The 57,671-nt window shown below is 69.5% G+C and carries 45 protein-coding genes and 2 pseudogenes (2 of these 47 cut by a window edge); 24 read left to right on the top strand and 23 right to left on the bottom strand.

Going from position 1 to position 57,671, the window contains the following annotated elements:
• The 11 genes from ET471_RS17705 to ET471_RS17655 all read left to right on the top strand — a co-directional run.
• A protein-coding gene (locus tag ET471_RS17705) for a hypothetical protein (RefSeq protein WP_129190531.1) crosses the window boundary here: on the top strand, nt 1-272 show its 3' end. The gene continues 652 nt to the left of window position 1, outside the view; 272 of the gene's 924 nt are visible here — the last part of the coding sequence; its start codon lies off the left edge, out of view; its stop codon occupies nt 270-272.
• Nucleotides 269-970: an arylsulfatase gene (locus ET471_RS17700; protein WP_129190529.1), complete on the top strand. Its 702-nt coding sequence runs from the start codon at nt 269-271 to the stop codon at nt 968-970. The genes ET471_RS17705 and ET471_RS17700 overlap by 4 nt, the downstream gene beginning before the upstream one ends.
• Nucleotides 967-2,451 (top strand): sucrose phosphorylase, encoded by a 1,485-nt coding sequence (gtfA, locus tag ET471_RS17695; protein ID WP_129190527.1) that lies wholly within the window; start codon nt 967-969, stop codon nt 2,449-2,451. Before ET471_RS17700 ends, gtfA begins: the two co-directional genes overlap by 4 nt.
• Entirely contained in the window at nt 2,444-3,853 is a 1,410-nt protein-coding gene (locus tag ET471_RS17690) for an amidase (protein WP_129190525.1), read from the top strand. The genes gtfA and ET471_RS17690 overlap by 8 nt, the downstream gene beginning before the upstream one ends.
• A gap of 5 nt (nt 3,854-3,858) precedes the next feature.
• A complete protein-coding gene (locus tag ET471_RS17685; protein ID WP_129190523.1) occupies nt 3,859-4,203 on the top strand; it encodes a sulfatase-like hydrolase/transferase in 345 nt (114 codons plus the stop codon).
• Between the two features lie 13 nt (nt 4,204-4,216).
• Nucleotides 4,217-4,630: a hypothetical protein gene (locus ET471_RS17680; protein WP_129190521.1), complete on the top strand. Its 414-nt coding sequence runs from the start codon at nt 4,217-4,219 to the stop codon at nt 4,628-4,630.
• Entirely contained in the window at nt 4,623-6,023 is a 1,401-nt protein-coding gene (locus ET471_RS17675; RefSeq protein ID WP_129190519.1) for an amidase, read from the top strand. Before ET471_RS17680 ends, ET471_RS17675 begins: the two co-directional genes overlap by 8 nt.
• Before the next feature lie 3 nt (nt 6,024-6,026).
• Nucleotides 6,027-7,313: a radical SAM/SPASM domain-containing protein gene (locus ET471_RS17670; RefSeq protein ID WP_207207302.1), complete on the top strand. Its 1,287-nt coding sequence runs from the start codon at nt 6,027-6,029 to the stop codon at nt 7,311-7,313.
• Nucleotides 7,310-7,693, top strand: coding sequence for a YidH family protein (locus ET471_RS17665; protein WP_129190517.1), 384 nt, complete (start codon nt 7,310-7,312; stop codon nt 7,691-7,693). The genes ET471_RS17670 and ET471_RS17665 overlap by 4 nt, the downstream gene beginning before the upstream one ends.
• Nucleotides 7,690-8,046: a DUF202 domain-containing protein gene (locus ET471_RS17660; RefSeq protein WP_129190515.1), complete on the top strand. Its 357-nt coding sequence runs from the start codon at nt 7,690-7,692 to the stop codon at nt 8,044-8,046. The genes ET471_RS17665 and ET471_RS17660 overlap by 4 nt, the downstream gene beginning before the upstream one ends.
• A 109-nt stretch (nt 8,047-8,155) precedes the next feature.
• The gene (locus tag ET471_RS17655) at nt 8,156-9,532 is read left to right on the top strand and encodes an MATE family efflux transporter (RefSeq protein ID WP_129190513.1); all 1,377 of its coding nucleotides are present in this window, start codon (nt 8,156-8,158) and stop codon (nt 9,530-9,532) included.
• Nucleotides 9,533-9,581: 49 nt separating this feature from the next.
• Here the strand turns inward: ET471_RS17655 and ET471_RS18900 are convergent.
• The 17 genes and pseudogenes from ET471_RS18900 to ET471_RS17570 all read right to left on the bottom strand — a co-directional run.
• A pseudogene (locus tag ET471_RS18900) lies at nt 9,582-9,774 on the bottom strand (hypothetical protein); the annotation flags it as partial.
• 314 nt (nt 9,775-10,088) lie between these two features.
• Nucleotides 10,089-11,294, bottom strand: coding sequence for an IS110 family RNA-guided transposase (locus ET471_RS17645; RefSeq protein ID WP_129190590.1), 1,206 nt, complete (start codon nt 11,292-11,294; stop codon nt 10,089-10,091).
• Nucleotides 11,295-11,529: 235 nt separating this feature from the next.
• The gene (locus ET471_RS17640) at nt 11,530-11,805 is read right to left on the bottom strand and encodes a hypothetical protein (RefSeq protein WP_129190511.1); all 276 of its coding nucleotides are present in this window, start codon (nt 11,803-11,805) and stop codon (nt 11,530-11,532) included.
• Nucleotides 11,806-11,807: 2 nt separating this feature from the next.
• Complete coding sequence (locus tag ET471_RS17635; protein ID WP_129190509.1) at nt 11,808-14,939, bottom strand: LysM peptidoglycan-binding domain-containing protein; 3,132 nt, start codon at nt 14,937-14,939, stop codon at nt 11,808-11,810.
• Entirely contained in the window at nt 14,936-15,391 is a 456-nt protein-coding gene (locus ET471_RS17630; RefSeq protein WP_129190507.1) for a pilus assembly protein TadG-related protein, read from the bottom strand. Before ET471_RS17630 ends, ET471_RS17635 begins: the two co-directional genes overlap by 4 nt.
• A complete protein-coding gene (locus ET471_RS17625; protein WP_129190505.1) occupies nt 15,388-15,819 on the bottom strand; it encodes a TadE family protein in 432 nt (143 codons plus the stop codon). Before ET471_RS17625 ends, ET471_RS17630 begins: the two co-directional genes overlap by 4 nt.
• Nucleotides 15,816-16,235 carry a TadE family protein gene (locus tag ET471_RS17620; RefSeq protein WP_129190503.1) on the bottom strand — a complete coding sequence of 140 codons (420 nt, stop codon included), beginning with the start codon at nt 16,233-16,235 and terminating at the stop codon, nt 15,816-15,818. The genes ET471_RS17625 and ET471_RS17620 overlap by 4 nt, the downstream gene beginning before the upstream one ends.
• Nucleotides 16,204-16,395 (bottom strand): hypothetical protein, encoded by a 192-nt coding sequence (locus ET471_RS17615; protein WP_129190501.1) that lies wholly within the window; start codon nt 16,393-16,395, stop codon nt 16,204-16,206. Before ET471_RS17615 ends, ET471_RS17620 begins: the two co-directional genes overlap by 32 nt.
• 25 nt (nt 16,396-16,420) lie before the next feature.
• Entirely contained in the window at nt 16,421-17,323 is a 903-nt protein-coding gene (locus ET471_RS17610) for a type II secretion system F family protein (protein WP_129190499.1), read from the bottom strand.
• Nucleotides 17,320-18,180 carry a type II secretion system F family protein gene (locus tag ET471_RS17605; protein ID WP_129190497.1) on the bottom strand — a complete coding sequence of 287 codons (861 nt, stop codon included), beginning with the start codon at nt 18,178-18,180 and terminating at the stop codon, nt 17,320-17,322. The genes ET471_RS17610 and ET471_RS17605 overlap by 4 nt, the downstream gene beginning before the upstream one ends.
• Nucleotides 18,180-19,571, bottom strand: coding sequence for a TadA family conjugal transfer-associated ATPase (locus ET471_RS17600; protein WP_242496349.1), 1,392 nt, complete (start codon nt 19,569-19,571; stop codon nt 18,180-18,182). Before ET471_RS17600 ends, ET471_RS17605 begins: the two co-directional genes overlap by 1 nt.
• Nucleotides 19,572-19,702: 131 nt before the next feature.
• Entirely contained in the window at nt 19,703-20,470 is a 768-nt protein-coding gene (locus ET471_RS17595; protein WP_129190493.1) for a CpaE/TadZ family protein, read from the bottom strand.
• Between the two features lie 7 nt (nt 20,471-20,477).
• Nucleotides 20,478-21,047 carry an SAF domain-containing protein gene (locus ET471_RS17590; protein WP_165350532.1) on the bottom strand — a complete coding sequence of 190 codons (570 nt, stop codon included), beginning with the start codon at nt 21,045-21,047 and terminating at the stop codon, nt 20,478-20,480.
• Between the two features lie 130 nt (nt 21,048-21,177).
• Nucleotides 21,178-22,140, bottom strand: coding sequence for a hypothetical protein (locus ET471_RS17585; RefSeq protein ID WP_129190489.1), 963 nt, complete (start codon nt 22,138-22,140; stop codon nt 21,178-21,180).
• Nucleotides 22,125-22,553: a hypothetical protein gene (locus ET471_RS17580; RefSeq protein ID WP_129190487.1), complete on the bottom strand. Its 429-nt coding sequence runs from the start codon at nt 22,551-22,553 to the stop codon at nt 22,125-22,127. Before ET471_RS17580 ends, ET471_RS17585 begins: the two co-directional genes overlap by 16 nt.
• 99 nt (nt 22,554-22,652) lie before the next feature.
• Complete coding sequence (locus ET471_RS17575; protein ID WP_165350531.1) at nt 22,653-23,984, bottom strand: ISAs1 family transposase; 1,332 nt, start codon at nt 23,982-23,984, stop codon at nt 22,653-22,655.
• A 931-nt stretch (nt 23,985-24,915) separates the two neighbouring features.
• Nucleotides 24,916-25,503: a hypothetical protein gene (locus tag ET471_RS17570; protein WP_129190483.1), complete on the bottom strand. Its 588-nt coding sequence runs from the start codon at nt 25,501-25,503 to the stop codon at nt 24,916-24,918.
• A gap of 236 nt (nt 25,504-25,739) precedes the next feature.
• Between ET471_RS17570 and mobF the strand changes: the two genes are divergently transcribed.
• Nucleotides 25,740-29,264, top strand: coding sequence for a MobF family relaxase (mobF, locus tag ET471_RS17565; protein ID WP_129190481.1), 3,525 nt, complete (start codon nt 25,740-25,742; stop codon nt 29,262-29,264).
• A gap of 7 nt (nt 29,265-29,271) precedes the next feature.
• Here the strand turns inward: mobF and ET471_RS17560 are convergent, their stop codons facing one another.
• A complete protein-coding gene (locus ET471_RS17560; RefSeq protein ID WP_129190479.1) occupies nt 29,272-29,598 on the bottom strand; it encodes a hypothetical protein in 327 nt (108 codons plus the stop codon).
• A gap of 162 nt (nt 29,599-29,760) precedes the next feature.
• Here ET471_RS17560 and ET471_RS17555 point away from each other — a divergent pair, with 162 nt between their 5' ends.
• From ET471_RS17555 to ET471_RS17545, 3 genes are all read left to right on the top strand, one after another.
• Nucleotides 29,761-30,147 carry a hypothetical protein gene (locus ET471_RS17555; RefSeq protein WP_129190477.1) on the top strand — a complete coding sequence of 129 codons (387 nt, stop codon included), beginning with the start codon at nt 29,761-29,763 and terminating at the stop codon, nt 30,145-30,147.
• 83 nt (nt 30,148-30,230) lie between these two features.
• Nucleotides 30,231-30,572, top strand: a complete 342-nt coding sequence (locus ET471_RS17550) for a hypothetical protein (protein ID WP_129190475.1) — start codon at nt 30,231-30,233, stop codon at nt 30,570-30,572.
• Nucleotides 30,569-31,924 (top strand): hypothetical protein, encoded by a 1,356-nt coding sequence (locus tag ET471_RS17545; RefSeq protein ID WP_129190473.1) that lies wholly within the window; start codon nt 30,569-30,571, stop codon nt 31,922-31,924. Before ET471_RS17550 ends, ET471_RS17545 begins: the two co-directional genes overlap by 4 nt.
• Nucleotides 31,925-32,577: 653 nt before the next feature.
• Here the strand turns inward: ET471_RS17545 and ET471_RS17540 are convergent.
• The 3 genes from ET471_RS17540 to ET471_RS17530 form a co-directional block, all read right to left on the bottom strand.
• A complete protein-coding gene (locus ET471_RS17540) occupies nt 32,578-33,792 on the bottom strand; it encodes a UvrD-helicase domain-containing protein (protein ID WP_129190471.1) in 1,215 nt (404 codons plus the stop codon).
• 1 nt (nt 33,793) lies between these two features.
• Nucleotides 33,794-36,145: an Hsp70 family protein gene (locus tag ET471_RS17535; RefSeq protein WP_129190469.1), complete on the bottom strand. Its 2,352-nt coding sequence runs from the start codon at nt 36,143-36,145 to the stop codon at nt 33,794-33,796.
• A gap of 161 nt (nt 36,146-36,306) precedes the next feature.
• Nucleotides 36,307-38,985, bottom strand: coding sequence for a DEAD/DEAH box helicase (locus ET471_RS17530; protein ID WP_129190467.1), 2,679 nt, complete (start codon nt 38,983-38,985; stop codon nt 36,307-36,309).
• A 150-nt stretch (nt 38,986-39,135) separates the two neighbouring features.
• Here ET471_RS17530 and ET471_RS17525 point away from each other — a divergent pair, with 150 nt between their 5' ends.
• From ET471_RS17525 to ET471_RS17485, 9 genes are all read left to right on the top strand, one after another.
• Nucleotides 39,136-42,546: a helicase-related protein gene (locus ET471_RS17525; protein WP_129190465.1), complete on the top strand. Its 3,411-nt coding sequence runs from the start codon at nt 39,136-39,138 to the stop codon at nt 42,544-42,546.
• Between the two features lie 34 nt (nt 42,547-42,580).
• On the top strand, nt 42,581-44,611 hold the full coding sequence (locus tag ET471_RS17520; RefSeq protein ID WP_129190463.1) for a hypothetical protein: 2,031 nt from the start codon (nt 42,581-42,583) through the stop codon (nt 44,609-44,611).
• An 81-nt stretch (nt 44,612-44,692) separates the two neighbouring features.
• Nucleotides 44,693-47,539: a DUF1156 domain-containing protein gene (locus ET471_RS17515; RefSeq protein ID WP_129190461.1), complete on the top strand. Its 2,847-nt coding sequence runs from the start codon at nt 44,693-44,695 to the stop codon at nt 47,537-47,539.
• A gap of 1 nt (nt 47,540) precedes the next feature.
• The gene (locus tag ET471_RS17510) at nt 47,541-49,382 is read left to right on the top strand and encodes a DUF262 domain-containing protein (RefSeq protein ID WP_129190459.1); all 1,842 of its coding nucleotides are present in this window, start codon (nt 47,541-47,543) and stop codon (nt 49,380-49,382) included.
• Nucleotide 49,383: 1 nt separating this feature from the next.
• Nucleotides 49,384-52,755, top strand: a complete 3,372-nt coding sequence (locus ET471_RS17505) for a Swt1 family HEPN domain-containing protein (protein ID WP_129190457.1) — start codon at nt 49,384-49,386, stop codon at nt 52,753-52,755.
• 107 nt (nt 52,756-52,862) lie between these two features.
• The gene (locus ET471_RS17500) at nt 52,863-54,188 is read left to right on the top strand and encodes a hypothetical protein (RefSeq protein WP_165350530.1); all 1,326 of its coding nucleotides are present in this window, start codon (nt 52,863-52,865) and stop codon (nt 54,186-54,188) included.
• A 277-nt stretch (nt 54,189-54,465) separates the two neighbouring features.
• Nucleotides 54,466-54,852, top strand: coding sequence for a helix-turn-helix domain-containing protein (locus tag ET471_RS17495; protein WP_129190453.1), 387 nt, complete (start codon nt 54,466-54,468; stop codon nt 54,850-54,852).
• The gene (locus ET471_RS17490) at nt 54,849-55,247 is read left to right on the top strand and encodes a PIN domain-containing protein (protein WP_129190451.1); all 399 of its coding nucleotides are present in this window, start codon (nt 54,849-54,851) and stop codon (nt 55,245-55,247) included. Before ET471_RS17495 ends, ET471_RS17490 begins: the two co-directional genes overlap by 4 nt.
• Nucleotides 55,248-56,127: 880 nt before the next feature.
• Nucleotides 56,128-56,685 carry a type IV toxin-antitoxin system AbiEi family antitoxin domain-containing protein gene (locus ET471_RS17485; protein WP_129190449.1) on the top strand — a complete coding sequence of 186 codons (558 nt, stop codon included), beginning with the start codon at nt 56,128-56,130 and terminating at the stop codon, nt 56,683-56,685.
• Nucleotides 56,686-56,736: 51 nt separating this feature from the next.
• Here the strand turns inward: ET471_RS17485 and ET471_RS19170 are convergent.
• Both ET471_RS19170 and ET471_RS17480 read right to left on the bottom strand, forming a co-directional pair.
• Nucleotides 56,737-56,937: pseudogene (locus ET471_RS19170) on the bottom strand (MmyB family transcriptional regulator); the annotation flags it as partial.
• A gap of 179 nt (nt 56,938-57,116) precedes the next feature.
• A protein-coding gene (locus ET471_RS17480; protein ID WP_129190447.1) for an NtaA/DmoA family FMN-dependent monooxygenase crosses the window boundary here: on the bottom strand, nt 57,117-57,671 show its 3' end. The gene runs 750 nt beyond the window's last position; 555 of the gene's 1,305 nt are visible here — the last part of the coding sequence; the start codon falls outside the window, past its right edge; it ends in the stop codon at nt 57,117-57,119.

Genomic DNA, 57,671 nt, shown 5'->3' with positions numbered 1-57,671 from the left:
TCGCCACACCCTGGGTGATCCTGTCGCAGGGCGTCGCGATCGACGACTTCGCCGGTGCCGTGCAGGCCGCCTGTGCCGCAGGAGCCAGTGGGTTCCTCGCCGGGCGCGGCCTGTGGTCCGACGTCGTCGGCGCCGACGACCTCGACGCGCGCCTGCGCGAGGTGTCCGTGCCCCGCCTGCAGGCCCTGGGCGAGCTGGTCGACGCCCACGCCCGGCCGTGGCGCGTGGCCGCCGCCGACAAGGGTCTCGTGGCGAAGGACGCCGACCGATGACCCGCGTCGGCCTGCTGCACACGGTGCCGGCGCTCGCGCCCGGCTTCGACGAGCGCGTCCGCGCGGCGGTCCCCGGCAGCGACGTCGTCCACCTGGTGCAGGCACAGTTGCTGTCGCTCGCGGTGGCGCAGTCGCCCGACGTGCCCGAGCTGACGCGGGCGGCGTGCCGCGCGCTGGTGGGCCTCGACTGCGACGCGATCCTCGTGACGTGCTCCTCGATCGGAGAGGTCGCCACTACGTCGATCCGCGAGGGCGCCACATCACAGGACGCGGATCTGCCCGTCCCGGTGCTGCGCGTGGACGCTCCGATGGCCGCCGAGGCGGCGCGCATCGCCGCCGCGGCCGGGCCTGGGAGCCGGATTGTCGTCCTGGCCACCCAGCCGTCCACGCTCGGCCCCTCGGGCCGGCTCGTCACCGACGCGGCCACCCGCCGCCCCGAGGACCGGCTGTCGGTCGACACCGTGCTGGTCGAGGGCGCCGCCGCGGCGCTCGCGCGCGGCGAGCGGCCCGAGCACGACCGCCTGCTGCTCGCCGCCGCGGCCGAGGCCCAGGAGCGCTGCGCCGTCATCGTGCTCGCCCAGGCCTCGATGGTCGCGGCCTTCGACGGGGCCGACGTGAGCGTGCCGGTGCTGTCGTCGCCCGAGTCCGGCGTCGCCGCGCTGGCCGCGTTGCTGGCCGAGCAGGGGGACGGGTCGTGACCGGCGTCGACATCCTGGTCTACGCCGACCGGATCGGCGGGGACCTGCGCGCGCTGCGCGAGCTGCTGACCACCGAGCTCGTCGGCTTCGCCGGGGTCCACATCCTGCCGTTCTTCACGCCGTTCGACGGCGACGACGCCGGGTTCGACCCCACCGACCACACGGTGGTCGACTCCCGCCTGGGCACCTGGGCCGACGTGCGGGCGCTCGCGGACGACGGGTTCGAGGTCACGGCCGACCTCATCGTCAACCACGTCTCGGCCGACTCGCCCGAGTTCCGCGACTGGCTCGCCCAGGGAGCGCACTCGGAGCACGAGGGCATGTTCCTCACGTTCGACCGGGTGTTCGGCGGGCACGCGACAGAGGCCGGGATCACTGCGTTCTACCGCCCGCGGCCGGGCCTGCCGTTTACCGCGTACCAGCAGGCCGACGGGACGCGCCGCCTCGTGTGGACGACGTTCATGCCGTCCCAGGTCGACCTCGACGTCCAGCACCCCGCCGGGGAGGCGTACCTGCGGCGCGTGATCCGCACGCTCGCCGACGGCGGTGTGCGCACCGTGCGCATCGACGCCGTCGGGTACGCGATCAAGACCGTCGGCACGGACTCCTTCATGACCGACGAGACGCTCGAGTACGTCCGCCACCTGGCTGCGCTGTGCCACGAGGCGGGAATGCGCGTCCTGGTCGAGGTGCACGCGCACTACACCCAGCAGCAGCGCATCGCACCGCTGGTCGACCTGGTCTACGACTTCGCGCTGCCCGCCCTGCTGCTGCACTCGCTCGTGGCGCGGACTTCGGACCGGCTCGCGCGCTGGCTCGACATCCGGCCGGCCAACGCGATCACCGTGCTCGACACGCACGACGGCATCGGGATCATCGACGCCGGCCCCGTCACGACGGGCGGGCGGGAGCTACCAGGCCTGATCGACCACGCCGAGATGGCGGCGGTCTTCGCCGCCGCGAGTGCGGCGACCGACGGGGAGTCCGACCGGGCATCGGTCATCCCGGCGTGGTGCGACCTGCCGCACCAGATCAACGCGACCTTCTACTCAGCGCTCGGGCGCGACGACGACGCCTACCTGCTGTGCCGGGCGGTCCAGCTCTTCGTGCCCGGCGAGCCACAGATCTACTACGTGGGCCTGCTCGCGGGCGTCGACGACGTCGACCTGTGGCGTTCGACCGGCCAGGGGCGCGACATCAACCGCCACCGGTATACGCACGCCGAGGTGGTCGAGGCGCTCGACCGGCCCGTGGTGCGCGCGCTGCGTGGGCTGGTGCGGCTCCGGTCGCGGCACCCGGCCTTCGGCGGCGAGTTCTCGTGGCGTCAGACGGGAACCGCAGGCCTGGAGCTCGACTGGGTGAACGGCGACGCCGGCGCGGTGCTCACGGTCGACCTGGCCGAGCGGCACGTCGAGATCGTGCTGCGCGACGCCGACGGACAGCGGCGGCTCACCGGGGTCGAGGAGATCATCGATGCTTGAGCCGGGCGCCGCCCTCGACGACGGGCCGCTCTCCAGCCTCGAAGGATGCGTTGCCGCACTGGCCGACGGGCGTGTCACCTCGCAGGATCTCGTCCGTCGTGGCCTCGACCGCATCGAGCGGTTCGACGGCCCGGACGGCCTGAACGCCGTCATCGCCGTGGCGCCCGACCCGCTGGCGGAGGCTCGCGCTGCGGACGAGCGGCGCGCCCGCGGGCAGGCACGGGGCCCGCTCGACGGCGTGCCGTTCACCGTCAAGGACTGCATCGAGGCGCGGGGGATGCCCACCACCCACGGTTCGAGGCTGTTCGAGCACTGGGTGCCGAGCCAGGACGCGCCCGTGGTGGCACGCCTGCGTGAGGCCGGGATGGTGGCGCTCGCAAAGGTGTCGCTGGACGACTTCGCTGCCGCCTGCTGGGGTGAGTCCTCGATCCTCGGGCCGATGCGCAACCCCTACGACCCGGCCCGCACGGTGGGCGGGTCGTCCGGCGGGGCTGCGGTCACCGTGGCGGCCGGGTACGCCCCCCTGTCTCTCGGCACCGACACAGGGGGGTCGCTGCGCATCCCCGCAGCGTTGTGCGGGGTGGCGACACTGCGTCCCAGCACCGGGGTGCTTCCCCTGGACGGGGTGTTCCCGCGGTCGCCCTCGCAGGACACCGTCGGCCCGATGGCGTCGAGCGTCGCGGGCCTGGCGATGGCCTTCGACGCTCTGCGGGACCTGCCCGTGCGGTCCGCGCCGTCGTCGGCGCCGGTGCCGACCGGCCTGCGGCTCGGGATCGTCGAGGGCGGCCTGGCGATCTGGGGAGACGACCCGGAGGGGCCGGTCCTGCGTCGCTTCCGCGAGCTGGTCGACGCGCTGCGCGCCAGCGGGGTCGACGTCGGCCAGGTCCCGGCGCCGCCGCGCGAGCTGCTCGACGCCTCCGTGGCGATCAACGCCGAGGCGCGTCAGGCGGTCGACGCCTACCTGGCGCGCGGGGGCATGCCCACCCGTGACTTCGACGACCTGCTCGCCTCGGGCGCCATGACCGAGAACGCGCTGCTCACCTTCACGCGGCACGCGGCGGTCGAGCCCGACGAGGCTGCGACGGCTCAGGTGTACGAGCGTCGTCGTGAGCTGCGGGATGCCACGCATGCCCTGCTGCTCGACCAGCGCCTCGACGCCGTGATGTACCCCAGTGTGCAGCGTGTGCCGACCTGGCTCGGCCAGGAGCAGGCGGGCGTGTTCACCCGCTGGTCGGAGCACACCGGCTTTCCCGCCGTCGCCGTCCCCATGGGGATGGTCGACACGGGCGAAGGGCCCTGCTCGACCGAGTTGCTGGGGTTGGGCGGCGACGACGACCGGCTTCTCGACGTCGCCCGGGCCGTGGAGGCCGTCGCCCAGACTCTCTCAAGAACGACGAGGTAACGGACGTGCGCGCGATCATGCTGATGTTCGACACCCTCAACCGGCGGTACCTCCCGCTCGATGGGTCGACCGAGGTCAACGCGCCCCACTTCGAGCGCCTCGCGCGCGAGACTGTCACGTTCGACACCTGCTACGCGGGGTCGATGCCCTGCATGCCCGCCCGGCGTGAGATCCACACGGGCAGGTACAACTTCCTGCACCGCTCCTGGGGTCCTCTCAGGCCGTTCGACGACTCGGTGCCGGAGATCCTCTCGAAGGCGGGCGTCTACACCCACCTGGTGACCGACCACTACCACTCTGTTCGACCTGCAGGAAGACCCGGGGCAGACGCAGCCTCTGGTCAACCGTGAACTGGAGCAGCGCATGGCCACGATGCTGGTCGAGCAGATGCGGGCCGCGGACGCTCCGCCTTCGCAGTTCGAGTGCCTGGGGCTGCCCGCCGAGGGCCAAGTCACCGCCGAACACCTGCTCACCGAACCCCAACGCCACCTGGTGGAGGCCTCGATGCACCCCTTCCCGCGGCTGGCCGACGTGACCTCCCGGTTCCCGGACCTCGTGCGCCCGCTCGGCGAGCTGCTCGACGACCCGAAGGCCCGCGACGTCGTCCTGGAGTACCTGCCGTGGCTGCGCAACGAGACCTTCGCCCACCGGTCGGCCGGCACGAGCATCTATCCCCTCGCCGCAGCCACCCTGGGCATCACCGCCGACATGGTCGAGGCTCTCGGCACCGCGCTCACCCCGACCCCCGCCCGACCCGACGGAAGCCACCATGACTGACACCACCAGCCCGCTGGACGCCGGACCCCTGTCCACCGTGGAGGGCTGCGCGGCGGCGCTCGCCGACGGCAGCGTCACGGCGGTCGGCCTGGTCCGGCGGGGCCTCGACCGCATCGAGCGATTCGATGGGCCCGACGGCCTGAGCGCCGTCATCACCGTCTCGCCCACCGCCCTCAACGAGGCCCGCGCGGCCGACGAGCGTCGCGCGCGGGGCGAGGCGAGGGGTCTGCTCGACGGTGTGACCTTCACCGTGAAGGACAACATCGAGGTCGCGGGCATGCCCTGCACCCACGGGACGGCGTTGTTCGCCGACTGGGTCCCCGAGCACGACGCTCCGGTCGTGGCGCGGCTGCGCGCGGCCGGCATGGTGATGCTCGCCAAGGTGTCGCTCGACGACTTCGCCGGCGCGAGCATGGGCAAGTCGTCGATCCGCGGCTGGATGCGCAACCCGCACGACCCCGCCCGTACTGTGGGCGGGTCGTCGGGCGGGTCGGCCGTCGCCGTCGCGGCGGGCTACGCTCCGCTGTCGCTCGGCACCGACACGGGCGGGTCGCTGCGCATCCCCGCTGCCCTGTGCGGGGTCGGCACGCTGCGGCCCACCAACGGGGAGCTCCCGCTCGACGGGATCTTCCCGCGGTCCCCGTCGCAGGACGTCGTCGGGCCGATGGCGCTGACGGCTGAGGGGCTCGCGATGTCGTTCGCGGCCCTGTCAGGATCTGCGGTGCCCCCGGCCGCCGCGCCGCCCGACCTGAGCGGCCTGCGGCTCGGCGTCGTTGAGAGCGGCCTCGCCGTCGACGGGGACGACCCCGACGGCCCTGTGCTGCGCCGCTTCCACAAACTCGTCGAGGCGCTGCGTTCCGCCGGTGTCGGCATCGTCGCGCTCGAAGCCCCGCGCGACGACCTCGAGGCGACGTCGATCATCGCCATGGAGGCTAGGACCGCCATCGACGCGTACCTGGCCCGCCCGGGCATGCCCGTCGGCAGCTTCGAGGAGCTGCTCGACTCCGGTCCCATGACCGAATACGTCCGCATCGGGCTCGAGTGGGAGCGTGTCCCGCTGCCCGACGCCGATGCCCTCGCCCGACGACGCGGATGTCGTCACGAGCTCCGGGAGAAGACCCAGGCGCTCATGGCGGCCCACGGGCTGGACGCCATCCTGTACCCGACCGTCCAGCAGGTGGCCACGTGGATCGGCGAGGTCCAGCACGGGGCGCACACCCGCTGGTCGGAGCACACCGGGATGCCCGTCGTCGTCGTGCCGATGGGCGTCGTCGACACCGGCGAGGGGCGGTGCGCCGCCGACCTGCTCGGGTTCCACGGCCGTGACACGGAGCTGCTCGATGTCGCCCGCGCCGTCGAGCGCGTCGCCGCGACGCTGCCCGGACGCATCTGACCCATGTCCGTGTCCCCTCCAGCCCGCCTGCGCCACATCCCGTTCGCGGTGGTGGCGAAGCCGACCGGTGCCGCGTGCAACCTGGACTGCACCTACTGCTTCTTCCTGTCCAAGGAGCTGCTGTATGACGCCACCGGGCCAATCAGCGAGGCGCAGTGGATGAGCGAAGCGGGGCTGGAGACGTACCTGGCCAACCTGCTCGCCTCCCACCCCGACGGGCCGGTCGACATCGCGTGGCAGGGCGGGGAGCCGACGCTGCACGGGCTGCCGTTCTTCCGCCGCGCTGTCGAGCTCGCCGAGCGGCTGCGCCGCCCGCGCCAGGAGGTGCAGCACGCGATCCAGACCAACGGCACGCTGCGCGGCGACGCCTGGGGCGAGTTCCTGGCCGAGCACCGGTTCCTCGTCGGCCTGTCGGTCGACGGCCCGGCCCGTCTGCACGATGCGTGCCGCGTCAGCAAGGCGGGCCGCGGGACGCACCACAGGTCGTGCGCGGGTGGGAGGAGGTGCTGCGACGGCACGACGTCGAGACCACCATCCTGTGCACGGTCAACGCCGCCAACCAGGACCACCCGCAGGAGGTCTACCGGCACCTGCGCGACGACCTCGGCGCCCGGTACCTGCAGTCCGTCCCCGTCGTCGAACGCGTCCCTGCCGAGGCGTTTCCTCTGGCCGAGCAGGGGTGGCGCCCAGCACGCAAGGTCCCCGCGCGGTGCTGTACCAACAGCACGGCGACCGGGTCACGTCCCGCAGCGTCGACCCCATCGCCTACGGCGACTTCCTCGTCGCGATCTTCGACGAGTGGTCGGCCCCGACGTCGGGGAGGTGTTCGTGCAGGACTGCGACGTCGCCCTCGGGGACCTGTTCGGCCGCTACTCGCTGTGCGTGCGCACCCCGCAACGCGGGACCGCGACGGCCGTCGAGCACAACGGCAACGTCTACGCGTGCGACCACTACGTCGAACCCGACTACCTGCTCGGGAACGTCGCCACCGACCGCCTCGCCGACCTGGTGCTCAGCCCCGCCCAGCGCCGGTTCGGCCACGCCAAGTCCGCGGCGCTGCCCGGCCAATGCCGGGCCTGCCCCGTGCGCTGGGCCTGCCACGGCGGGTGCCCCAAAGACCGGTTCGACACTACCCCCGACGGCGAGCCAGGCTTCAACTACCTCTGCGCGGTCTACCACCGCTTCTTCACCCACGCCCAACCCACCCTCGAGAGGATCGGCCGGCTCCTGCGCTCCGGGCGACCGGCGTCGGACATCATGAGCACCCACCAGACCGGCTCGACGACATGACCGACCAGCCTCCCGAACCCCGACACCGGCGCTTCCCCCGGACCGTCTACCGTCCTGGCACCGAGCCGGACGCCCGCTTCTCGCTCGCCAACGAGCGCACCTTCCTCGCCTGGATCCGCACCGCCCTCGCCCTGCTCGTCGGTGGCGTCGCGCTCAAGGCCGCCGACCTCGGCCTCCACCCCGGGCTCCGGCTCGCGGCCTCGCTCGTCCTGCTCGTCGCGGGGCTCCTGGCACCCGCGCACGCCGCCATCGGCTGGGCACGCACCGAATGCGCCCTGCGACGCGCCACCTCTCTGCCCTCCGCCGCGCTCGCCCTGACTGCGGCCACCGTCATCGGCGTCGTCGGCGTGCTCCTGCTACTGGGCTCCCTGCTGGCATGACACCCGCCGACCCCGACCGCACGCTGTACGACGTCGGGCTCCAGCCCGAACGCACCGCCCTCGCCTGGCGGCGCACCGGACTCGCCCTCACCGTCGCCGGGTTCGCCGCACTCCGGGCGCTGCCCGACGCCTTCGGACCCTGGGCACTGATCCCAGCGACCGCCGGACTCGTCGCTTCGCTGACCGTCGTGCTCGCGCAGCATCGCTACCGCGTCACTCACCGGACCCTCACCCGCGGCGACGCCGGACACGCGACCCAGATCTCCGGCCTGATCCCGGTGCTCGTCGCCACCCTCGTCACCGGCGGTGGAGTCGCCGAGCTCGCCCTCGTAGTCGCTAACTGGGCGCCCTGACAGACAGGTCGTCGTGCTCTTTCGTCGGCATGCCTCGGCGCCGCCGCAGCAGCACCACCCGCCCCTCCCGCACACATCCACGCACCACCCTCAGGAGCACCGGTTCACCGTGCAGAACCTCACCGTCGGCCCACCCACCCGACTCATCCTCCGCTTCACCGTCCCCCTGCTGATCGGCAACCTCTTCCAGCACCTCTACGGGTTCACCGACGCCGCCGTTGTCGGCCGCCTCCTCGGCTGGGAAGCGCTCGCAGCCGTGGGCGCCTCGGGCAGCCTGATGTTCTTGCTCATGGGCTTCTCCTGGGGGGCGTCGGCCGGCCTCGCGATCCCCGTGGCGCGGGCGTTCGGGGCGGGCGACGATGCCGGTGTGCGCCGCGCGGTGTCCGCCGGCGCCTACATCTCGGCCGCCATCGGCGCGGTGGTCACCGTCGCTGGCGTCGTCTTCGCCCGCGACCTGCTGCGTCTGCTCGGCACGCCGCCCGAGCTCATCGATATGTCCGCGACTTACCTGGCGATCACGTTCGCGGGCGCGGGGGTGACCGTGGCGTACAACTTCCTGGCCTCGACCATCCGTGCGCTCGGCGACCCGACGACGCCGCTGTACTTCCTGATCACGTCCTCGCTGCTCAATGCGGTTCTCGTCGTGCTGTTCGTCGGCGGGTTCGGATGGGGCGTCGCGGGCGCTGCGGCGGCGACCATCATCGCCCAGGGAGCCGCCGTCGCCGCGTGCTTGGTGCTGGTCCGACTCCGGATGCCCGCGCTGCACCTGACGCGCGGCGACTGGGCCGCGGGCCGGCGGGCCCTCGGGGAGCCGGCCCGTGCTGGCCTGCCCATGGGTCTGCAGACGTCCGTCATCGCCATCGGCGGCGTCGTGCTGCAGGTCGCGGTCAACGGGCTGGGCGCGACCGCCGTCGGAGCCTTCACCGCGGCCATGCGCGTGGACACTCTCGCCGTCGCCCCGCTCGGCTCGTTCGGCGTCGCGATGGTCACCTTCGTGGCGCAGAACCGCGGGGCGATGCAGTGGCGGCGCATCCGGCTGGCAGCCTTCCGGATCAGCGTCGTCGCGACGGGTGTCGCCGTCGTGCTCGGGCTCGTGCTGGTCGTGTTCGCAGAGTCGATCATCGGCGTGTTCGTCGGCCCGGACCAGCACGAGGTCGTTGCGAAGGCGCGGACCTACATCGTCATCAACGGGGCCCTGTACTGGGTGCTCGCGCTGCTGTTTGTGCTGCGCAACGTCGTCCAGGCGATGGGGATGTCGACTGTGCCGACCATCGCGGGCGCCCTGGAACTCGTCATGCGTGCCGCCGCGGGACTGGTGCTGGTCCGCTACCTCGGCTTCGCTGGCGCGGCCTGGGCCGCACCCCTCGCGTGGATCGGCGCACTGGTGCCGGTGGCGTTCGCCTGGTGGCGTCAGCGCAGGCTGTTGTTGGACCGCGAGCGGCTCGACGACCTTCCCGCAGGGGCGGCGGCTGACGCGGCGACCTGACCTGTCAGTGGACCAGTTGCGGCACCCGCGGAGCGGAGACGGCGAACCCTCACTTCGTCGAGGCCCGAGCCAGGCTCGCGCTCGCGGACTCGTGGTCGGTGTTCGTCTGGATCACCCGGGCGGGGTTGCCGGCGGCCCCGACGTTCGCGGGAACGTCCTTGGTCACGACCGCCCCGGCGCCGATCACCAGACGATCACCCCACCACCGGCCAGACGTTGTTGCCGATGGTGATGGGCTTCGCGGGATCGAGCAATGGGTTCGACGCGGGGCAGCGGGCGGCTCTCGAACGGCTCGGGATCACCCGTGTGCCGGGTAGTGGCAAGTTGCACGCCGAGGAAGAGTTGCTTCAAGGTGTTGAGGATCTGCAGCGAGTCGGAACGTCCGTAAGGGCGCCCTGCGGCCCTGTGGAGCACAACGGCTTCGGGTCAGAGTTCCGGGTTGCGATGTGGTTGATGCCGCGAAGGTTGGAGGACCGGCGGATCGGCAGAGGGCTTCCGGGCCGGCCGTGGTCCGAGAACCGGAGGCTGCGGGGGGTGCCCCTATCTCCTTCGGGTGTCAAGCGGCGGCGGGTCGGGTGGCTGTGGGCGGGTCGTAGAAGGCGCCGTCGCGGAGCATGGCGAACAGGACGTCGCAGCGTCGGCGGGCGAGGGCGAGTAGGGCTTGGGTGTGGGTCTTGCCTTGGGCGCGTTTGCGGTCGTAGTAGGCCCGGGACCTGGGGTCGCGGAGGGCGGCGAAGGCGGAGAGGAACAGGGCGCGTTTGAGGATCTTGTTGCCGCGCCGGGAGGTGTGCTCGCCGCGGATCGATGACCCAGAGCGCCAGGTCACGGGGGCAAGGCCGGCGTAGGCGGCCAGGTGCCCGGCGGTGGGGAAGGTCTTGCCGACGACCTCGGTCAGCAAGCGGGCCGCTGTCCTGACTCCGACTGCTGGCATCGAGGTCAGGACTGGGGAAAGAGGGTGGGCCTCCACGAGGGCCTCGACCTGTTCGGCGACGTCGTCACGTTGTGCGCGCAGCAGCTCGAGCTGCTTGGCCAGGCGGGGGATGACGGCCCCGGCCGCGTCCGTGCCCGCCACGACGACGGTCTGCTCGCCCAGGGCGGTGAAGACCGTCTCGGCCCACCGCGCCCCAGCCCTGGGGGCGCGCTTGCGCAGACGGTCGGCGACCTGCCTCTTGCCGGCCTTCTGGAGCGCGGCGGGTGTGCCCCAGCGGGCCAGGAGGTCGACCATCGCGGGGTGGTCCAGGTGCGGGCCGACCGCTCGTTCGAGGGCGGGGTGGATCTGGGTGAGCAGCCCGCGGATCCGGTTGGTCACTCTCGTGATCTCGCCGGTCAGGTCGTCGTCGAAGCCGCACAGCATCGTCAGCTCGGCGACCTGCTCGTCGCCGAGGTCGACGCTGCGCAGAGTGTGCGGCATCGTGCGGGCCGTCTCCGCGATGATCAGCGCGTCGCGGGCGTCGGTCTTCGCCTCTCCGGGGTGCAGGTCCGCCACACGCCTCATCGTCAGGCCCGGCAGGTAGCCGACGGTCACACCCTGGGCTTGGGCGACCGCGACGGGCAGCGCGCCGATCGTGGCCGGCTGGTCCACCACGAGGAGGACCCGGCCGCGGTCCATGAGCGGCTCGAGCAGCGCCCGCAGCCTCGCCTCGGAGTTCGGCAGCGGCTTGTCGAACAGCCTCTCGCCCGCCTTGTCGAGGGCGACGGCGTGGTGCTCACCCTTGCCGACGTCCAGGCCAATGAAGACCGCGATGTCGTCGTACCCAACGATCTGCGAGACCACCTGTGCATCCTCCCAGCCGGACCGACACGAGGCGGTGGTCGACCGGCAGGACGTCTCGGCATCCACATTACGAGCGACCTGAGCGGCGCCGACGCGCCCCTCTAGCCTTGCCCCTATCAGCGATGACGACCTGCCAGCCGAGCCCGGTGACAACACCCCCCGGATCATGTCTCGCGACAGGGGGCAGCAATCATGCCGGGCCCGGCGGCCACCACGCGCATCCTCACGCGGCAACCCGGTCAAGAACCGGAGCCTCGCAGGACCCGCCAGGAAGTAATGGGGTGAACTCCTGGTTGATCACCGTCCACCCGGTGTTGGTCAACTTGGCCGGGCAGTAGTCTCGCGCCCGCTGCATGGAGCCGTGCACGTCCCTATGTCTCGGGCCGCCGATGGCCCTGATGTCCGCAAGCATGCGGTCGGCACCGGTACTGAAGTAGTGGTCGTCGTACGGCAGGGTCTCCATCGACAGCTCGGTGAGTTCGGCGGGGGTCCAGTTCACAGTCAGTTCCTCGTTCGCGGTCCGGGTGTGGCCTTGCGGCGGCGGGCGGCGATCTGCCGGGTGCGTACGGGTGGGTCGAGCGGGGCCTCGTCGTCGCCGCGGTCGCGACGATTGTCGCTGCGCAACTGGTCGGCCTCGGCGTGGTTGCCCTCCGCATCCGCGACGTTCGCGAGTGCCTGCCAGGCCTCTTCGCTGTAGGGCGACGCGGTGAGCGCGATCTCCAAGACGCGGCGGGCGAGCGCCGTGTCCGGTTCCGGGCGGGCGAGGGCGTGGGCCTGGACAGTGAGCGCGACGTCGACGATGCCCGCGGCGTCGTACCGGTCGTAGGAGACCTCGGTGTAGTACCAGTGCCAGGCGTTGCCGGGTCGGTCGTCGGTGAGGGGCTGCCCGTGGACGAGGTCGAGCGCCGTGATGAGGTCGTGGATGCCGGCGTCGGCGCCGTCGGTTGCGCCGCGGGCTTGGGCGCGGGCGCGGAGGCGGTCGAAGAGGTCGCGGTCGACGAGGACGTCGACGAGGTGGTAGCCGGGCCAGTCGGCATAGGCGGGGTCGTTGCGGGCGGGGCCCTTGGGAACATGCCGTTTGCCGAAGTGAGTGCGTAGGTGGGTCATGTCGGCGCGGACCCGGGCCAGGCTGCACCCGAACGCTTCGGCGAGCTTGGCCGAGGTGGCGCCCTTGGGGTGGAGCCAGAGGTAGGTGGCGAGTTCGGCGTAGTGGCCGCGGCGTGACGCGACTTCGGCGTCGGGGCCGTGGCCGCGTAGGCCGACCTCGCCGAGGATCGTGACGGTTGGCCACGGGCAGTCCTTGCCGCGTTTCCACATGGCGAGGTCACGGTCGAGGTTCGGGTCGGCATCGAGGACGTCGGATGCGACCTTGTCGGGGATGACTGGGGCGAGGACGGCGACGTCGTCGACAGTGACGGCTGCGCCGTCGGCGTACCGTTCGGCGGGCTCGGGGAGCAGGGTGCCGGGTGCGGGTTCGTTGGTGGCCGGGCGGGGGAGTGTCAAGGTGCCGATGATCGCGCCGGTGGTGTCGGTGAGGCCGGTCCGCGCCGGCGCCGATGTCGTGGGGGTGAGTTGCGCGTGGTGGACCAGGGCCGTGACCGCAGCGGCCTCCTGGGCGGGGAGCCCGACGGCGGTGACGTCGAGGTCGAGTGCCGCATAGCGGAGGCGGCCGCTGACGACTTCGAGCCCAGTACCGGACGGCGTCTCGCCGAGGCGGAGGCAGACGACTCCGGGCCGTGATGCGTGCGCTCGGATGGCGTCACTCAACCGTGCGGCCGACGCGCGGCAGTCATGCGTGTCGACGATGACTGCGCGCAGGATCTCTGGATCCCAGTCCTCGGCGGAGCGTTCACCCTCGACACGGGCGGCGAGGTCTTGGACTTCGGCGTCGTCGGCGTGGTGGGTGATTCTGCCTGGTCCGAAGCCGTCGAGTTCGGGTGCGAACCCGATGACGTCGACCTGCACGGTTCGAGACCACGGGCTGACTGCCAGTTCGGTCGCGACGTTGCGGCCGAATGCTTGGACGGCGTCGATGTCGCCGCTGACCGAGGTGTCGGTGATCTGTTCCAGGTTGAGGAGCCAGAGCGCTCCGTCGTCTGCCTGGCCGACGGAGACGAGCATCGGGTAGGGCGGGACGATGCCCAGGTCGGGGAAGTCGGCGTCGAGCGGGGCACGCCAGGTGGTTCCGGAGCCGACCCATGGGGAGGGCAGGTCGGTCGGGTCGAGGAGGTGGACGCGGACGTGCGTGTCGGTGACGTCGACGGCGTGGACGGGCGGGTACGCGCACGGGTCGAGGTAGGCGGCGGCGAGTGAGGTCAGCGCGAGGTGCACGGTGCGCAGGCTCGCGGAGTTCGGCTGGCCGGTGATGCGGACGGTTTCGGCGACGTCGGCGATCTCGGTGGGCAGCGGTCCGGGCACCTGGCCCGGGACGCGGTGCCGGAGCCCGTTGCGTCGCCGCGACCTGACGGTCAGGAAGAGTCCGGCCGCGAGGATTGTGCCGGGGCCGATGAGTGCGGGAACGAGCCAGGACGGCCTGCCCTCCGGGTCGTCGGACGCCGTCTGAGAAGCGTCGGGTGATGCCTCGTAGAGGCGGCGTGCCTCGGTGGACACCAACGGGGCGGTCGGCGTGTCCGGCCGGGGTTCCTGCACGGATGGGGAGGTCTCGGCCGGTGGGGTGGGCGCCGTCGCCGGGGACTTGCGGGCCGTGTCGGGCGGCGTTGGCGTGGCGGCGGGCTCCACGACCGTGGCGGGCGCGGCCGTGGCTGAGGTCGCGACGTCGGGGGTGACGTCCAGAGTCCAGCCGGGGTAGATGAGGTTCGGGTCTGTCAGGTGCTGCCCGCCTGGCTGGATGATGCTCTTCGACGCTTCGACGATCTGTGGGTACGCGTTCGGGTCGCCGAGTTCGTCTTTCGCGATCTGGGAGAGGGTGTCGCCGGGCTCGACGATGTAGTCGCCCGCGGGCGCCACGGCCGCGGGCGCGGGGAGTTGGAGCACGGTGCCCGCGGCGATCAGGTCGGGCTGGTCGCCGAGCAGGGCCCGGTTCAGTTCGTGGATCTCGGTCCAGCGGTGCGGGTCCCCGAGTTGCTGTTCGGCGATCCGCCACAGGGAGTCGCCGCGCCGCACGGTGTAGCTGGCGGTCGTCGCCGCGGCCGCAGCCGGGGCCGACGACGTAGCCACGGAAGCCGGCACGGGCGCGGGGACGGTGGTCGGTACCGGCGTGGGGTCGAGCGACGCGACGACGGCCGGTGCGGTCGCCTGCGCGGGCGCCCCGAACGCCGTCAGGGTCGGCACCGCCGCGAACGCGAGCGCGGCGACGTCAATCACCCGGCGCGCGACGCCCTGCGAGAGCCCGAACCCGCGCACCCGCGGTACCCGGGCGCCTTGCACCCGCCCGAAGAGGTCGGCGATGAGCCCAACGGTGAGGTACGCCCATCCGGCCCATGCGACGAGGCCGAGCAGGGTCACGAGCAGGGTCCCGTTGTCGGGCAGGGAGAGCCGGTCCCACACGGTTCCCCAGTCGGTGGTCCAGGGCGTCATCCCGGCCTTGACGAGGATCGTGGGCACCCCGACGAGGAACGCGAGCACCGCGGCGACGGCGAGGGTGCCCTGGAGGCGCTGGGTGGTGGGGTTCATTGTTCGGTGCCTCCCAGGGTGCGCACGGTGCGGGCGGTTGCGTCCGCGGTGGCGTCGAGGTGGGTGATCCCGATGATGCCGAGCAGGATCGTGTCGTAGGTGTCCGTGACGGTCACAGTGACCTCGTTCCCGTTCGTGACGGTCACGGTCCCGGTGACCCCGGCCGCGTCCAGGTAGCGGTTCGCTTCTGCCTTGGCGGCGACGACGTCGACGGCGAGAACATCGCCGCGCTGCGCGTGCGCGGCCGAGAGGGCCTGGCCGCCGGCGCGGGCGGCCTGCTGGGCAAGGTCGTGCGCGCGCTGAAGGGTATGGACTTGCCCGCCGAGGTCGACCGCGAGCCCCGCGCACAGGATCAGCGCGAGTGTCGACACGACCGCCCACGCGGAGATCGACCCGCGCTCGGCGGAGCCGCTGCGGCGTAGGGCGTGACGAGGGGAAGGTGTGCGGGTCATCGTTGGGTCCACCGGTCGACGGGGCTGGTGACTGTGGCCGTCACCGCGCGGGTGCCCGGGAGCCCGGGGATGAACGTCAGGTCCGTCAGGGAGACCTGGCAGGTGACGGTGACCGTCACGGTGGAGTCATCACCGACCGGCCCGCCCAGCCCGGTCGAGACGACATCAACCGTGGTGCTCGCGCAGTCGAGCCCCTGCCCGGTCAGGGTGGTGGCCGCGGCCGAGGTGGCGGCGTCGTGTGCCGGGCCGGGTGCTCGTTGCAGGGATGCGGAGCGGGCGGCGTCGGCGGCGGCGGACTCCACGACCTGGTGCGCGATGGTGATGCGTCCGCCGACGACGACGAGGGCGACGAGCAACCCGAACGCCGGGACGACGAGGGACGCCTCGACCGACGCCGACCCCCGCTCCCGACCGCCGCGTGATCTCATGACAGCGCCTCCCGTGGGGCGGTGGCCTGCTGCTGGACCAGGGGCTGCCAGCCGGGCACGAGCGAGAGCGATCGCCCGGTCACAACAACGGTGGCCGACGTCGGAGACAAGGCTGCAGTCGCCCCGGCGTCGGTCATGACGTCGTCACCGCCAGCGAGGTCGACGAACCCCAGGGCGGCAGCCTCGCCGTCGCCCGCGGTGCCGTGCTCGACGGCCGCCGCCTTCGCGCCCTCGGTCGCGGCGGTCATCGCAACGGTGCGAGCGTGGAAGTACAGGGCGCCTTGGACGCCGAGGAACATGAGGACGAGCACGGCGGGGAACACGATCGACATCTCGATCGTGTTCGAGCCGCGCTCCTTGTCGTTCGGGCGGGCGTGGCGGGGCCTACTGGATTCCTGCCGCTTTGCCGGTGACATAGTTCGTGATCGCGTAGACGACGATGCCGGCGATGGCGATGACGCCGAGCGCCCACAGGACGTGCTCGATGGTGACGTTGCCGCGCTCGGGGTCGTCGTCGGCGAACTTCTGGTGCAGGAACGCCTCGATGACTGCGAAGGTGGCGATGAGCTGAGACATGGTCGGGTTCCTTCCTGGTCCTTGCTCAGGTGTGCGTGAACAGCCGCAGGAGTGCGGGTGCGAGGAGCAACGCCATGAAGACGATGCCGGTGATCGACCCGGGGATGGACAGGCGTTCCGAGTCGGTGTTGGCCTGGGCGAGTTCCTCACCCAGGAGTGCGTTGCGCATCAGGTCCGCGCGGGAACGCAGTTGCCCGTAGACGGCGGCGCCCTGCTCGCCGGACAGGCGCATGATGTCGGCGAAGTCGTGCAGTTCGGGCAGGTCGAGCTCGTCGCCGAGGTCGCGCAGCGCGGACCAGGGTGCGACGCCCGACAGGTTCGCGCGGGCGAGTTCCTGATCGAGGTGCTCGAAGACGGGGGTGGTGCCGAGGCGGGCGGCGGCTTCCATGGATTGGCGCACGCCGGATCCGTTGGTGCGTTCGAGGGCGACGAGCTCGATGTACGCGCCGAGCGCCCGACGGAACTCGACGCGCGCCCGCTTGGCCTCGGCGACGGCGTTGTAGTTCGGGATGAAGAACAACACTCCCGCGAGCCCGAGCGAGGCGACGGCGGGCAGGACGAAGGGCAGGTGCCACCCGAGGGCCGAGTAGAGCGCGGTGATCGCGATCGGGCCGGCGAGGCCGACGGCGGCGAACGTGAGCTTCTCCCCGTAGAACCGGCTCAGCGGTTTGCGCAGGAGCGCGAGCTCACGGTGCGGGGTGTGCAACCAGAACCCGGTCGGGAGGGCCGCCATCGCCCATTGCCCGACCCGCTCGGTCGCATCGGCGGCGCGCGTGTCCGTGACCGTGGTGGTGCGGCGAGATGGTGTCAGCCGCGTGAGGGCGTCGCCGAGGTCGACGTGCGCGGGGAGCAGGCGTCCGAGGAGCAGGGCCACCCCCAGGCCGACGCACCCGCCGGCCAGCATCGAGAGCAGCAGTCCGGTGCTCATCGCCGGCTCCCCAGGATTCGGGGTGTCGGCGTGCCGGCGGCGATGCGCTTGAACCACAGCAGGCACAGGACGAAGGCGCCGAGCAGCACGGTGAGGATGACCTGGCCGAGCGGGGTGCGGTACGGGTCCACGTACGTGCCGGACAGGGCGAGGCCGGCCAGGACGGTGATCGTGATGAGGGTGACCCACCGTGCCGTCGAGCGTGGCTTGGCCCGGTCCGCCTCGATCTGGCGGCGGTTGCGGACGTCGTCACCGACTGTCGCGGCCAGGGACTCGAGCACGTCGGACAGGCCGCGGCCGCGGCGCTGGGAGGCCAGGATGAGGTTCATCGCGATGAGGTCACCGGTCGGGTCGTCGAGGTCGTCGGCGAACGCGCGGATCGCGTCCTGCGTGTTCCAGCGGGCGCGCAGCCGGGCCACGAGCCGGGCCACCTCAGGCTGGATCGCTGTCGGCGTGGAGCGGATCGAGGAGGCAAGGGCTTCTTCGAGCCCGACGCCGACGTGCAGGATCCCGGCCAGCGACCGCGTCCAGTCCGCCATCGCTTCGAGCCGCTCGATATTGTGCTTCGGCCCCTGCCCGGACAGCAGCCACGGCAGCCCGACGACGCCGAGTGGCACCGCGAGCAGCAACACGACCAGGCCCGTGACCTGCCAGACGACGACGCCGGCGACGAGCCCGGCCGCGACGCGCAGCCACGCCCGCGGGGTCACCCGCTTGAACCGTGCTGACAGCGCCGACGGCCGGGCCGGGCGCTCCGCGGCGTCGTCGTCCTTGGCGACGATGAACACGACCGCCATGCCGAGCCCGCCGACGACGAGAGCCCCGGCGACCATGTACCCGAACAGGTCGAGCGGCATCAGGCCACCCTCCCGTCCTGGTCGCGCAGGAACCCGTCGAGGTCGAACCCGAACCGGGTCAGGCGCCGGTACTCGTGAGGGAGCACCTTCGGGCGGGCCGGGCCGTTGTCGTCCGGGTTGGCGAGGTAGACGTGCTCGGTCGCGTACCCCTTGGCGTCCTCACCAGGGGTGACCGCGAGGACCTCGGTGACCCGGCGGCGCGGGCGTGGGGAGCCGACCGCCCGGGTGGTGGGGGTGTCGAGGTCGATGTGCACGATCAGATCGATCGTCTGCGCCAGCTTCGCCGTCGCCAGCTGCGGAGAGACGCCGGCCTCCATCGCGCAGGTCACCAGCTTCGAGATCGCCGCCTCGGCACTTGCGGCGTGCGTCGTCGAGATCGACCCCGTCCCGGACTCCATCGTCTTGACCATCGTCCAGACCTCGGCGCCGCGGACCTCACCGACGATCTGCCGCGAGAGGTTCTGCCGGAACGAGTTGTAGAGCAGCTGCGCGAGCCCGTACTCGCCAGCGGGACGTCCGTCCGGGCCGATCTCCCCGGTGCCGGGGCGGGCCTCGTAGTGGCGGACCATGGCGTGCTGGCCGGGCATGGTGTGGAGCATCAGCTCGTACTCGGTCTCGAACGTGCCGATCGCCTCGGAGTACGGGATCTCCGCGCACATCGCCCGCGCCAGCGTCGTCTTGCCCGCACCCTGCGCACCCGTGATGACGACGTTGAGCCGCGCCCCGATCACGGCGCGCAGGAACGAGGCCATGTTCTCGGTGATCTCACCGGCCTCGACCAGGTCTTCAAGGCTGACTGTGACGAGGCGGTGCAGGCGGATGTTGATCTGCGGGCGGGTCGAGACCCACGCCGCCGCCGACAGGCGCGCCCCACCCGGGAGGGTCAGGTCCAGGTTGGGTTGTGCGGGGGAGAACGCGCGCGCGTTGCTGTCACCGTGTGAGGCGAGCATCTGGAGCAGGTCGATCAGCTCCTCGTTCGAGGTCGCCACCGAGGGGCCGTTCTCGTAGGACCCGTCGAGCCGTTGGAGGCGCACGTTGTCGCACCCGTCGATCTCGATGTTCTCGATGTCGTCCCGGTCGACGAGCGGCTGCAGCCTGCCCAGCCCGAAGAGCTGATCCATGACCGCCTTGACGAGTGCCGCCTGCTCCCCGGCCGACCACGCCGCCAACCCGGCGTCGACGCGGTCCGCGTTCGCCGCACCGACCAGGTCGACGACGATCGCCAGCCCACGCTGCCGCTGCGTCGCCCGATCCGAGGCCACGTCGTCGGCACGGGTCGCGGCGGCGATCTGCTCGGACGCCCGCTGGCGCAGCACCCCGACCACCTTCCAGTCGACCTCGACGTCATCCGAACACTGGCCCGGCAGAGTTGGGATCGACGGCTCGGGCAAGGGGTCGTTCGGTGTCGGGAGGCGTCGCGGCTCAGCCGGCCGGTCGGGTGGCGGCGTCGAGAACAGTGGGACCGAAGACAGCGGGCGCTCCTCGCCCTCATCGTCATCGGGCCTGGGGCGCGGTGCGTAGTTCATGGGGTGACCCCTTCCAGCAGTTCGGCGCGCCCCCGCGCGATACGACTGCCGATGGCGTCGACGGCGGCCCGCACGGACCGCCGGTACGGCCCCGATCCCCAGCGGCGGGCCGCGGGCTCGCCGCGGTGGTAGACGGCTGCCGCGTCGGCGTCGTCGGCGATCGTGGCCACCACGGGGAGGCCGAGCGTCGTGGCGACGTCCTTGACCGAGTACGGCTGGCCGGGGCCGACGACGAGCAACCCGGCATCACGCCACGCGAGCGCCCGCTCGGCCAGCGACGCAGCCCACGGGCGCACCGCGGCGAGCGCGACGAGGTTCGCGCGGGTGACGATCAAGGTCAGGTCCGCCAGGGCGAGCAGCGGTTCGGGGGAGCCGCGCATCCCGAGACGGCCGGCGTCGACGATGACGTCCTGGCCCGCCTTGTCGAGATCGTCGAGCGCGTCGGCCAGGCGCCCCCACACCGGTTCCAGGCTCGGCACCTGCGCGGGCGAGCGCGGCCCGGCCACGAACGTGACCGGGGTGCCCTCGACCGGGTCGCCGACCTCCTGCAACGCATCGCCGGGATCGAGCGGGGACAGGGCGAGTTCGACGAGCCCGGCACGGTACTCGCGCACGCCCTTGAACACGCCGGCGAGCATCGCGGACCCGCCCACCGGGTCGGCCTCGACAAGCGTCACCGGGCGGGTCCAGTTCCAGGCGAGGGCCACCGCCGTCGTCGTCACTCCCGGCGACCCGGACACGGAACACAACGCGATCACCGCCATGACGACGTCACCGGTCCCTCGACTCGAGCACGATCGCGAAGTTGCCCGTCGCAACCCGCGAGGCGAGCAACGCCGACTGCGCCTGCGGCACCAGCAGATCCACGACCGTGTTCCCCGTCTCCGGCGCAACCGTCACCCCGGCCACCTCTGCCGACGTCGAGTCCGGTGTCGTCACCGTGTTCGTCGCAGCCGCCGGCGTCACGACGACGGTGACACGGTCGCCGACCTGGAGCGGCATGCCCGGCGCCTGCTTTGCCTCCAACTCGACCCCGACGATGGAGAACCCGTCGGCAGGAACGGGCGAGTCGGTCACCGCGTCCGGCGAGATTGGGGTGCCCGAGGCGACGTCGGCGGCGGCGCGCTGCCCGACGACGTCACCGAGCCGCGCGGCCGGGACCACGGACCAGCCGAGGTCGTCCGGGATCCGGGAGATGGCGACGTCGTCGGACGTGATCACCTGTCCACGCTCGATCGACTGCCGGGCCGCGAGCACCTCGATGGTCGAGTCCTCACGCGTCCACAAAGTCCAGCCGATGACCGCGCCGACGGCCAGCAGCGTCAGCGCGATGATCGTCATCGCGGGACGACGCCGCATCCCTGGCGGTGGAGCCGAACGTTCAGTTGGGGGAGTCGAACCAGCGTTCGACGTGTGCTTGCGAGTGGTGGTCTCGGACATGACGTCCGTCCTTCCCTCTTGCTCGTGACTCCTACGACGTCACGAGCACTTGCGCCTCGCCCACAGCGATCTGCGCGGACCGTTCGAGGTCGTCGACGCGGATCGTGCCGGTCTGGCCTGCACCTGCCCACTCGATGACCCAGTCCGACGACGCGGTCACCGTGAACTTCTCCCCGGGCTGGTTCGCGCTCGAGGTGTTGTAGACATACCCGCAGTCGGGCGACGGTGTGCCCGCGCGGTCATCGGTGAAGGGGGTACCCGCACCGGTACAGGTGACGGTCGAACCGTCACCCATCGACCAAGTGATGCGATGGATCGTCGCCGTCGCCGTGACGGTGATCCCGCCCGCCGACGCCGACCTCGTGATTGGGCCGACCGTCGACGCGGACGGGTTCGCCGCCCACATCCACACCGGCTGCCCGACGATCCCTACGTACCCCGGCCGGGGTTCCGGGACGATGCCGATCTCGATCGCCTGGAGATCCATCTGCTCGATCGCCATCTCCGCCACCGCACGCGGCGTGGGGCCGGCCGCCGCCGGGACCGGAGGGTTCAGCAACCACAGGTAGACGTCAACGTCGATCGGCAGCGGCTGAAAGCACCCGTAGACCGCCCCACCGTCATCAGGGCCATGACCCGCCCACGCCGGGTCACCGGCATCAGGCTGGGGGTCCAACACCCGCACGTAGCACTGCAGCGTGTTCGACCACGCGCCGAGATCACTCGAGCAGGGGACAGGGCCTGCCGGGACGTCCGTGTAGCCGTCCCTCGACGGGTCGAAGAAGCACGGCGAACTCGTGCCAGTGTCCTTCGGGCCGTCGTCCGCGATGGGCGCAGTGGTCGCCTCCGACCCCGGCGCGACGGCCTTGATCACGCACAAGCCCGTCCAGGTGTCGACCGTGCGGCACTCGGGGGCCGCCGCTTGGGCGGAGCCAATGCTCACGGCGAGCGCGAGGAACGCGATGAGCCCCAGGAGGGTCAAGGCGCGTCGCATGGCTCACGCTCAAGAGTCTCGCTAGATGCAACCCGCCAGGACCCGGTCGGATCCGTGGTCCACGCGTAGTTCGACACGAGGTACCGCGTCCACCCCCGCGTGGGGCGGTTCGGTTGCACCACCGAGGTCCCGTCAGGACCGACGACGTCGCCGTCGCTGACGTCGTAGCAGAGTTCGAACGTCACAGTGGGGACGTGGCCGGCGGCAGGGTCCGCGTTGTCGAGCGAGACATCGACGAGGTCCAGCTCGACGATGCGCGTCGCGCCGGTGAGCTTCCACTCCTTCGAGCGCCAGTCCGTGAGGAACCGAGTCTGGGCGTCGAGTTCGATGCTCGTCGCAACGGTGTCGAGCCGGTCCAGCGGCACGTTCGCGTCCGAGCGGAGCTCATCGCTCAGCGCCACGTAGTCGCGCATGGTCTGCTCGGCCTTCGCGGCGGCAACATCCTGGTCCGACGTCGGCGTCGGGGAGGGTGACTCCGACAGCGTGGGAGACGGGGTCAACGCAGGGCGGTTTCAAAGTTGATGTTGGGTGAGGGCGTCGAGTGCGCGTCGGGCGTGGCGGGCGCTGGCGCGTAGTGCTTGGGCGATGTTGTCGGCTCCGTGGGCGCGGTGTCGGGTGATCGCGGTGTTGCGCAGGCAGGCGAGGTTGATGGGTCCGTTGCCGGAGCGGGCGGTGTGGCGGTCCTCGTTGTAGGCGTGGTCGCGGACCCAGTGGACCTGGTTCTCGATGAGCCAGTGCGAACGGACCATCGCGGCGAGGGTGGCGGGGTCGGCGATCTCTGCAGGGAGGCTGGTGAGCAGGTAGGCGTTCTCCCTGGTCCATGCGGTGGGTTTGCCGGGGTGGGGGCGGCGGGTGTGTCGGGCGATCTTGACGACCTGGGCGGTGTCGGCCAGGGCGAGGTCGATGTGCCTGGGTGCTTGCACGACGCGCACGGTGCGGGTCTCGGCGCGCCCGTGGGCCTTGTCCCGGCGGGTGTCCTGGGCGGGGACCTGCGTCCAGGGCAGAGCGGCGACCTTGGCCAGGATGGATGGTTGGTTCGCCTTGACGGGCAGCAGCCACCACCCGCCGGCGGCGCCGATCTGGCGGGCGAGCTTGTGCTGTGTGTGTTTCGCGTCGGCGACGAACGCGACCCCGGCCAGCGATCCCCACCGGTCGGTGAGCCTGGCCATCACGGCGCGCACGGCGCCGATCTCGTCCCCGTCGGGCACGGGTTCGCAGGCCAGGACGGCGCCGCTGGCGTGGTCGAGGACCTCCACGACCTGGTCCTGGGCGATCCTTCCCTCGCCCGTGCGACGGCGCGCGCCCCTCATCGTCTTCCCGTCGGCGCTGATGACCCGCACCACACGCCCCCGACCACCCGGCGCCGAGGGGACCCCCTCGGCGTCAGGCCCGGCGGCGGGCCCGGCAGCAGCGGGGACGGCGCCGGCGGCGCGGACGGGCCCAGTGACGGCCTCGGTGGCGGGCCCGGTGGTGGTGGCGGGTGGGGTGCGGGTCCCGGCCCAGCGGCACAGCGCCTCGTCCAGGGCGGCGGGGTCGATGCTGCACAGCACCCGCCGGAACGTCGCCGCGGACGGAGCGCAGCGCACGATCCCGAACGCCGCCGTCAGCTCGGGGCCGAGGTCGGCGGCGACCTCGGCGATCTCGGCGAACCCGATCGCGCCGCACGCCACGGCCAGCAACGCCAGCCCGAGGACGACGGGCAGACGAAACCGCACCCCACGCCGCCTGCGGGGGTCCGGTACCCCGGCGAAGACGTCCAGCAGTCCCTCGACCTGCCCGCCCAGGACACGCCCGGTCACGGACGACTGGTCGAGCACGGCAAGAACAGGAGAGACTACAGACACGGGCGCGGCGCCTTTCCAGCATCGATGGCAGCGTAGAGAACTCCCATCCTCGCAGGTCACAGGCGTCGCGCCCTACCCATGCCCCGCCCGCCTACCGCCCGACCACCCCACACCGCAAGCCCCCAGCCGGGTGATCAACTATGCAACCGCCCTGGGGGTCAACGGTTCCGTGACCGTCGGAGATAGCGTCGGGTCCGGTGTCGGGGAGTCGCAGGCGGCCATCGCGGCCGCCGTCAGGACGGCCGCGGCAAGAGCTGCAACTACACGACCGCCACGCATACCTCCGCGCCTATCTGTGCGATTCCGTGATTGCCCGTCACGGGTGACGTCACCGTCGTTTCCGGTGTGACGGTTCAAAGAGACCTTCACCAGTTGTGCCACTACGACGCTCCGTCCGCAAACGTTGGGCTTCACGGGCCACGATCCTGTCGGCGCCGCGGCCGCCCTGTCACGTACCAGGTGTCCCGCGTCCGCCGAGCGGTCTACGCTCCCCGCGGTCGTCGACCGCGCCCTCCGCTGCTCCATGACCGAGCGCCGTCCCACCGCGCCTGTCGCTGCCACCGTCGTCACGTCCACCACCCCCTTGGGCACCTCGAGCGCCGCCCTTGGCCGCGCCCTCGACCCGCCACGTACGACTGCCCCATCAGAGCCGCCACACCTCTTGCTCAGCCGGTCACGGTGAACATCGCACAGGGAGTGCGAACCGCGGTCGCGATCGACCGAAGTTGTGGATAACTCCCACGTGTGTCGTCCCCTGTGAGTAACCCTGACCGCCTGTTGCCTTCCGGCGACTACGCTTCGCGGGGGTGGTGATCATCGGCGACGTGTTCCTGGTACGCGTCGACTTCACTTTGGAGGGTGCCCTCGACCCGGTCGGCGTCATTGGGATCCTGGACGGGAACGCGTGCCGCACGCCTGGGTTGTGTCGGCGTCAAGCCTCAGAGTGGGGCAGGCGCGCTTGAGGCCAGTCGCTCACGACCAAATCATCAAGTCGGCGCGCGAACTCGAAGATGAGATCCCCATGCGCCATGAGACTCTCCATGTCACCGATCTGTGCGCTCGACTCACCGGATCGTTCGAAGCGTGAGCGCATAACCGGGAGGTCGGCGAATGCCCACCAGTAGCTGTGCACGGCTGCGTCCCGCTTCTCCTTGATGCCGTTCGTCTCAGCCCAGGTGAGAACCTCGTGAACTCTCGTGGCACGTTGGTCTTGGCTGGCATCGAGTCGCCTCAAGTTCTTGACGAGTTCCGTCCAGTTCTTGTCGACGTCGCGGAACTGGCTCGTGCCGCCTCGGAGCGAGATCAGGACGCGCTTCATGGCGGCCTCCGCGTGGCCACTCGCTACGGTGATGGCTCCGATGGCCTCGAACAGGGTGGCGCGATACCGACGATCGGCAGGGCTCAGTCCTCCGAGCCGATCGAGCCGAAACGACGCGATGTCGTTCTCCCGCGGGGGCACTGTGACTTCGAGGGAGTACGGCATCACGCCGTCGAGTTTGACCTCCATGTGATACGTCATGAAGTGTCCTGGCGGTGGCCATTCCTCGGTCAACGTCGTCTCCCTTCCTGCTTTGCCGCTCGGGCGCGTTCGATCGAGCCCGCCCGACCATACGACGCAGCAGGCGACACTCCTCAACCAGCGATCGCGGCAGCCTGTCACTCTGGCACCCGTCGAGCCTGGCCTGGCCGCCAGCGCTGGCGCCTGCGTGCCATCGCGACTGCGAGGCCGCACACCTCGCCTTGGGGGTGCTGCCGGTGACCGTCTCGCTGCGGGTGATGAGCGCGGGCAACGGGTACGAGTACCTGTTGCGCTCCGTCGTGACCGGCGACGGCAACCGGTCGCTCGGCACGCCCCTGACGCGCTACTACCTCGATGAGGGCACGCCGCCCGGGTTCTGGATGGGCTTGGGCATTGCCGCGTTCGGCAACGGTGAGATCACCGCCGGTGACGTCGTGACGCCCGAACACCTCGTGCGGCTGCTCGGCCACGGCCTCGACCCGACCAACGCGGACGTTGCGCTCGGCAAGCCGTACCCGCAGTTCTCCACGCCGCCGGACCGGATCGAAGCCCGCGCCGCCAAGCTGCCTGAGTCGCTGTCGGCGAGGGAGCGTGCCGACGCGGTCGCGACGATCACCGCCGAGGAGCAGCGGAAGGGGACCCGCGCCGCCGTCGCGGGATACGACCTCACGTTCTCGGCGAGCAAGTCCGTGTCGGTGCTCTGGGCGGTCGCCGACGCCGACACTCAAGCGCGGATCGTGGAGGTGCATCACGCTGCGGTCGCGGACGTCCTCGCGCTGTTCGAGCGCGACGTGGCGGCGACACGGACGGGCTCGCACTCGATCAACCAGGAGGCCGTCGTGGGTGTCGCCGCCACGGCGTTCGATCACTACGACTCCCGAACCAACGATCCGCAGTTGCACACGCACGTCGTCGTCTCCAACAAGGTCAAGACGCTTCAGGACGGGCAGTGGCGCAGCCTTGACGGGCGGCCGATCCACGCCGCGACCGTCGCCCTGAGTGAGTACTACAACGCCGTCCTCGCCGACCGGATGACAGCCGAGTTCGATGTCGGGTGGGAGCAGCGTGACCGCGGCGGGAGCCGGTCGACTGCGTGGGAGATCGCGGGGGTGCCTGAGGTGCTCATCGACGAGTTCTCGTCACGCTCGCGCGCCATCGACGCCGAGACCGACCGACTCGTCGACGAGTACGTCGCCGCCCACGGCCGGCGACCTTCGTCGGTGACGATCATCCGACTGCGCGCTCGGGCGACCCTCGACACCCGCCCCGAGAAGCAGATCCATTCGCTCGCCAACCTCAGCGCGGGATGGCGAGGACGAGCAGAGAAACACCTCAACGGCGACCCCACCGCGTGGGCACGAGCGTTGACGGGGGCCGTTACCTCACCTGCGCTGACGTTCGACCGGGTGCCCGCCGACATGATCGCCGAGGTGGGCGCTCGGGTCGTCGCGGCCGTGGGGGAGAAGCGCTCCACCTGGCGACACTGGAACCTCTGGGCCGAGACATCCCGCCAGACCATGGGGTGGCGCTTCGCCACCCCCGCCGATCGCGAGCGACTGGTAGCCGCGGTCGTCGCATCGGCCGAGGCCCAATCCGTCCGTCTCACGCCACCCGACCTCGCCACGACCCCCGCCGCGTTCCGCCGCGAGGACGGAAGCAGCCGCTTTCGACCCGCGCACACCCTCACGATGTCGTCCCACGAGATCCTCGACGCCGAACAACGCCTCATCGACCGTGGCGAGAACCGCACCGCACCCACCCTGGTCGCTCAGGCGCTCGCGGCCGCGGATCGCGAGGCCGTTGACCCGCCCCTGTCCGAGGAGCAGCGTCACGCGTTGGAGATGGTCTCGACGTCGGGCCGCCAGATCGACCTGCTCATCGGCCCGGCCGGCGCAGGCAAGACGACGGCGATGAGCGCTCTCCGACACGCGTGGACGATCCAGTACGGCCCCGGCTCCGTCGTCGGGCTCGCGCCGTCCGCAGCCGCCGCGAAGGTGCTCGCCGAGGATCTCGACATCGCCTGCGACAACACGGCGAAGTGGCTCCACGAGCACGACCGCGGCCGAACCGAGTTCCACGCCGGGCAACTCGTCATCCTCGACGAGGCAACGCTCGCCTCGACCCTGACGCTCGATCGCATCACCGCCTTGGCAGCCGCGGCGGGCGCCAAGGTGCTCCTCGTCGGTGATCACGCCCAGCTTCAGTCCGTCGACGCCGGGGGAGCGTTCTCGCTCCTGCACCACGAGCGCCGCGGCGACGTCGCCCAACTCACCGAGGTCCACCGCTTCACGAACCAGTGGGAGAAGGACGCCTCCCTCGCCCTGCGCTCGGGCGAGGTGGAGGTCATCGACACGTACATCGCCCAAGGACGCGTCCGCGCGGGCACCGGCACCGAGATGGTCGACGCCGCCTACGCCGCCTGGCGAGCCGACACCCGCGCCGGCCGCCGCACCCTCCTGGTCACCGACTCGGCCGACCACGTCCGCGAGCTCAACGCTCGCGCCCGAGCCGAGCGCCTCCTCGACGGCGACACCCTGCCCGACCGCGAGGTCGCCCTCACCGACGACGCCGCAGCCTCCGTCGGCGACCTCGTCATCACCCGCCGCAACGACCGCACGCTCCGCACGGCTCGCGGCGGGTTCGTCCGCAACGGCGACCGCTGGCGCGTCGTCGACGTCCACCGCAACGGCGACGTCGAGGTCCGACGCGAGGGCTACACGCACGGCGCCTCCGTCGTCCTCCCCGCCGACTACGTCGCCCAGCACCTCGACCTGGGCTACGCCGTGACCGCCTACCGCGCCCAGGGCATGACCGTCGACACCTGCCACGTCGTCGTCGCACCCGGCGCGACCCGCGAGAACCTCTACGTCGCCATGACCCGCGGACGCGACGCCAACACCGCCTACGTCGCCCTCGACCGCCCCGACGACCTGCACGCCCACCCCGTCACCGGGACCGTCGCCGCACAGTCGATCCTGGCGGGCGTACTCGCCCACACGGGCGGTGAGCTCTCCGCGCACGAGACCATCGCCGCCGAACAGTACCGGTACGCGTCCATCGCGCAGCTCGCCGCCGAGTACGAGACCATCGCAACGCTCGCCCAGGCCGACCGCTGGCCCCGCGTCATCTCCACGGCGCTCGACACCGCGGGGGAGCGCACCACAAACATCGACGAGGTCGTCGCCTCCGAGGCGTACGGGGCGCTGTGCAACGAGCTCTGGCGGCTCGACGCCGCAGGCGTCAACGTCGACGACGCCGTTCCCCGGGCGATCGCCGGCCGCGGCTTCGCGGACGCCGACGACGTCGCCGCCGTCATCACCTGGCGACTGTGGAACCTGACCGGCCGCAGAAGAGCGAACGAGCCGGACCTCATCGCCGGACTCGTTCCACGAGCACATGGGGACTTCGACGACGAGACCCGCGCCGCGCTTGACGAGCGCGCCCACCTCATCGAACAGCGCGCCGCAGCCCTCGCCGAAGGCGCGATCCGCGCAAGGGCGCGGTGGCTCGCAGACATCGGCGACGAGCCGAGCGGCGCGGACGCCCGTCACCTGTGGCGCCACGCCATCGCAGTTGAGGCCGCATACCGCGATCGCTACTCAGTGCCCGCAACACGGTCTGTCGGCGCGACGGTGCCGGCCACAGTCGCGCAGTCCCGCGACCGCGACAGAGTCCTGGCGGCCCTAGCCAGCGCCCAGCGAGCAAAGGGCGACCGAGCCCCGGTCGGGCCGAAGGCGGCCGCCGAACCCTCCGTCGGATGACCGTGGACTACTCGACGATCCCTGGCAGTAGCTCGGCGACGGTCGCAGCGCCCGCCGCGCTGAGTCGGAGCTCGACCTCGGTCGGGAGGTCCAGGGCGTCCGCGGCCTCCTCGTCGAGAACGAGCCTGAGCACGACGCCGGAGAGCGCGAACCCGGTGAGCCCGCCGTCGTGGACGACACCGTCGCGCACGATCACGTAGGAGCCGCCGCTGCTCGCCCACGCGGTCACGACAAGCGCGCGGCGGAACTCGAGCGTCTCTCCGGAAGCGTCGTCCTGGAAGACGAGGGCCTCGTACCTCTCCTCGACGCTGCGCGTGTAGCCGACCTTGATCACGCCGCGATTCTCCCGCGACCAGTCGGCGCCGTGGTCCACAGGCTGCCACGGCGGCGGCGTTGTCCACAGATGGAGCCCGTGTTCAACCGCCGCAGCGCGAGAGGGTGCACCTTCGAGACGAAGCGACCGCACCCCGAGGTCGCCCGACCGAGGAGGCACACGATGATCACCCTCGCCTGGATGCTGTTCTGGAGGATCGGCCTCGCCTACGTGCGCTTCGCGCAGAGCGTCTACCCGTCCAACCTGATCATCCGTTGGGCGCACCGCCCAGGCCATGTCCGCTACGGCTGGCCGCTGTGCGGCGTCCTGTGGTTCGCGTACTGGCGCCTGCTTCTGTGGCTACAGACGATCGGCCCGCCCGACACCGCCGACCGTCCGTGGTGGCTGTACCTCGCGACGCTCGCCGCCGCCATCAGCGCCTACAAGTTCATGGGCGCGTTCCTTCTGTGGCTGCCCGCCGTCACCGTCGCCCGCGCCGTGCGGCGCGTCCGCCGCGCCGCCGCCGCGCGCGTCGACGCCTGGCTTGTGCGCCGGCTCTCGACCCGCTGACTCACCGCGGTGCGGCGGAGCACACCTACGGATGACGACGACGCCGTCCGACGTCGTCGCGCCCACGAGCGAGGACGAACACCATGAGCGACCCGGTACTGAGCCCGCACGACGACGAGGCCCGCTACGACGCCTACGACGTCACCCGCTCCGCACTCCTCGCCCTCGCCGAGCAGGTCCCGTTCGACAGCCTCGTTGACTACCACGCCATCATCTGGATCCTCGACGGCCTGTGCGACGACCTCCCGCGACCCGCACGGCGCACGTTCGAGCTCCTGCCCAAGGCCGACACGTTCCAGATCGCGTGGGGCGGCCTGACCCACCTCGCCGAACTCTGCGACGACGACGCCCGCTACTTCGTCGCGCGCAACATCCTCGACGTCGCCTGGACCGACGACGTCGCAGCGGACGGCGAGCAGCGATGACGTACGGACAGGTCAACGCCGACCTGCGCGCAGCCCTTGTCGACCTCCTCGGCATCCGGGGCGTGACCGCACAGCTGACGCCCGCCTACAAGGACCCGGCCAGGGCACTGGAGAAGGTTGAGGCAAGGGCGGCGCTCGCGCAGCGCTACCGCACCGCGGTATGGACCTACGTTCACCGGCTCGCGACCGTCGCCGCACCCGAGGAGTTCCTGACCCCGGCGTGGTGGCCGATGCGCCAGCTCGGAGCGCGCACCGCCCCGGTCAGGCGCGAGGACGGCGAGTTCGCAGGGCCGTCGACGGGCGAACTCGGCACCCGGCAGCGCATCCCGGTCCTCGAAGCGTGGCGGCGCGCGGCCGTCGCCGCCGTCGTCGGCGCCGAGCGCGACGCGCTCGGGATGGACGACCGGCTCGACGTCGGGCACCGCCTCGTCCTTGCGCGCGACGTCGCCGACGTCGCGCTGGCGATCGCCATCCTCGACCACCGGTACCGGCAGGTCCCCGGCTGGGTACCCGCCGACGGCCCCGTTCACGACGAGCGGCGCGACTACCGCGACTCCGCCGCGATCGTCGCCGCCTGGGCGGGAGCGCAGGCACCCTACGAGGGTTACGCCGTCGACCGGTTCGGGTGGCGACCCGCCGCGCGGCCAGGGCCGACCGACCAGCGCGACCCCGGCGAGCGGGCACTGGCCGCGCTGCGCAACGCCGCGATCTACCTCGGCCGCGAGATGCCGTCCGCGCGTGCGATGACACGGATCCTGGAGCTCACGCGGCAGACCACGGTCCACACCCGGCGCCTTGTCGGCTCGCTCGAGTACTCGCCAGGGCTCGTGCTCTTCGGGCGGGGACTGGTCCTCGCCGAGATGGTCAAACTGTTCGAGGAGCGGATCGGCGGCCGTGTCGGGGGCGGCTGCCACGCGGTCGCGGAGCTGACCGTCGCGACCGCCGCACTGAACGCGACGAAGGAGATCAGCGACGAGCAGCGTGACCGCCTGCTCCGGGCTGGCGACGTCGTCCGCACCGCGATCGGGAAGCGGCTCGTCGAGGGGGCGGAGGGTTTCGTTTACTGCGTCGAGATCGGCCGGCGACTGGACGTGATGCCCCACGGCGGCGTGCACCGCGCTGTTCCGCTGTACGGCGAGATCACCGAGGAGACGTGCCCGCTGCTGCTCGACGTCGCCAGGGACCTTCAGGTCGAGGTGGCGCCCGCGAAGCCGGATGACGCGCTGATCGAGTCGCGTCGCGTGCTTTCCGAAGCGATCTGGATGGGCACGCCGGGCAGCGGTGTACAAGCACGGACCTCCGGTGCGGTGCGGGCTACCGCCGAACCTGGAGTCGCCGCGGTCTCCGTCTGAACTCGGGTCGCCGGCGTCGCCCGCACATCTCAGCCGACTGGGTGACGCATGGTGGGCTCGCTCGCGCGGACCGGTCCTGCGGATCAGGTCGAAGCCGCATGCCTCACGCAGGACGGTGTAGAAGCCGTCAGCGTGTCGGAGCCGTACATGACGGCGGCGTTGAGCAGATCGGCTCCAGCACGACGTGCTTCCGGCGGGTGTTCTGCCCGTCCGTGCTGACCCGGATCAGGCAACCGGGCGCGATTGGGGTACGGCGTTGTCGTCCGTTCATGAGACCAGCAGACCGGGTGTTCCTGGACGGTGGAGGTTGTCGAACGAGTAGATGACGGTGACACGCGCCGTTCGTGGCATCCTCGCCTCCCTCGGAGCCGTGTTCAGCAAACGATCCCTTGATGAACACGTCCCCACCGCGGACGGTTGCATCCGTCCGACCTGAGAAGCGTCCGAGCGGTCTTCGCGCAGGTCACCCGGCGCGTGCGGACGCTTCGGACGCTTGCCGCGGGGTGTGCACAGGGGTGTGCACGGGGTGTGCACCGGTGGGGGTGCACAGGGTGTGCGCAGGTCACTTGGGCGCACACCCCACGGTCTCGGACGGTCGTCGGTCGCGCCCCTACGCGGGACGGACGAACTCCACTGGCCGAACAAGCACTGCGTCAGATGACGCGGTCGAGGTCCTCCTCGCTGGCGCCACCAGGGGTGGGTCCGCTTGGTGTCGGGGTAGACACCGGCGCCGCGAGATACGGCTCGGGTACGGCGGCAAGTTCCTTCCACTCCGGGATCTCGTCGCCGGCGATCGTGCCGAGGTACAAGTAGGTGGTGGCTCGCGTCAGCGCGACGAAGAGCAGCGACCTTCGGTCGTGGTGCTTCTCGATCCCGCGAAAGGCGTTGTTGCGGAGCCGAGGCAGGAACACGGAGTCGAAGGCGAGCCCTTTCGCGGAGTGGTACGTCATGACCTTGACTGCGTTCGTCGTCAGGTCGACCTTCGTGTCGGCCTCCACAGCAAAGCCTGCTTTCTGGAGGGCGTCGGCTACACCGAAGAGATAGCGACGGGCCGGAAGAAGCACGGCACAACTCCTACCTTCTCTCGTACGGGTTCGCAGGGCTCCGGTGAACCGCTCGAACTCGTCCTCCATTGTCGCTCCGACATACCGCATCGAGGTGGTGGCTTCCGAGGCAATGACGCGCGTGTGAGGCAGGGTCGCCTTGTCGTCATCTCTGGCGATGGACGCCGCGATGGTGATCACGGCCCGGGAGCAGCGGTACGTGTCAAGGAGGGTCCTCGTCTCCCAGCGCAGCCCCAGAGTCCGCAGAATCTCAGCGGTCGACGCGCCGCGCTTATAGAGCTGTTGACGACCGTCGAGTACCGCACTGACGTGATTCGCGAGCATCGCCAAGGTGCCGACGTCGGACGCTGCCAGATCTTGTGTCTCGTCGACGAGAATCGCGTCGAACCGACCGTCGACCTCGAATAGGCCCGCGCTGAGCTCGGATTTGAGTAGGTCGTGCACGGCATCCCGGAGCGCGAAGAACCGGTCATTCTCGCCCTTGGCGGTGGACTTGAACGGCTTTCCGGTCACGGCGGTGTGGATCTGACGCATCAGGTCGTCGTAGCTGATGGCAATGTCGCTGGGTAGCCCGACCTCTTTGAGGCCGGCCGCGATGTAGTGCTCGAGCATGTTCGTGTAGGTGACGATGCGCACGCGCTGCGGGTCGAGGCCGAGGTTCTCGATCAGGTGCTTGGCGCGGTGCACCAACACGAGGCTCTTGCCGGAGCCGGGGGCGCCGACAGCGACCGCGTGCCGGTCGGCGGGGAGGAAGACGAAGGCCTGTTGTGCAGCCGTGAGGTCCTCGATCGGGACGACGCGCATCTCACTTCACCCCGAGCGACAGTACGGGCAGTGCGCCGCGCGTGTCGTCCACGTCCTGGGCGGTCAAGCGGGAAGCCTTGAGCTTGGTGAGCAGCGCCGTGTCACCAAGTTGCTTGGCGACGACCGTCAGCCAGAAGCGCTCGAACGAGGTCGCCGTGGCCGGATCGCCCAGGTTCGTCCGTGCTACGCGGAAGGCGGACTCGGCATCGTCGTCCCGGCCGAGACCTTTCAGGATCAGGCCCCGGAGCGCGTGGGCGGCCCCGCCGGGGTTCACGGGCAGGTATCGCTCGATCTGATTGAGGGCCTCCGTGTATCGACCACGCTCTTCGAGCATGTATGCGAGCGTGAACCGAAGCCCGATCGCACCGTCGTCGATCGCCGCCTCGTAGGTGGCGACCGCATCATCGAACTGGCCACGGGCCGTCAGCGCGGCGGCCTTGACGTAGCCGGCATCGAAGATCTGCGAAGCGGACGCAGCCTTCTTCGTGACGTACTCGGCACTTGCCACCGCTTTGTCGTGGTGCCCGACTCGGGTGTACAACTCACTCAGGTCGTACCGGGCCTTCCAGAGATCGTCGGGCTCGATGTCTGGATCGGAAACGACCGCCTCCAGTTCGAGGATCTTCTCCCGGATGACGTTCGGGTTGCTCACATACGTCCCCGGGCGCTCGATCTGGAAGGTGTGCCGGTGGCGGTTGGAGAACTCAATCTCAAGCGTGACGAGCTGGTTCGTGTCCATGGTTGTCCGGACGGTGAAGACGTCACCGATCGAGGTTCCCGCAGGGAGAGGTACTTCCTCGGTGAACACAGTGAGCGGTCCTTTGCGAAGCTGCACCTTCAGACCTTCGTCCGCGCTGGTAATCGATCCAGAGACGGAGCCGGACAGATAGTCAACGGGACCCTCGGGGAACGGCAGCGGCTGGTTGGCCGGGATCAGGTCGTGCCACTTGCCGTCGGCGGCCAGCATCTGCAGGTGCTCGCCACTCATAGCGCGAGCCAAGGGCGCGCCGGAGATGGCGAGGGCGAGTGCCTGCAGTCCGGCGCCGATCCCAACTTCGGTCTGTCTCTCCTGGCGTTCCGGAGCGATGACGTAACTGACGCTGACCCCGAGCTGATTTGCCAGGGCGTCGGCGACGGGCGGGAGTGCGCTGCTTCCGCCGGCGAGCAGGAGTTCGTCGAGACTCTCCGACGACCACCCGGTCCTCTCAAGCACCTCCAGTAGCGGGGCGAAGACGGATCCCTGCTCGAAGTACTCACCGAACCGTGGCTTGAGGCGCTCGGCGTCGAGGTACGGCCCGAGGATCCGATCGAACTCGGCGGTGCTCAGCGAGATCTGCGAGTGGTCGAGGTGATACGTCGCGCCCCGAAGGGTCACGGCGAAGTCACTCGATCCGTGTACGACGAGGTCGCTGTACGGCTGTCCCAGACGGACGCGACGCCGCATCGCGCCGCTGAGCTTGATCTTCAGGTCCTCGGCGACGGGCGCGAGCGAGGGGATGAGCACGGCAGCCTTTCCGGCGTAGTCCCAGTCCGAGGCGTTGACGCCGTTGGCCTTCGCGAGGCGAGGCAGCAGGTGCTCGACGGCGATCGCCCGATCAAGGTCCGAGCCGCCCAGACGGCAGTAGCGGGAGGTTCCCCGAAACTCCAGGTCGACTCCGCCGTGTGCGCGTTGGGTGTGTTCCAACAGGGCGACGTCGCAAGTGCCGCCACCGAAGTCGACCACGGCCACGCGATGCGTGCCTTGTGTGGTCGGCGCGGTCGCCATCCGGGTGAGCAGTGCGGCGACCGGCTCGTCGAGCAGGTCATTCGGGAGGACGCTAAGGCCGGCTCGTGTCGCAGCCTCGACAGTGTCTGCCCTCTGGCCGAGCTGGAATGAGGCTGGCACGGTGACAACCACACGGTCCCACACGTCGTCGGGGAACGACTCGCGCACTCCTGCGAGCACGAACTTCAGGATGTGGGCTGCGATGTCGACAGGGCTCTGAAGGCCGTGGGGAGCGCGCGGGTACTGCCGACGCAGCCCGATCTCGTTCTTCGTCGCCGCGAAGTAGTTCTTGCCGGGGATGGGGCTGAGCTCGCCGTTCAGAGCGCTCTCCGTGGCCTCGAGTCCGACGACCACGGAGCCACTGTTCGTAACCGCTACGACCGACGGGACGATCGGGACTGAGTCGAGTCCCGCGGTCGTCCACTGCCGGATGGGCACGACGTCGAGCGTGGGCGTGTCGCCGGGCACCCCCGACCACTCAGTTCGGGTCACGGTCGTGTAGGTCGTCCCCAAGTCGATCCCGAGCGCGACGACGCGCTTCCGTGGCTTCTCCAGCGTGGGCCCGAAGAGTCCGGTCCAGTTGATCACTCAGCATCCTTACTCGTGTAATGCGGTGTGCTCTCGGGGCGAGCACCGCGGTGCACGGCCAGCCTGTTGCCGTCATCAAACCCGATGCCTACGACACGAAAGCCCACGTGAGCGGGTGATTTCGTGGTTCGCGCCTTAGGACCCGGGGGTGCAGGCAGCCGTCAGGCAGCGGCCTCGTCAGACTCGCCGGCGTCATCTGGTCCAGGTCCCCCGGCGAACAGCCGCTCCCGCTCCGCCTCGACAACCTCGCGCGCGAGTTCGCGCTCGGTGATGTCGAACGCTTCCTCGGCGCTGTGTGCCGTGTCGGAGTGGCGGGCGAAGTCGTCGAACAGCGCCGATTTGCGGGCAAGGATCTCCGTGACGCGCTTGTCGACGCCTTCCTCGGAGAGCAGGCGGTGAACCTGCACGGTGTCGAGCTGTCCCATGCGGTGGGCGCGGGCGATGGCCTGCCATTCGGTCGTCGGCTTGAGCTGTGGCTCGCAGATGACGATCACTGAGGCGGCCTGGATGTTGAGTCCAACGCCACCTGCGACGATCTGGGAGACGAGGACGGCGCCGTGACCGGCTTTGGAGAACTCGTCGACCATGCGTTGGCGTGCGACGGCGGCGACGGAACCCGTGAGCGGTCCGAACACCTCACCGGGCAGTGCGCGGGCAACCTGGTCGAGCACTTCGCGGAAGTGGGAGAAGACGATGACGCGGCGCCCGTTGGCCTCGGCCTCGGCGACGATCTCCTTGAGTCGCTCGAGCTTGGCGGAGCTCGGGCCCTGCGTCATGGCTGCCTGCCGCATTGCCATGAAGTTGCCTGCCTGAACGGCGGACCGGTACGCGGCAGTGTCGGCCGAGGACATTGGCACTACCTCGTCGACCTCGATCAGCTCGGGCAGTTCCTGAAGCACGTCCTCCTGGTTGCGGCGCAGGTACGCGGGCGCCACCTGCTTTCTGAAGGTGCGTGGCGACAGCCCGTTGGTCGAGACGAGGAGCTGGGGCTGGAGGTACTTGACCAGGGCCGCGAACTCATCGAGCCGGTTCTCGAGTGGAGTGCCGGTGAGGAAGACGGCGCGCTCGCTGCGGCGCAGCAGCGCGGCGGTGTTCCGGGAGCGCTGGGCGTCGGGGTTCTTGATGTAGTGGGCCTCGTCGACGATGACGGCACCGATGGTGAGGGTGAGTGGGTAGTTGTCCTGAAACCAGTTGAGGGTCTCGAAGGTCGTGACTGCGACGCCGCCGTACCGGGTCCAGGACAGGGCAGCGCGTTCGCGTTCGTTGCCGTGGATGCGGTGGGCGCGCAGCTTCGACTTGGACTGGATCTCGCGGATCCAGTTGGTGACGACGGCGGCGGGGCACACGACGATGAAGTGGTTGAGCCCGTGCGCGCCGCGCAGGTGGGCGAGCACCGTGATGGCCTCGACCGTCTTTCCGAGGCCCATCTCGTCGCCGATGATCACTTTGCGTTGGACGAGCGCGAACCGGGCACCGAAGCTCTGGTAGCCGCGCAGGGTTCCGACGGTGAGGTACTCGGCGTTGAGCGCGAGCGCACGGACGGCTTCGACGATCTCCTCGGGCAGGTCGCCGTGCGCCTTGCCTTCGTCCTCGGTGAGGAAGCCCAACTCGGCGAGCATGCCGTAGTAGTCGGCGGGCCGGGAGAGGAAGTCCTCCCATGGGTCGCGTGGCGGCGCGGTGGTTGTCTGGCGCGCGCCGGACAGGGCCATTCCACGCTTCACGACGGCGTTGACGCCCACGAGCAGTTCGACGGCGTCCTGGGAGGTCGCGGAGGCGACGATCAGGTGGGTGGTCTGCTTGCTGACGGCCTCGGCGAGATCCACAAGCTCGGTGGCGCGTTCGATGTCGGAGGTCGCGTTGCGTAGTGAGCGGGCCGCGTCCCACGCGCCGAGTGCCTTGAGGAGGATCGTCGCGGTCGCGGTCTTTCGCTTGATGTCGATGCGCGGGGGCATCTCGTCGAACGTGGTCTGCTCGATCGTCACGGCTGCGCCGCGGATGCGGCGGGCCGACGCGGGACCGATCCCGGGCAGCGACTCGAGGTTCCTGGTGTCCTTCACCGCCCCGACCGTGGTGATGCCGGCGTCGACGAGGGGCTTGGTCACCAGGCGTTCTGCTGTCGCCTCGCGGAGGCGGTCGACGTGCATCTTGGCGAGCACCTCGTTCGTTTCGGCGCGGCGCACCGCGTCGCCGGCTCGCGTCGCCTCCTTGCGGAACTCCTCCTCGCCCTTGAGGGCTGAGTTGAGGGCGGTGATCGCGTCTGGGAGCTCATGGACCGGCGTCGCGTCGATGAGGTCGAGGCGGCCGAGCTTCTCGAGATGGGGGCGTAGCCCGACGACGTCGGACAGCGCGTCGGCCGCCCCGAGGGTGGCGGCACCGGTCCAGGTCGGGCGCAGATTCTCAATGGTGGCGTCGAGCCCGCGGCCGATCGCCCACGCCTCGTAGCCCGTGAGGAACTCGGCGGCGTTGGCTCCGGCATCCTTCCGCTCTCGGCGTGCGAAGAGTCGACGTGCACCGAGCACGCTGCGTGACTCCTCGATGGCTTTCGGCACCGAGGCTGTCAACGATGCGAGGTCGCGCTCGTCGGCGCCGGACATGGCGGGCAGGTGGTTCGCCTCGGCGAGTTGCCGGATGGCGATCGCGGCCTGTGGGCCGAGCGGCACCACCTGCCACGCGGGGCGCCCACCACGCGCAATCGCGACGGTGCGGCACAGCACGTGGATGGCGGACTTCCCGGCCTTCTCGACGTCGGCACGCTCGGCCTGCATCCGTGTGGCGGCCGTGACCCACCCGCTGAGGCGTTCGATGGTTGCGGTCAGCCTGGCGCGTTCGACCTTGTTCATCCTGCCCTCGTGGTTGGCGATGGTCGGAGGGAAGACTAGCCACGGCAACCGACGATCAGCGACGCATCACCCGGGTTCACCCGTGGGCCGTAGCGGGCGTGTCGGTAGCGGTTGCTACGGTGCCAACGGACGGACGGAGAGGTCACAGGCGTGCTGCTCGAAGAACTGAAGCCGGGGTTGCGGATCTCGGGGTTGATCCCGGGAGAGGTGATCACGGTCATAGCTGCTCAGCAGCACGGCGTGAACGCTCTGGAGCTGACGTACAAGCGGACCGATGGGTCCCTCGGGCAGCGGGTCGTCTTCCGCAAGGACGAGTCCGCGCTGTCGATCGCTCGAACGGGCAGCCGGGCGTTCGATGCGAACGCGACGGACTTCAAGATGGTCGCCGAGGCGCAGCGCATCCGGCTTGCGGGTCTGTTCGACCCGATGCTCGCGGTCGCGACGTCGGACGTGCAGCCGCTGCCGCACCAGATCCGCGCCGTCTACGGCGAGCTTCTCCCACGCACCCCGCTGCGGTTCCTGCTCGCGGACGACCCGGGGGCGGGCAAAACGATCATGGCTGGCCTGTACGTCAAAGAGCTGATCCTGCGCGACGACGTCAGGCAGTGCTTGATCGTCGCCCCCGGCGGCCTCGTTGAGCAGTGGCAGGACGAGCTGTTCTTGAAGTTCGGGCTCCGGTTTGAGCTCCTGACCAACCAGCTCATCGACGCCGACATCAATGTCAATGTCTTCGAGAGCCACCCGCTGCTCATCGCTCGCATGGACCAGCTCTCGCGCGACGAGGTCCTCCAGGCGCAGTTGCTGGACACACAGTGGGATCTCATCGTCGTCGACGAGGCCCACCGGATGGGCGCGCACTACTTCGGCGGGAAGCTTGAGAAGACTAAGCGGTTCCAGCTCGGCGAGAAGCTCGGCAGCATCACGCGCCACTTCCTTCTGATGACCGCCACCCCGCACTCGGGCAAGGAGGAGGACTTCCAGGCCTTCCTCACCCTGCTCGACAAGGACCGGTACGAGGGCAAGGGCAAGCAGACCGCAGACACCACCGGGATCATGCGCCGCATGGTCAAGGAAGACCTCCTGACGTTCGAGGGCCGGCGACTGTTCCCCGAGCGCGTGGCCGAGACCGTCCCGTACGAGCTCACTGCCGCGGAGCACGACCTGTACGAGATGGTCACCTCGTACGTGCGCGACGGAATGAACCGGGCCGAGAAGCTCGACGGCAAGCGGCGCAACACGGTCGGGTTCGCCCTCACCGTCCTCCAGCGGCGCCTCGCGTCGAGCCCCGAGGCGATCTACAAGTCCCTCGGCCGCCGCTCCGCGCGACTGGCCAAGCGCCGCGAGGACATCCTCGCGGGCCGGTTCGTCGAGAAGGACACCGACGTCGACCTGTCGGGCATCGACGAGGACGAGTACGACGCCGACCAGATCGAGGAGTTGGAGGAGGAGTTCCTCGATGCGGCCACCGCCGCGGCCACGGTCGAGGAGCTTGAGAAGGAGCTCGCCGAGCTTGAGATCCTGATCGGTGCCGCGAAGAGGGTGCGGGACTCGGGCACGGACAAGAAGTGGACCGAGCTGTCGCAGATCCTCCAGGACCACGCGCTCACCACGGACGGGAAGGGTTCGCCGCGCAAGCTCATCATCTTCACCGAGCACCGCGACACCCTCGACTACCTGACCCAGCGCATCCGGTCTCTGCTCGGCAGGACGGAGGCGGTCAGGGCGATCCACGGTGGGGTTCGCCGCCAGGAGCGGCGGCAGATCACCGAGGAGTTCACCAAGAACGCGGGCGTCCAGATCCTCATTGCGACGGACGCCGCCGGTGAGGGTCTCAACCTCCAGGCCGCGCACCTGATGGTCAACTACGACCTGCCGTGGAACCCGAACCGGATCGAGCAGCGCTTCGGCCGCATCCACCGCATCGGCCAGACCGAGGTCTGCCGTTTGTGGAATTTGGTCGCGGCGAACACCCGCGAGGGTGAGGTGTTCCTGCGACTGCTGGAGAAGATCGACGAGATGCGCCGCGCGTATGGCGGCAAGGTCTTCGACGTCCTCGGGGAGGCGTTCGCCGAGACCCCGCTGCGCAACCTCCTCAAGGACGCCATCCAGTACGGTGAGCGGATCGAGGTGCGCGAACGCATGCATCAGGTCATCGACGCCTCCATCGCCGACGGCATCAAGGATCTGCTCGACGAACGTGCGCTCGCGTCCGATCACCTTGGCGAGGCCGATCTGGCGAGCCTGCGCGCCGCGATGGACGAGGCACGCGCGCGCCGCCTCCAGCCGCACTACATCGAGCTGGCGTTCAAGGCCGCGTTTGCCCGCCTGGGAGGCAGGATCGCCCGGCGTGAGCAGGGCCGGTACGAGATCGGGAACGTACCCCAGCACATCCGGGCGTCCAAGTACGGCCCCATTGCGACCCGGTACGACCGTGTGACCTTCGACCTCGGGCGGACTGACGTCGAGGGAACGCCGCGCGCCGATCTGCTCGCTCCGGGACACCCCCTGCACGACGCCGTCGTGGACGAGGCCATCCGCAACTTCGGAGGCGCCCTCAACTCCGGCACTGTGCTCGTCTCCGCGACGCTAGAAGAGCCGGCCCTGCTGGTCGGCGTCGTCGAGGAGGTCGCCGACGCGACCGGCGCGTCGGTCGCGAAGAGGTTCGGGTACGCCTACGTCGACGCACACGGCACGATCACCCCGGCGGGCCCCGCCCCGTACCTCGACTGCGTTGCCGCGCCCGATTCCGACATCGTCACCGCGGCGCGCGCCATGCTGTGGCTCAGCGAGGCAGAAGACGCGGCGACGTCGTGGATCATTGCCAACCAGCTCCCTGAGTACCTCGCCGAGGTCCAACCCCGCCGCCTCGCCGAGCTGGAGCGCACCCGCGAGCTGGTGACCCGTCGCCTGGAGTCGGAGCGCGACCGCCTTGTCATGGACGCCATCGTCGCGGGCGAGGACGAGCGCGCGGGCAAGAAGCCGAAGGAGTCCGCCGACTCCCTGAACCGCAAGGCAGTCGACCTCGACACCCGCCTGCGCCGCCGCCTGGAGACCTTGGACCAGCAGGTCCTGATGTCGACCAAGCCGCCGCTGATCAACACCGCAGCACTCGTACTGCCGCTCGCGATGGTGCAGGGCGAGGTCCCCGCGGCCGCGCCCATGCACGCCAAGGAGACCAAGGAGGTCGAGCGCCGCGGCGTCGACCTCGTGCTGGCCCGCGAACGCGAGCTCGGCCGCAAACCCGTCGAGCAGGCGTTCAACAACAAGGGCTTCGACATCCTCTCCACGGACGCGGCCGGCGACACGTACCGCATCGAGGTCAAGGCCCGCATCGACGGCGCCACCGACTTCTTCGTGACCCACAACGAGGTCCTCACGGGCAAGAACGCCGCCCCGCGCTACCGCCTTGCCCTCGTCAAGGTCGCACCCGCGGGCGCAGCCCACGACGACGTCCGCTACCTCGAGGACCCCTTCGCCACCACCGACCTCGGCGACTTCGATGCGACGGGCGTCCGCGGCGACTGGGCGAAGACCTGGGCCAAGGGCCGCTCGCCGTTCTGACCGACCCGCACGACAGACGACCTCGAAGGGAACCATGCTCGGCTATCGCTCGCTGTTCACCGTCGCACGCGACTCGATCCACGGCTGCGATGTTGACGCGCTCATCGGCAGCCAGGTGCATGCGTGGCTGCGCAGCAAGGGCCTCGACGCCGATGCCGTCGAGCCGGGCACCGTCGTCGACGTCGGACGAGGAGCCGAGGCAGCGCTCTCGGTCGAGGATGCCGCGTCGGGGAGCCGTTCGTCGCGCTTCCACCTGACGGAGGCGTCCGGGTGGACGTCGCAGGTGATCGTCCATGATCCCCGCGACGGGCGCCATGACCCTTGGGTCTGGATCGACGTCAACAGCCCAGACGAACAGACCGTCGCCAGGGCGCCCAAGCTCGCACGGATGGTGCTGAGCGTCGTCGAGGCGCGCGACGGCGGCGCCGTTCTCGACCCAGCGGTCCGCACCCTGCGCACAGAGGATGTGCCGACCCTCGTCTCGGCGCTTCGGGACACGTCGCGCCGTGGTCCGGTGTTCGTCGCGGGCAGTAGCGACGAGATCCCGATGGAGCCGTGGCGTGCCCTGATCAGCAAGCTCCTACGTGACACCACAGGCCTCGCGGCCGGGTTTCTGCTCGACCCGGCGGCGACAGAGGAGTTCGCGCGGCGAGTCGGTGCCTCGCACGCGGTCGCGCCCGGGACCTTGCGAACGTTCGTACGCGAGGTCGACCTCGATGATGCCCTCGATGGGCGACGCCACCGCGTCCTCACCACGGAGCGCATCGCCCGTGACCGCGAGGTTCACCTGCTGCGCATCCTGGGCAGGGTCGCACGCGACCACACGCTGACCTACCCGATCCCCACCGCCGCCGCCCGCGTCGAGGGCCGGCTCATCCGCCAAGCGGACGAAGACTTCCTTCGGTCGGCACGAACCCCCACGACCGCGGTTGTCGACGAGCGTGTCCCCGCTCTCGCTCTTCCTGAGCGCGGGAGCGCTCCTGAGCAGGACGAGCTCGACCTCGACGTGCCCCAGGGCGAGCGCGACGAACAGGGAACGTTCGACATCGGTGTCGCCATGCCCCCGGCGACGCCCAAGACGTCGCGCAGCCCGTGGCCCAGCCGGAAGCCGAAGCTCGCCGGCCCCGTCCCGCACCAGGCGACACTTCACGAGTCTGCGACGGATGCGCCCGAACCCGTTGCGGTCGACGGCGGTGTGCTCACTCGGATCATGGCGGCGCTTCGGCGGCTTCTTGGCTCCGACGGGGTGACCCCCGAGGCCATCGAGGATCTCGGGGCCCGCGCAGCAGAGGCCGCGCCGCTGCGCGAGCTCGTGAAGCGCAAGGAGGCGAGCGAGCAGGTCCTTCAGGACGAGATCGGCACGTTGCGGCAGCGCCATGCGGACGCCGTCCGCCAGCGCGAGGACGTGACGCTCGACTTTGCGGAGGCGGGGGAGCGAGCGCGCCGCCTGGAAGCAGAGCTTGCCGCGCTGCGACGCGCGCTCCAGGAGTCGGGTAACCCCGACCTTGGGGAACTGGCGTGGACCGACCATCTCGCCACCGACGATGCTGAGACGCTTACACCGGACTCGTTCGAGGAGCTCCTGCTCGCGTGGTCGACTGCTCAGGAGAGCGGCAGTCTCGGCGGCGTGGTCTGGACTGGCGACCGGGACACCGTGCTTGCTCTTGACGAGCATGGCCCCGCCAGCAGTTGGGCCGGTGTGACGTGGACGGTCCTGAGAGCGCTCGACGACTACGCCCGGGTCTCCGCGGCGGGGGAGTTCAACGGTTCGGTTGACGACTACCTGCGCAACACGCCGCCGGGCTGCCACGGCTACTCGGCGAACCGTCACGCGCAGACCGAGAGCGAGACGGTCCGCAACAACGACCGCTACGCCAACAGCCGGTACCTTCCCGTCCCGCGGAGCATCGACCCGAGCGGACGCAAGCACCTGTGGGCGCACTTCAAGATTGCGCAGTACGCCATGGTCGCGCCGCGCCTGCACTACCTCGACGCGACGGCGACGGACGGGAAGATCTACGTGGGCTACATCGGCAAGCACCTGCCGCTACCGAGCACGAACTAGAACAACGACTGCACGTAAGTTAAGGGCGCCGACCAGCGACGACGAGTCCGATGGCGGTGATTGGCTAGGAGAGAACGAGACGTGACGAAGCGCAAGCTCATCGAGGTGGCCCTGCCGCTGGAGGCGATCAACAAGGAGTCCGCGCGCGAGAAGTCCATCCGGCATGGGCACCCTTCGACACTCCACCTCTGGTGGGCTCGCCGACCCCTCGCCGCCGCTCGCGCCGTGCTGTTCGCGCAGCTCGTCGACGACCCGTCTTCGCGCCCCGAGGAGTTCCCGACCGAGGAAGCACAGCGTGCCGAGCGCGAGCGCCTCCACGGCATCATCGAACGGCTCGTGGTGTGGGAGAACGTCCGGGACGAGAAGCTCCTCGCAGAGGCGCACGCCGAGATCGTCAAGTCCGCACCCAAGGACGATGATGGCAACCCCGTGCTGCCGAAGATCCTCGACCCGTTCGCAGGCGGGGGCACCATCCCCCTCGAAGCCCAGCGTCTAGGACTTGAGGCCCACGCGAGCGACCTCAACCCCGTCGCCGTCCTCATCAACAAGGCCCTCATCGAGATTCCACCCAAGTTCGCCGGGATGAAGCCCGTCCACCGCGACGACAAGGGCGGACTCCTCGCCGACGACCGCGCCTTCTGGAAGGGCGCCGAGGGCCTCGCCGCCGACGTACGCGCCTACGGCCAGTGGATGCGCGACGAAGCCGAGAAGCGCATCGGCCACCTCTATCCCCGGGCCACCCTCCCCGACGGGTCGAAGGCCACCGTCATCGCCTGGATCTGGGCACGCACCGTCACCTGCCCCAACCCCGCCTGCGGCATCGAGATGCCCCTCGTTCGTTCCTGGTGGCTTGGCAAGAAGAAAGGCAAGGAGGCCTACGTCGTTCCCACCGTCGTCGCCGATCCCAGCCACAAGTCCGGCCGCCGCGTCGAGTTCACCATCGGGCACGACGTCGCACACGCGCCGACAAGGGACGGCGATGGAACAATGCACGGGCGAACTGGTGGTGTCTGCGTCTCCTGCTCGACCGCAGTGTCGACCGAGTACATTCGCGACCACGGGAGACAGGGCAAGGTCGGGCAAACTCTCATGGCTACGGTTGCGGAAGGCAATCGTCAGCGCGTCTATCTGGCACCGACGGCCGAGCATATCCGAGCCGCCGACGTTTCGAAGCCAACTGAAGTCCCTTCGGGTGAGGTCGCCACAAACCCGCGTTGGTTCTCTCCGCCCGCGTATGGTCTGACTCAGTTCGCGGACCTCTTCACGAACCGGCAACTCACCGCACTCACCACCTTCTCCGACCTCGTCGCCGAAGCCCGCGACCGCGTCCTCGACGACGCCGCAGCCACCGGAATGCCCAACGGCGCCCCCCTCGCCGACGGCGGCACCAACGCCCAGGCCTACGCCGACGCCGTCGCCACCTACCTCGCATGCGTGATCGGACGCCTGACTGACTACATGAGTTCACTGACCACTTGGGCCAGCAATCCGCAGATGGAGATCCTTCGAAACCTGTTCGCGAGGCAGGCGATCCCTATGGCTTGGGACTACGCCGAAGGTAACCCCTTTGCTGACAAGTCTGGCAGCGTGGCGAAGATGGTCGAGGCCGTCGCGAAGCCATTGGAGTACATTCCAGCATCGCCCTCCGGCACAGCCAACCAGGCAGACGCTGCTGCGCGATCGTTCGCGAACCTCGTGGTCTCGACCGACCCGCCGTACTACGACAACATCGGGTACTCGGATCTCTCGGACTTCTTCTATGTCTGGCTGCGTCGCTCGCTTCGGCCGGTGCTTCCGGGGTTGTTTTCGACGATGCTCGTGCCGAAGGCGGAGGAGCTTGTCGCTAACCCCTACAGGCACGACGGCAAGGCGGGCGCTGAACGGTTCTTCGAGGATGGCTTCCGCGACGTGTTCGCCCATGCTCGGGGGTCAGCGTCGTCGTCATACCCGATGACGGTCTACTACGCGTTCAAGCAGAGCGAGACCGACGGCGCTGGCGAGGCGTCGACAGGTTGGGAGACGCTCCTCGAGGGAATGATCCGCGGCGGCTGGGAGATCACGTCGACCTGGCCACTCCGATCCGAGCGCGGCGGGCGAATGATCTCAGTGGGCACCAACGCTCTCGCGTCTTCGATCGTTCTGTCGTTGCGGCCGCGTCCGGCGTCGTCGTCGACGACGGATCGTCGTGGGTTCATCGCGGCTCTGGAAGCCGAGCTGCCTGACGCGCTGCGGAAGTTGCAGCAGGGCGCGATCGCGCCAGTGGACCTGCCGCAGGCCGCGATCGGCCCGGGCATGGCGGTCTTCTCGCGGTTCGCGGGCGTACTCGAACCTGACGGTTCCAAGATGACCGTTCGGTCGGCGCTGGCGCGGATCAACGAGATCCTCGACCAGGTGCTGTCCGACCAGGAGGGCGACTACAAGCCCGATACCCGGTTCGCGATCACCTGGTACCGGCTGCACGGCTACGAGCCCGGCAAGTCCGGCGAGGCCGAGAACGTTGCGACGGCCCGCGCGGTCGTGCTCAGCGACCTCGCACGCTCGGGCATCCTGACGCACCGCGGCGGCATCGTGCAGCTGATCTCGCCGTCGGACCTCACGGGCGACTACGACCCCGCGACGGACCACCACATCTCTGTGTGGGAGGTCCTCCAGCATCTGATCCAGGTCTTGGAGCGCGATGGCATCGCCCCGGTCGGCGACCTGCTGCGCGCGGCCCTCGACCGTCCAGCGGCGGACATCGACGCCGACGAGGTCAAGGAGCTCGCTCACCTGCTGTTCCGCATTGCGGAGGCGAACGGGTGGACCAAGGACGCGCTGAGCTTCAACACGCTGGTGACGTCGTGGCCGGAGATCGTCGACGTAGCCCGCCAGGCGCCGGCGCTGGCCCCGAGCACGCAGGGCGCGTTCAGTTTCGATTCGGAGGACTGAGATGGGCTTCCTGACGCCCATGTACGAACTCGGCGAGTACCTGACGTGGACGCGCTCCGGTGAGATCCAGCTCCCGGACTTCCAGCGCGGCTACAAGTGGGAGGATGAGCGCATCCGGCAACTGCTGATCACGGTGCTCCGTGGTCACCCGATGGGCGCGGTCATGCTCCTGAAGACGGGGAACTCGCAGGTGCGGTTCAAGCCGCGGGCGATCGAGGGCGTTGACCTCGCGCCCGGCGTGTCGGCCGACTACCTGTTGCTCGACGGCCAACAGCGACTGACGTCGCTTACGCAGGCACTCAGCGGCAATGGTCTTGTCGCGACGAAGGACAGCCGCGGGAAGCTGTTCGATCGGCGGCACCTCGTGCACATGGCCACCGCTCTCGCGAACCCGACCCGAATGGATGAGGCGGTCATCTCCGTGCCGGGTGACGGCGTCGAGCGAACCAACTTCGGCCGGGACATCGTCCGTGACCTCAGCGATGAGGCCAAGCAGCGTGAACAGGGCTTCTTCCCGCTGCACCTCCTGTATGGCGACTACATGAGCTGGATCCTCGAGCTTGAGGATCGTGACCTCGGCAAGCGGTTCCACAACGAGATCATCAAGCCGGCAGCGACGTACGACATCCCAGCGATCGTGCTCGACGAGAAGACCGACAAGGCCGCTGTCGCGACCGTGTTCGAGAAGGTCAACATCGGTGGCCTGCCGCTGAACGTGTTCGAGCTCTTGACCGCTGTGTTCGCGGGCGACGCCGACTACTTCGCGCGCACCAGGACGGACTTCCGGCTCAACGACGATTGGAAGGAGACGCAGGCCAGGTGGTCGGGTCAGCCCGTCCTCGCGGCCGTGGAGAACACGGACTTCCTCCAGGCCGTCACGATGCTGGTCACACGCAAGCGCAATCTCGCGGACACCTCGGACCGGCCGCCGGCCATTTCCGCTAAGCGGGAGGACGTCCTCAAACTCACGTTGCCGGAGTACCTCGAGTGGCGTGAGCCGTTGCGGGAGGCGTTCGTGTGGGCGGCCCAGTTCCTCGCCGACCGGCATATCTTCGCGCCGCGCGACGTCCCGTATCCCAAGCAACTCGTCCCGCTCGCAGCAGTGAAGGTGGTGCTCGGCAAGGACGCCGATCTCATCGGCGTCAGCCAGCGACTGGTGCGCTGGTACTGGTGTGGAGTCCTGGGGGAACAGTACGGCGGTTCGATCGAAACGGCGTTTGCGCGTGACATCGAGATGGTTCCCGCATGGGCACTGTCCGAGGATGCGCCCCTGCCGCGCACGATCCAGGAGGCCAACTTCTCGGAGTCGCGGCTCCACTCGCTGCGGACGCGGAACGCTGCCGCGTACAAGGGCATCGCGGCCCTCATCCTCGCGGGTGGTGCGCGTGACTGGATGGAGGACAAGGCGCTCGACAAGGTGCAGTACGTTGACCTCGCCGTCGATATCCACCACATCTTCCCGCAGAAGTGGTGCAACGAGAATGGCATCGACGACGAGCGCCGCGAGAGCATCGTCAACAAGACGGCCATCAGTGCCCGGACCAACCGCACTATCGGCGGCGCGGCGCCGTCGTCGTACCTGGGTGTGATCGAAGCCCGCGCGCAGATCGACGGCGATCGTCTCGACGAACTCGTCGCCACCCATCTGGTGCCCGCGTCCCGGCTGCGATCAGACGACTTCGACGGGTACTTCCGCGACCGTCGCGAGTTGCTGTGCAGGCTCGTCGAGGGAGCGATGGGCAAGGCCGTCCAGCGTGACGTCGAACAGGGCGTTGCCGCCGAGGACTCGGCGCAGTTCGAGGCCGAGGAACTGACTGAAGACCCGATCACGGAGAACGACTGACATGGCGATGAGCAATCGTGACCGCATCAACCGGATGTTCGAGGCGATGGCTCCGGCGCTGGATGACTTCATCGCGGGGATCGTTGGTCAGGTGAGCCCCGAACTGGGCGCGAACTGGGTCAAGCTTGTCGAGGCGAAGGACACGAAGAAGGGCATTTCCAAGTCCTACGACCCGCTTGACCCGCAGGTGCAGTTGCGGATCCTCACCGAGGGCAACATCACCGGAGGCTTCAAGGCCGGCTGGTACCCGTTCGGTGAGACGCTCACCCGCGCGGGGGAGTTCTACGCTTCGGAGCTGCGTGAGGTTCGGAACCGTTGGGCGCACAACGCGTCGTTCAACGACGACGACGCCTACCGGGCACTCGACACCGGTGAGCGCCTCCTGCGCCTGATCGGGGACGCTGGGACGGCCGACAGGGTGGCGAGCATCCGACAGGACCTGCGCCGCGTGACGGCCGACAAAGAGGACAAGAAGGTCCTGAAGGCCGCCGTCGACAACCCCACCGCGACGGGTCTGCGCCCGTGGCGCGAGGTTCTCCAGCCGCACGACGACGTTGCGACGAACAACTTCGCAGCCTCGGAGTTCGCGGCGGACCTCTACAAGGTCTCGACGGGTGGCGAGAAGGACTCGGGCTACTCGGACCCCGCGACCTTCTTCCAGCGCACGTACCTCACTGAGGGCCTGTCGCAGCTCATCGGGCGTGCTGTGCGCCGCATCGGTGGCGACGACAACGCTCCACCCGTCATCAACCTCCAGACCAACTTCGGTGGCGGAAAGACCCACTCGATGCTGTCGCTGTGGCACATCGCTGCCGGCCTTCCCCTCGGCGTGTACCCCCAGGAGACCCAGGAGCTTCTGCAGGCGAACGGGTACCAGGGACAGAAGGTCAACCGGGTCGCGATCGTCGGCAACCACTTCTCGCCGTCCGGCGTGACCAAGGCCGACGGGACTCGGATCAACACGATGTGGGGTGAGCTCGCGTGGCAGCTCGGCGGGGCTGAGGCGTACGCGTTGGTGGCGAAGTCAGACATCGACCGGACGCATCCAGGGGAGGCGCTGCACGAGCTGCTGCGCCGATACGCACCGGCTGTCATCCTCATCGACGAGTGGGTCGCCTACGCGCGTTCGCTCGTCGGTCGTGACGACCTTGCCGGTGGCACATTCGACGATCAGTTCACGTTCGCGCAGACCTTGACCGAGGCTGCGAAGGGAACCTCGGGCGTGCTGCTCGCGATCTCGATTCCGGCGTCGTCGACGGGCGATGAACCTGAGAAGCTCATCGCAGGCAATGCCGAGGAGGTCGGCGGTACCAACGGGCTGGAGGCTCTCAAGCGTCTGCAGAACGTGGTGCGTCGCGTGGCGGATCAGTGGCGGCAGGCGTCACCCGTCGAGGCCTATCAGATCGTCAAACAGCGCCTGTTCAAGCAGCCCGACGCCGCCGCGTTGGCCGAGATCGGTGCGACCGCTCGGGCGTACATGGAGATGTACCGCAAGTACACCGACGACTTCCCGCGCGAGGCCCGCGACGTCGCGTACGAGGACCGCATCAAGCGGACCTACCCGATCCACCCCGAGCTGTTCGACCGGTTGTACGAGGAGTGGTCCTCGCTCGAACGGTTCCAGCGCACCCGTGGCGTACTGCGGCTGATGTCGACCGTGATCCACGCCCTGTGGGTCGGTGAGGACGCCTCGCCGATGATCATGCCTGGCTCAGTTCCGCTTGCCACGGCGACGGTGAATGCCGAGCTGACGCAGTACCTCCAGGACTCCTGGAAGCCGATCATCGACGCCGACGTCGACGGCCCGAACTCCGAGCCGGCCCGCATCGACCAGGCGAAGCCGCTGTTCGGCCAGCGAGCGTTGACCAAGCGCCTCGCGCGCACGGTGTTCTTCGGCGCAGCCCCGACGATCGGTTCTGCGCACAAGGGCCTGGAGACGCAGCGCGTGTTCCTCGGGACCGCGGTCCCGGGCGACGTGCCGGGCAACTTCCACTCGGCGCTCACGCAACTTGCCGACCGGGCGACGTATTTCTACGCCGGGTCGGGCAAGTACTGGTACGACCTCCAGGCGAATATCACCCGCACCGCGAAGGACCAGGCGGAGCGCCTGCACATCGAGGACGTGTGGGTCGAGATTGTCAAGAGGCTCAGCGGGCAGGCTCGCACGCGTGGCGACTTCGCTGGGGTACACGTGTGCCCGGACTCGAGCACCGACATCCCCGACATCGACGAAGCCCGGCTCGTGATCCTGCACCCGAAGGTCGCGCACAAGGCGAAGACCGACTCGCCGGCCAAGCAGTTCGCGGCCAAGGCGACGGAGCAGAAGGGCACGTCGAACCGGACACACCGCAACATGGTCGTGTTCCTCGCGGCTGACGAGTCCCGCCTCGAAGAGCTCGTCACGGCAACGCGCGACTACCTGGGCTGGAACCACGTCCTGGTCAATGAGGCCGACCTCGACCTGACGCAGAACCAGAAGGCCCAGGCGACGCAGCGCAAGGCACAGGCGGACCAGGCTGTGGAAGCCCGCTTGCTCCAGACGTTCACGTGGGCGCTCGTACCGACGCAGCCGGACCCTGCGGCACCGTTCCTGATCCGCGATGTGAAGGTCGAGGGCCAGGCACCCTCGCTCGCGGAGCGCGTCTCCAAGCGCCTGGGAAGCGATGGTGACCTGTCGACGCGGCAGGCGGCGTCGAACATCCGCCTCTCGATCGGCAAGGTGCCGCAGATCTGGAAGGACGGGCACGTCTCCCTCGGCACGTTGTGGGGGCTCTACTCGCAGTACCCCTACATGCCGCGCCTGCGCGACGAGTCCGTGCTGGCCGCGGGGATCATCGACCTCCCGTTGATCTGGCAGACGGACGCGTTCGCACTCGCTACCGGCTACTCGGAGGACGACGGCCGGTACATCGGGCTCTGGACGCCGGGGGACAAGACAGCTGCGCCCCCGGCGACCGATGCGCTGCTGCTGGTGCGACCCGACGTCGCAATCGCCCAACTGGCGAATCCAGTTGACGCGCCCAGGACCGACCCTGGCGTTCCTGACCGGGTTCCGGGTTCTGGTCCGGGACCGAACCCGCCCGTGACCATCGTCGACCCGACCGTGCCGCCGACCGTCGTGCCTCCAGTCGTCGTGGACATCACCAAGCGCTTCTTCGGCGTCAAGACGCTCAACCCCGACAAGTGGGCTCTCGAGTTCAAGAACATCGCCGAGGAGGTCGTCGCCAACCTCCGCGACGTGGGCGCCCAGATCACCCTCCGCATCGAGATCGAGGCCGACAAGCACGACGGCTTCAGCGAAGGCACGATCCGCACCGTCTCAGAGAACGCGAAGACGCTGAAGTTCGACCAGTCCGGCTTCGAGAAGTCGTGACGTCCGGCGGAGACGTTCGGGCGGTCAAGTTGCCGTTCGAACTGGGTGAGTACCTCTGCACGTGGCGCCTGCCCGTCGAGGGTGGTGAGGCTGTTGAGGCGCCAGGCATGCTGGCGCTTGAGGCCCGCAGATGGCCAACGGGCGATGTCTATGGGGACGTCCCCATCCAATGGAGCGTTACTCCCAGCGGTGAGCGCAGCGCGGGGTTTCCGCAACAGCGTGAGTTCGACGTGCTGACGGGTCGGCTATCTTCGGGCGCTCACGTGGCACTGCTCAACGGGGGCGTCTCGTACCTGATGCCCAACCAGGGGCGCGCACGGGGCTCAGCGGCGATGCTCTCACTTGAGCCGTTTGGGGAAACTGATCCGCGCCTGTACTCGAGGGTCGAGTTCCAGGTGGAGGGGATCGAGGCGCTTGTTGGAGCCCGGCCCATCAAGTCGGCGTCGTTCCCTGCGCCGTCCGCGGACGTCAAGACCTGGAGCGCGACGATCGACGACGGTCTGCCACGCAAGTGGGAGTCTGATGGCGTCTCGATGACGTACGGGTTCAACGGGCGGTTCCGGGTTGGTCGCGGGTACGAGTTCCAACTCGCGTTCGGCCCCGTCATCACCATCGAGGTCGACCAACCGTTGTCGGCCATTGAGTGGTACCGGTGCTGGGTCTACCCGATGCGGGAGATGGTCTCGGTGCTGACCCGAGCGCCGCGCTTGGTGACGTTCGTCCTCCTGGCGGACGCCACGATGAACACAAAGGACCAGCTGTTCGGCTGGGACATCACCCAGGATCCGCGCAACTCGGTAGACCGCGCGGTCAATGATGCCAACCCTGCGATTGTCTGCGACAGGGACAATGTCTCGCTCCTGAGTCTTGCGCTGGAGTGGGACGAACTCGCAGCCAACGAGCACCCGATCATCGAGACCTACGGGAGGATGGCGACCCAGGGCGATCAGCATCCCAGGTCACGAGTTCTTAACCTGATTCAGGCGCTGGAAGGGTCTTTTGGGCATGAGCGTCAGGCGGAGTTGGAGGAACGTCAGGCGCGCCACGACGTTCGCCGCAGTGAGTTCCTGGACCGGATGAAGCGCCTGCTCCCCGCGGACGACGTGAAGTACCTCAAAAGGACGCTGATGAAGCGCGCACCGAGTGGCCTCGCGCAGGTGTTGAGCGCGACGTTCGATGCCCCACCGGTCGACGTCCGCGATGAGGTCCTCGGCTGCCAGGCCGTCCAGGCACGTATGGAGGCCAACGGGGGTGGCCGCGTTGAGGACGCACTGGCGAACATCCGCAACGATCTCTCTCATGGTTCTCGGGGCTACGACGCGCACGACCTAGACGAGCTCGCCAAGATTCTTGATCGAGTCGTCAGGGCGGAGGTAGTCCGGCTCCTCGGCGCACCGGAGGAGGCTGTGGTACGGGCGCTGACTCCGACCTGACGCAGTGCGTTCCCATTGTCGCTCTGCCGTTCCTGAACGACGGCGGCTCGCGAGGCCATCGAGGAGCCGCGGGCGAGCGCGCGGTTCGGCATGCATGTCCTGGAGCTCCGCGAGTTCTCGCTCGCTGTCGGCGACGAGGACGACGGCCCCGCGAGCCCGCGTCGGGCTCACCCGCTCGCTGCACGCCACGGCGCGGGCGGGGTGCCTGGTCCCGATGGATCCACTCGGTTACACCTGCTTCAGTTGAGTTTCTGATGCTTCGCTTGGGGAGGCTGTCGTGACTGATGTTCTGGAGGGTGACGTGCAGGCGCTGCGCGCTGCACTTGCACGCACGACAGGCGAGGTCCACGTGACTTTGAACCTTCCGCGGAAGGCCGCTCGCAAGGTGCTCGCGCTGCCCGATGCGGAGCGCACGTCGGGCGCCGTCGTCGTGCCTGCCAGGGAGCTCCAGACGACGATCGAGGCCGCGGCTCTGCTTGGCGTGTCTCGACCGACGCTGATGAAGCACGTGGGCTCCGGGGAGATCGACCACGTCATGGTCGGCAGCCATCATCGGATCGACGCCGCGCCCCTGGCGGCTTTTGAGCAGGCTCGCCGTGAGCGTCGGGCGAAGGCCGCAGCCGACCTAGCGGCGTTTTCTAACGAGATCGGGCTCGACGATTGACCGTCTCGGTCGTCATCGCCGATGCAAACATCTTGTTCTCGCGAACTCTGCGCGACTACGTGCTCTACGGCGACGAGGCCGGCGGCTTCGAGGTGCCGTGGAGCCCGGCGATCCTGGCAGAGATGTCTCGGAATCTGCGCGCCAAGCGAGAATCGTCCCAGGCGCGGACGGACCGACTCGAGGAGCTGGTGAACGCGTTCCGTGACGATGCCCTCGTCGAGGTGCACGCCAGGGACGAGGCGGCGGTCGAGTCCGTGGACATGGACCCCAAGGATCGTCACATCCTGGCAGCGACGCTCTCGGCCGGCGCCGACATCCTGCTGACCGAAAACGTCCTCGAGCGCATCGTCGGCACCGACGTCGTCGACCTGTTGCGCGCGGTCCTCAAGGGGTAACCCACCGCCCTGCGACGTGGAGTGCGAGACCGCGCCCCGCTGCTGGCGCTACTGCTGGCTTAACGGAACGACCACCAGCGGATACCAGCGAACCGCCACGGGCAGAATTCCAACGATCCGACCGTACTTCTGCAGGTCAGAGTTCATTCACACCGAAGAGGTCACTGGCTAGATCCCAGTCTCGCCCTACGTGATGCGCGGCCGGACCGCCCTGCTCGCCAAGCGCGTGTTCGCTCTCAGCGTGCCGTAGACGTCGCAACGCCGACCGGCTCAACCGAGGCCGACGGAGGGGCCCGCCCGCCGGTCCCCTCCGCTCCCACCCGTCCGCTGCAGTCTCCTGAGAAGCGACGCGCCCGCAGGTGCTCGCGTGACGGCGGCGGACCACACGCGACCGCCTACGCTGGACGAGGGGCCTCAGGCACGTAGGCCAGCACGGTCATTCCTGAGTGGCACGGGAAAGGCACGAACCGCCCCGAGACCCCCAGAAACCGCGGAAAATCAACGATTCTGGTAGATGATCAACTTCTGATCCCACGCCTGTGGTGTGATCTGGATCACGCCTGGTCAGGGGCCCGGATCTGCGAGTTTTCGCAGGTCCGGGCCTCTTTCTATTTCCGGGGAGAGGTGGACACCCAGAGACAGAGGAACCCCCGAAGTTCCGTTCCGAGAGGCACGGGGATGGCACGACGGGGCAGAGACGCCGGGGGGTGACCAGGATCATCACCACATTGGCGCCTCCCATGGTGTGGGAGGTCGTGTTTCTGCTGGCCGGGGGATCCCAGAGTTCGTGTCGATCAGCGCCCGGGCGGATGTCGGGGCGGAACGAAACGTATACAGATATGGTTAGATGTATACGGTCTGTCTCAGGAGGGAGGACCTGGTGGCCGCCTTGACGCCCCGTACCGCAGAACTGGCGAGTCTGTCTCGCAGCGGCCTGTACCGTGCAGCGCGCGCACGCCGGCTCGAGCGGGTCGCGCGCGGAATCTACCTTCCGGCGGACGCGGAGCCCGCCGACTGGGACATGCTCGAAGCTGCGACGCGTCGCCCCGACGGGGCGATCTGTCTGATCTCCGCGCTCGCTCACCACGACCTCACGGATGAGATCCCGGCCGCGCTCGACGTCGCGATCCCGCGCGGGTCCCGCATCCCCGCGACGGACGCGGCGATCGCGTGGCACTCGTTCGATCGCGCGACCTTCGAGCTCGGGCGCGAGTCGATGCCGATCGCGGGCACCGACCAGGTGATCGGCATCTACTCGCCCGAGCGATCGATCACGGATGCCTTCCGGCTGCGCTGTGCGATCGGTTACGAGATTGCCCGCGACGCCCTTCGGGAGTGGCTGCGGCGCGGCGGCAAGCCTGCCCAGCTGATCGCGATGGCTGCCCGGATCCCGCGAGCGAAGACCCCGATCATGAACGCACTGGAGATGTTGACGTGACGGACGGCGAGCCGACGTCGGCGGTGTAGGTGGACAGAACTGCCCGCCGGAACCGGGGACGTCGAGCGTCTCGTAGTTCAGGGTCATGACCCCGACTGTGGGGTGGAAGATGCGCTTCTTGCCGTGGGTGTGCTTGAAGAGGCGGTAGTCGGCCCAGTAGCGGGCGAAGTCCGTCGAGGCGACGGACAGCTCGCCGACGAGCCGTTCGAGTGCTTCGTCGGGCCTTTCAACGATCTCGGGGCCTCCGAACAAGATGACCAACTTCTGACCTGCGGATTTCCGCAGGGCCAGGCCTCACTTGGTTCTTGGTTCCTGAGGGCTGGGTGCGCAGAGCCGTCGGGACCCCGACGACTCCGTCTGTCATGACGGGGCAGGGACGGGGCAGGAGGGAGCGTCTGCGCGCCGCGTACCCTGTGGCGTCGATGTCCTCGTCAGCCGGCCGCGTGGGCCGGCGAGCGTGTCGCCAGGCGGTCGCGGAGCGTCGAGCCCTCGTACGCGGTGCGGTACACGCCGCGTTCCTGGAGCAGGGGCACCACCGTCGCGTGGAACTCGTCGAGGCCGGTCGGGGTGATGGACGGGACCAGGGTGAAACCGTCGCACACCTCGTCCTGCACGCGGTCCGCGATCTCGGCGGCGACCTCGTCGGGAGTTCCGACGAGCAGCCCCGAGCGTGTCGTCGTCTCGACGACGATGTCCCGGACGCTGTAGCCGTTCGCGGCGGCGAGCTCGTGCAACTCGGCAGCCTTCGCGCGAAGGTCCTGGTGGGTCTTGGCGCGGCCCGCGGTGAGCTCCACGCCCTCCACGAGGTCGGACAGGGGCGGAAGTGCGCCGTCGACGTCCAGGCCGTCGAACCGGCGCCCCCACACAGACTCGATGTGCCGCACCGCGGTCGCGGGGCTGACCTGCTGGCGGCGTTCCCACGCGGCGCGCTCCTCGGCGTCGGCGTGCGTGTCACCCAGCGCGAAGGTGGCCGCAGGCATGATCTT

It is taken from the genome of Xylanimonas protaetiae (genome assembly GCF_004135385.1).
Lineage (GTDB): Bacteria > Actinomycetota > Actinomycetes > Actinomycetales > Cellulomonadaceae > Xylanimonas > Xylanimonas protaetiae.
Note: the sequence above shows the minus strand (reverse complement) of the source record. Positions and strands in the feature narration are given on the sequence as shown.

Bases quoted from the DNA above. Each gene is read 5' to 3' on its own strand.
- ET471_RS17700 (WP_129190529.1), top strand. From the start codon at position 269: ATGACCCGCGTCGGCCTGCTGCACACGGTGCCGGCGCTCGCGCCCGGC.
- ET471_RS17690 (WP_129190525.1), top strand. From the start codon at position 2,444: ATGCTTGAGCCGGGCGCCGCCCTCGACGACGGGCCGCTCTCCAGCCTC.
- ET471_RS17680 (WP_129190521.1), top strand. From the start codon at position 4,217: ATGGCCACGATGCTGGTCGAGCAGATGCGGGCCGCGGACGCTCCGCCT.
- ET471_RS17675 (WP_129190519.1), top strand. From the start codon at position 4,623: ATGACTGACACCACCAGCCCGCTGGACGCCGGACCCCTGTCCACCGTG.
- ET471_RS17670 (WP_207207302.1), top strand. From the start codon at position 6,027: ATGTCCGTGTCCCCTCCAGCCCGCCTGCGCCACATCCCGTTCGCGGTG.
- ET471_RS17665 (WP_129190517.1), top strand. From the start codon at position 7,310: ATGACCGACCAGCCTCCCGAACCCCGACACCGGCGCTTCCCCCGGACC.
- ET471_RS17660 (WP_129190515.1), top strand. From the start codon at position 7,690: ATGACACCCGCCGACCCCGACCGCACGCTGTACGACGTCGGGCTCCAG.
- ET471_RS17635 (WP_129190509.1), bottom strand. From the start codon at position 14,939: ATGAACCCCACCACCCAGCGCCTCCAGGGCACCCTCGCCGTCGCCGCG.
- ET471_RS17630 (WP_129190507.1), bottom strand. From the start codon at position 15,391: ATGACCCGCACACCTTCCCCTCGTCACGCCCTACGCCGCAGCGGCTCC.
- ET471_RS17625 (WP_129190505.1), bottom strand. From the start codon at position 15,819: ATGAGATCACGCGGCGGTCGGGAGCGGGGGTCGGCGTCGGTCGAGGCG.
- ET471_RS17620 (WP_129190503.1), bottom strand. From the start codon at position 16,235: ATGTCACCGGCAAAGCGGCAGGAATCCAGTAGGCCCCGCCACGCCCGC.
- ET471_RS17615 (WP_129190501.1), bottom strand. From the start codon at position 16,395: ATGTCTCAGCTCATCGCCACCTTCGCAGTCATCGAGGCGTTCCTGCAC.
- ET471_RS17610 (WP_129190499.1), bottom strand. From the start codon at position 17,323: ATGAGCACCGGACTGCTGCTCTCGATGCTGGCCGGCGGGTGCGTCGGC.
- ET471_RS17605 (WP_129190497.1), bottom strand. From the start codon at position 18,180: ATGCCGCTCGACCTGTTCGGGTACATGGTCGCCGGGGCTCTCGTCGTC.
- ET471_RS17595 (WP_129190493.1), bottom strand. From the start codon at position 20,470: ATGGCGGTGATCGCGTTGTGTTCCGTGTCCGGGTCGCCGGGAGTGACG.
- ET471_RS17590 (WP_165350532.1), bottom strand. From the start codon at position 21,047: ATGACGATCATCGCGCTGACGCTGCTGGCCGTCGGCGCGGTCATCGGC.
- ET471_RS17585 (WP_129190489.1), bottom strand. From the start codon at position 22,140: ATGCGACGCGCCTTGACCCTCCTGGGGCTCATCGCGTTCCTCGCGCTC.
- ET471_RS17580 (WP_129190487.1), bottom strand. From the start codon at position 22,553: ATGCGCGACTACGTGGCGCTGAGCGATGAGCTCCGCTCGGACGCGAAC.
- ET471_RS17570 (WP_129190483.1), bottom strand. From the start codon at position 25,503: ATGACGTATCACATGGAGGTCAAACTCGACGGCGTGATGCCGTACTCC.
- ET471_RS17555 (WP_129190477.1), top strand. From the start codon at position 29,761: ATGATCACCCTCGCCTGGATGCTGTTCTGGAGGATCGGCCTCGCCTAC.
- ET471_RS17550 (WP_129190475.1), top strand. From the start codon at position 30,231: ATGAGCGACCCGGTACTGAGCCCGCACGACGACGAGGCCCGCTACGAC.
- ET471_RS17545 (WP_129190473.1), top strand. From the start codon at position 30,569: ATGACGTACGGACAGGTCAACGCCGACCTGCGCGCAGCCCTTGTCGAC.
- ET471_RS17540 (WP_129190471.1), bottom strand. From the start codon at position 33,792: ATGCGCGTCGTCCCGATCGAGGACCTCACGGCTGCACAACAGGCCTTC.
- ET471_RS17530 (WP_129190467.1), bottom strand. From the start codon at position 38,985: ATGAACAAGGTCGAACGCGCCAGGCTGACCGCAACCATCGAACGCCTC.
- ET471_RS17520 (WP_129190463.1), top strand. From the start codon at position 42,581: ATGCTCGGCTATCGCTCGCTGTTCACCGTCGCACGCGACTCGATCCAC.
- ET471_RS17510 (WP_129190459.1), top strand. From the start codon at position 47,541: ATGGGCTTCCTGACGCCCATGTACGAACTCGGCGAGTACCTGACGTGG.
- ET471_RS17505 (WP_129190457.1), top strand. From the start codon at position 49,384: ATGGCGATGAGCAATCGTGACCGCATCAACCGGATGTTCGAGGCGATG.
- ET471_RS17500 (WP_165350530.1), top strand. From the start codon at position 52,863: ATGCTGGCGCTTGAGGCCCGCAGATGGCCAACGGGCGATGTCTATGGG.